At 54.6% G+C, this 57,671-nt stretch carries 51 protein-coding genes and 1 tRNA gene (1 of these 52 cut by a window edge); 25 read left to right on the forward strand and 27 right to left on the reverse strand.

Translation table 11 applies throughout. The annotated features are described in order from the left end of the window. The 7 genes from FVB43_RS16105 to FVB43_RS16135 all read right to left on the reverse strand — a co-directional run. Nucleotides 1-233 carry the 5' portion of an MFS transporter gene (locus FVB43_RS16105; protein ID WP_133842618.1) on the reverse strand. Its footprint begins 1,063 nt before the window's first position, so the window shows 233 of its 1,296 coding nt (coding positions 1-233); the start codon lies at nt 231-233; its stop codon lies off the left edge, out of view. A 12-nt stretch (nt 234-245) separates the two neighbouring features. Beyond that, entirely contained in the window at nt 246-716 is a 471-nt protein-coding gene (locus FVB43_RS16110; protein WP_133842617.1) for a NanQ anomerase/TabA/YiaL family protein, read from the reverse strand. 13 nt (nt 717-729) lie between these two features. Further along, entirely contained in the window at nt 730-1,728 is a 999-nt protein-coding gene (yiaK, locus tag FVB43_RS16115) for a 3-dehydro-L-gulonate 2-dehydrogenase (RefSeq protein ID WP_133842616.1), read from the reverse strand. Between the two features lie 365 nt (nt 1,729-2,093). Then, nucleotides 2,094-2,939: an SMP-30/gluconolactonase/LRE family protein gene (locus FVB43_RS16120; protein ID WP_167864304.1), complete on the reverse strand. Its 846-nt coding sequence runs from the start codon at nt 2,937-2,939 to the stop codon at nt 2,094-2,096. Nucleotides 2,940-2,949: 10 nt separating this feature from the next. Then, on the reverse strand, nt 2,950-4,050 hold the full coding sequence (locus FVB43_RS16125; protein WP_133842614.1) for an ABC transporter substrate-binding protein: 1,101 nt from the start codon (nt 4,048-4,050) through the stop codon (nt 2,950-2,952). Next, nucleotides 4,047-5,147: an ABC transporter permease gene (locus FVB43_RS16130; protein WP_133842613.1), complete on the reverse strand. Its 1,101-nt coding sequence runs from the start codon at nt 5,145-5,147 to the stop codon at nt 4,047-4,049. The genes FVB43_RS16125 and FVB43_RS16130 overlap by 4 nt, the downstream gene beginning before the upstream one ends. A gap of 41 nt (nt 5,148-5,188) precedes the next feature. Continuing rightward, the gene (locus FVB43_RS16135; protein ID WP_133842612.1) at nt 5,189-6,715 is read right to left on the reverse strand and encodes a sugar ABC transporter ATP-binding protein; all 1,527 of its coding nucleotides are present in this window, start codon (nt 6,713-6,715) and stop codon (nt 5,189-5,191) included. Between the two features lie 335 nt (nt 6,716-7,050). On the opposite strand from FVB43_RS16135, the gene FVB43_RS16140 reads away from it, so the two are divergent. Next, nucleotides 7,051-7,863 (forward strand): IclR family transcriptional regulator, encoded by an 813-nt coding sequence (locus FVB43_RS16140; protein ID WP_133842611.1) that lies wholly within the window; start codon nt 7,051-7,053, stop codon nt 7,861-7,863. 190 nt (nt 7,864-8,053) lie between these two features. Here the strand turns inward: FVB43_RS16140 and FVB43_RS16145 are convergent, their stop codons facing one another. Further along, a complete protein-coding gene (locus FVB43_RS16145) occupies nt 8,054-8,962 on the reverse strand; it encodes a LysR family transcriptional regulator (RefSeq protein WP_167864305.1) in 909 nt (302 codons plus the stop codon). 95 nt (nt 8,963-9,057) lie between these two features. On the opposite strand from FVB43_RS16145, the gene FVB43_RS16150 reads away from it, so the two are divergent. Continuing rightward, entirely contained in the window at nt 9,058-10,122 is a 1,065-nt protein-coding gene (locus FVB43_RS16150) for an SDR family oxidoreductase (protein ID WP_133842609.1), read from the forward strand. A gap of 140 nt (nt 10,123-10,262) precedes the next feature. After that, the gene (locus FVB43_RS16155; RefSeq protein WP_133842608.1) at nt 10,263-11,042 is read left to right on the forward strand and encodes an L-threonylcarbamoyladenylate synthase; all 780 of its coding nucleotides are present in this window, start codon (nt 10,263-10,265) and stop codon (nt 11,040-11,042) included. A gap of 422 nt (nt 11,043-11,464) precedes the next feature. On the opposite strand, the gene FVB43_RS16160 is transcribed toward FVB43_RS16155, so the two are convergent. Then, the gene (locus FVB43_RS16160; RefSeq protein ID WP_133842607.1) at nt 11,465-12,358 is read right to left on the reverse strand and encodes a LysR family transcriptional regulator; all 894 of its coding nucleotides are present in this window, start codon (nt 12,356-12,358) and stop codon (nt 11,465-11,467) included. Nucleotides 12,359-12,495: 137 nt separating this feature from the next. Between FVB43_RS16160 and FVB43_RS16165 the strand changes: the two genes are divergently transcribed. Further along, nucleotides 12,496-13,797, forward strand: coding sequence for a 3-isopropylmalate dehydratase large subunit (locus FVB43_RS16165; protein WP_167864306.1), 1,302 nt, complete (start codon nt 12,496-12,498; stop codon nt 13,795-13,797). Nucleotides 13,798-13,799: 2 nt separating this feature from the next. Continuing rightward, the gene (locus FVB43_RS16170; protein WP_167864307.1) at nt 13,800-14,345 is read left to right on the forward strand and encodes a LeuD/DmdB family oxidoreductase small subunit; all 546 of its coding nucleotides are present in this window, start codon (nt 13,800-13,802) and stop codon (nt 14,343-14,345) included. Between the two features lie 56 nt (nt 14,346-14,401). Here the strand turns inward: FVB43_RS16170 and FVB43_RS16175 are convergent, their stop codons facing one another. Next, nucleotides 14,402-15,028, reverse strand: coding sequence for a LysE family translocator (locus FVB43_RS16175; protein WP_133842604.1), 627 nt, complete (start codon nt 15,026-15,028; stop codon nt 14,402-14,404). Nucleotides 15,029-15,775: 747 nt separating this feature from the next. On the opposite strand from FVB43_RS16175, the gene treF reads away from it, so the two are divergent. The 3 genes from treF to FVB43_RS16190 all read left to right on the forward strand — a co-directional run bounded on the left by treF (nt 15,776) and on the right by FVB43_RS16190 (nt 19,459). After that, the gene (treF, locus tag FVB43_RS16180) at nt 15,776-17,410 is read left to right on the forward strand and encodes an alpha,alpha-trehalase TreF (RefSeq protein WP_259152095.1); all 1,635 of its coding nucleotides are present in this window, start codon (nt 15,776-15,778) and stop codon (nt 17,408-17,410) included. 171 nt (nt 17,411-17,581) lie between these two features. Continuing rightward, a complete protein-coding gene (locus FVB43_RS16185) occupies nt 17,582-18,361 on the forward strand; it encodes an ABC transporter substrate-binding protein (protein WP_133842602.1) in 780 nt (259 codons plus the stop codon). A 3-nt stretch (nt 18,362-18,364) separates the two neighbouring features. Then, nucleotides 18,365-19,459: a DUF2817 domain-containing protein gene (locus FVB43_RS16190; RefSeq protein ID WP_133842601.1), complete on the forward strand. Its 1,095-nt coding sequence runs from the start codon at nt 18,365-18,367 to the stop codon at nt 19,457-19,459. 2 nt (nt 19,460-19,461) lie between these two features. Here FVB43_RS16190 and FVB43_RS16195 read toward each other — a convergent pair whose 3' ends face one another. After that, nucleotides 19,462-20,241, reverse strand: a complete 780-nt coding sequence (locus tag FVB43_RS16195) for a HalD/BesD family halogenase (RefSeq protein ID WP_159336770.1) — start codon at nt 20,239-20,241, stop codon at nt 19,462-19,464. Nucleotides 20,242-20,426: 185 nt separating this feature from the next. On the opposite strand from FVB43_RS16195, the gene FVB43_RS16200 reads away from it, so the two are divergent. Continuing rightward, complete coding sequence (locus FVB43_RS16200; protein ID WP_159336771.1) at nt 20,427-21,176, forward strand: 6-phosphogluconolactonase; 750 nt, start codon at nt 20,427-20,429, stop codon at nt 21,174-21,176. Nucleotide 21,177: 1 nt separating this feature from the next. On the opposite strand, the gene FVB43_RS16205 is transcribed toward FVB43_RS16200, so the two are convergent. Beyond that, nucleotides 21,178-21,597 carry a nucleotide triphosphate diphosphatase NUDT15 gene (locus FVB43_RS16205; protein WP_159336772.1) on the reverse strand — a complete coding sequence of 140 codons (420 nt, stop codon included), beginning with the start codon at nt 21,595-21,597 and terminating at the stop codon, nt 21,178-21,180. Nucleotides 21,598-21,769: 172 nt separating this feature from the next. Between FVB43_RS16205 and FVB43_RS16210 the strand changes: the two genes are divergently transcribed. The 3 genes from FVB43_RS16210 to FVB43_RS16220 are packed head-to-tail and all read left to right on the forward strand — an operon-like array spanning nt 21,770 to nt 25,268. Continuing rightward, nucleotides 21,770-22,288, forward strand: a complete 519-nt coding sequence (locus FVB43_RS16210) for a sugar dehydrogenase complex small subunit (RefSeq protein WP_159336773.1) — start codon at nt 21,770-21,772, stop codon at nt 22,286-22,288. 26 nt (nt 22,289-22,314) lie between these two features. Beyond that, nucleotides 22,315-23,904 (forward strand): GMC family oxidoreductase, encoded by a 1,590-nt coding sequence (locus tag FVB43_RS16215; RefSeq protein WP_159336774.1) that lies wholly within the window; start codon nt 22,315-22,317, stop codon nt 23,902-23,904. A 2-nt stretch (nt 23,905-23,906) separates the two neighbouring features. Beyond that, nucleotides 23,907-25,268 (forward strand): c-type cytochrome, encoded by a 1,362-nt coding sequence (locus FVB43_RS16220; RefSeq protein WP_159336775.1) that lies wholly within the window; start codon nt 23,907-23,909, stop codon nt 25,266-25,268. Nucleotides 25,269-25,346: 78 nt separating this feature from the next. Here the strand turns inward: FVB43_RS16220 and FVB43_RS16225 are convergent, their stop codons facing one another. Together FVB43_RS16225 and FVB43_RS16230 are read right to left on the reverse strand one after the other, a co-directional pair. After that, nucleotides 25,347-26,531 (reverse strand): alpha/beta hydrolase-fold protein, encoded by a 1,185-nt coding sequence (locus tag FVB43_RS16225; protein ID WP_167864308.1) that lies wholly within the window; start codon nt 26,529-26,531, stop codon nt 25,347-25,349. 38 nt (nt 26,532-26,569) lie between these two features. Further along, entirely contained in the window at nt 26,570-28,147 is a 1,578-nt protein-coding gene (locus FVB43_RS16230) for a carbohydrate porin (RefSeq protein ID WP_167864309.1), read from the reverse strand. A gap of 483 nt (nt 28,148-28,630) precedes the next feature. Here FVB43_RS16230 and hglS point away from each other — a divergent pair, with 483 nt between their 5' ends. After that, the gene (gene hglS, locus FVB43_RS16235; RefSeq protein ID WP_159336777.1) at nt 28,631-29,965 is read left to right on the forward strand and encodes a 2-oxoadipate dioxygenase/decarboxylase HglS; all 1,335 of its coding nucleotides are present in this window, start codon (nt 28,631-28,633) and stop codon (nt 29,963-29,965) included. A gap of 467 nt (nt 29,966-30,432) precedes the next feature. Here hglS and FVB43_RS16240 read toward each other — a convergent pair whose 3' ends face one another. Beyond that, nucleotides 30,433-31,236, reverse strand: a complete 804-nt coding sequence (locus FVB43_RS16240) for a Cof-type HAD-IIB family hydrolase (protein WP_167864310.1) — start codon at nt 31,234-31,236, stop codon at nt 30,433-30,435. 327 nt (nt 31,237-31,563) lie between these two features. Between FVB43_RS16240 and FVB43_RS16245 the strand changes: the two genes are divergently transcribed. Further along, on the forward strand, nt 31,564-32,301 hold the full coding sequence (locus FVB43_RS16245) for a DeoR/GlpR family DNA-binding transcription regulator (RefSeq protein ID WP_133842593.1): 738 nt from the start codon (nt 31,564-31,566) through the stop codon (nt 32,299-32,301). Nucleotides 32,302-32,559: 258 nt separating this feature from the next. Further along, complete coding sequence (gene fsa / locus FVB43_RS16250) at nt 32,560-33,225, forward strand: fructose-6-phosphate aldolase (protein WP_167864311.1); 666 nt, start codon at nt 32,560-32,562, stop codon at nt 33,223-33,225. Nucleotides 33,226-33,334: 109 nt separating this feature from the next. On the opposite strand, the gene FVB43_RS16255 is transcribed toward fsa, so the two are convergent. Continuing rightward, on the reverse strand, nt 33,335-34,558 hold the full coding sequence (locus FVB43_RS16255) for an MFS transporter (RefSeq protein WP_242462157.1): 1,224 nt from the start codon (nt 34,556-34,558) through the stop codon (nt 33,335-33,337). A 99-nt stretch (nt 34,559-34,657) separates the two neighbouring features. Between FVB43_RS16255 and FVB43_RS16260 the strand changes: the two genes are divergently transcribed. Next, the gene (locus FVB43_RS16260; protein ID WP_197931295.1) at nt 34,658-35,596 is read left to right on the forward strand and encodes a LysR family transcriptional regulator; all 939 of its coding nucleotides are present in this window, start codon (nt 34,658-34,660) and stop codon (nt 35,594-35,596) included. Nucleotides 35,597-35,641: 45 nt separating this feature from the next. Here the strand turns inward: FVB43_RS16260 and FVB43_RS16265 are convergent, their stop codons facing one another. Next, complete coding sequence (locus FVB43_RS16265) at nt 35,642-37,762, reverse strand: TonB-dependent siderophore receptor (protein WP_167864312.1); 2,121 nt, start codon at nt 37,760-37,762, stop codon at nt 35,642-35,644. A 404-nt stretch (nt 37,763-38,166) separates the two neighbouring features. Here FVB43_RS16265 and FVB43_RS16270 point away from each other — a divergent pair, with 404 nt between their 5' ends. From FVB43_RS16270 to FVB43_RS16280, 3 genes are all read left to right on the forward strand, one after another. Beyond that, complete coding sequence (locus FVB43_RS16270) at nt 38,167-39,135, forward strand: hypothetical protein (RefSeq protein WP_167864313.1); 969 nt, start codon at nt 38,167-38,169, stop codon at nt 39,133-39,135. Nucleotides 39,136-39,166: 31 nt separating this feature from the next. Then, on the forward strand, nt 39,167-39,508 hold the full coding sequence (locus FVB43_RS16275; RefSeq protein ID WP_167864314.1) for a hypothetical protein: 342 nt from the start codon (nt 39,167-39,169) through the stop codon (nt 39,506-39,508). Between the two features lie 433 nt (nt 39,509-39,941). Beyond that, nucleotides 39,942-41,333, forward strand: a complete 1,392-nt coding sequence (locus FVB43_RS16280; protein WP_167864315.1) for a VasL domain-containing protein — start codon at nt 39,942-39,944, stop codon at nt 41,331-41,333. Between the two features lie 210 nt (nt 41,334-41,543). On the opposite strand, the gene FVB43_RS16285 is transcribed toward FVB43_RS16280, so the two are convergent. From FVB43_RS16285 to aspA, 5 genes are all read right to left on the reverse strand, one after another. Then, a tRNA-Phe gene (locus tag FVB43_RS16285) sits at nt 41,544-41,619 on the reverse strand. Between the two features lie 109 nt (nt 41,620-41,728). Beyond that, a complete protein-coding gene (gene dicD, locus FVB43_RS16290) occupies nt 41,729-42,307 on the reverse strand; it encodes a division control transcriptional repressor DicD (RefSeq protein ID WP_133842587.1) in 579 nt (192 codons plus the stop codon). A gap of 40 nt (nt 42,308-42,347) precedes the next feature. After that, complete coding sequence (locus FVB43_RS16295) at nt 42,348-44,066, reverse strand: protein-disulfide reductase DsbD (RefSeq protein ID WP_167864316.1); 1,719 nt, start codon at nt 44,064-44,066, stop codon at nt 42,348-42,350. Between the two features lie 144 nt (nt 44,067-44,210). Beyond that, complete coding sequence (locus FVB43_RS16300; RefSeq protein ID WP_167864317.1) at nt 44,211-45,512, reverse strand: anaerobic C4-dicarboxylate transporter; 1,302 nt, start codon at nt 45,510-45,512, stop codon at nt 44,211-44,213. Between the two features lie 116 nt (nt 45,513-45,628). Next, on the reverse strand, nt 45,629-47,065 hold the full coding sequence (aspA, locus tag FVB43_RS16305; protein ID WP_133842584.1) for an aspartate ammonia-lyase: 1,437 nt from the start codon (nt 47,063-47,065) through the stop codon (nt 45,629-45,631). A gap of 368 nt (nt 47,066-47,433) precedes the next feature. Between aspA and FVB43_RS16310 the strand changes: the two genes are divergently transcribed. From FVB43_RS16310 to groL, 3 genes are all read left to right on the forward strand, one after another. Continuing rightward, nucleotides 47,434-47,895, forward strand: coding sequence for an FxsA family protein (locus tag FVB43_RS16310; RefSeq protein WP_133842583.1), 462 nt, complete (start codon nt 47,434-47,436; stop codon nt 47,893-47,895). A 225-nt stretch (nt 47,896-48,120) separates the two neighbouring features. Next, nucleotides 48,121-48,414 (forward strand): co-chaperone GroES, encoded by a 294-nt coding sequence (locus tag FVB43_RS16315; protein ID WP_133842582.1) that lies wholly within the window; start codon nt 48,121-48,123, stop codon nt 48,412-48,414. A 47-nt stretch (nt 48,415-48,461) separates the two neighbouring features. After that, nucleotides 48,462-50,105, forward strand: a complete 1,644-nt coding sequence (gene groL / locus FVB43_RS16320) for a chaperonin GroEL (RefSeq protein ID WP_133842581.1) — start codon at nt 48,462-48,464, stop codon at nt 50,103-50,105. 74 nt (nt 50,106-50,179) lie between these two features. Here groL and FVB43_RS16325 read toward each other — a convergent pair whose 3' ends face one another. From FVB43_RS16325 to FVB43_RS16340, 4 genes are all read right to left on the reverse strand, one after another. Further along, nucleotides 50,180-52,609 carry a fimbria/pilus outer membrane usher protein gene (locus FVB43_RS16325; protein ID WP_167864318.1) on the reverse strand — a complete coding sequence of 810 codons (2,430 nt, stop codon included), beginning with the start codon at nt 52,607-52,609 and terminating at the stop codon, nt 50,180-50,182. 52 nt (nt 52,610-52,661) lie between these two features. Next, nucleotides 52,662-53,357, reverse strand: a complete 696-nt coding sequence (locus tag FVB43_RS16330) for a fimbria/pilus chaperone family protein (protein WP_159336787.1) — start codon at nt 53,355-53,357, stop codon at nt 52,662-52,664. A 71-nt stretch (nt 53,358-53,428) separates the two neighbouring features. Beyond that, on the reverse strand, nt 53,429-54,139 hold the full coding sequence (locus tag FVB43_RS16335) for a DUF1120 domain-containing protein (RefSeq protein ID WP_167864319.1): 711 nt from the start codon (nt 54,137-54,139) through the stop codon (nt 53,429-53,431). A 243-nt stretch (nt 54,140-54,382) separates the two neighbouring features. Beyond that, nucleotides 54,383-55,033, reverse strand: coding sequence for a DUF1120 domain-containing protein (locus FVB43_RS16340; protein ID WP_159336789.1), 651 nt, complete (start codon nt 55,031-55,033; stop codon nt 54,383-54,385). A gap of 353 nt (nt 55,034-55,386) precedes the next feature. On the opposite strand from FVB43_RS16340, the gene FVB43_RS16345 reads away from it, so the two are divergent. Then, entirely contained in the window at nt 55,387-55,731 is a 345-nt protein-coding gene (locus FVB43_RS16345) for a DUF4156 domain-containing protein (protein ID WP_133842576.1), read from the forward strand. 87 nt (nt 55,732-55,818) lie between these two features. Here the strand turns inward: FVB43_RS16345 and epmB are convergent, their stop codons facing one another. Further along, the gene (gene epmB / locus FVB43_RS16350; protein WP_133842575.1) at nt 55,819-56,847 is read right to left on the reverse strand and encodes an EF-P beta-lysylation protein EpmB; all 1,029 of its coding nucleotides are present in this window, start codon (nt 56,845-56,847) and stop codon (nt 55,819-55,821) included. Nucleotides 56,848-56,888: 41 nt separating this feature from the next. Here epmB and efp point away from each other — a divergent pair, with 41 nt between their 5' ends. Both efp and FVB43_RS16360 read left to right on the forward strand, forming a co-directional pair. Next, a complete protein-coding gene (gene efp, locus FVB43_RS16355) occupies nt 56,889-57,455 on the forward strand; it encodes an elongation factor P (protein WP_133842574.1) in 567 nt (188 codons plus the stop codon). 61 nt (nt 57,456-57,516) lie between these two features. Continuing rightward, a complete protein-coding gene (locus FVB43_RS16360; RefSeq protein ID WP_133842573.1) occupies nt 57,517-57,642 on the forward strand; it encodes an entericidin A/B family lipoprotein in 126 nt (41 codons plus the stop codon). Nucleotides 57,643-57,671 lie beyond the last annotated feature (29 nt).

The following is a 57,671-nucleotide window of genomic DNA, read 5'->3' on the forward strand; positions in this document are numbered from 1 at the left end:
TTTCCGCCGGGCACCTGCAAGAACAGGTAACCGATAAAGAAGATCCCCCCAGCCAGCCCGGCCATCGAGGCGCTGATGCCGAGGTCGGCGTCCATCCCGCCGGGCATGGCGAAGGCGATATTGACCCGGTCCATATAGGAAATAATGCAGGTGATCAGGATCGGTGGAATGATCCGCAGCCAGCGCAGCGAAGGGATCCCTTCGCGTGAGATCGATGTGGAAGTCAGGCTCATAGTGATCCTCTTTTAGTCAGCGAGATCGGCCGTGGGGATCTTCACCACCACCTTGCGAATGGCTTCGGGAGCATTCACCGCACAGTTCGGACGGTGAATATCCTGCGGGAAGAACACCGCAAAATGGCCTGGCTGCATCAGCACCAGGGTTTCATGTGGGGCATCCTGGTAAAAGATGATGTCGCGTTCGTCGTCATAGGGCTGGTGGATAGCGGGTTCACACTTCTCCGTTGCCACGCCCATCAGCTCATTACCGGACACCAGGTACTGCACATCGATAAAACGGCGGTGCGCCTCAGGGTAGTTATCGCCGTGCGGAGCGGTGTGCAGATCCAGCACCTGTATCTGCCAGCCGGTGTGATCGTCCTGATAGCGCCCGGCTGCCATGCTGGCCAGATCGTGGCGGGCTAACCAGTCGATGGCGTGTGCAATCGTCGGCGGATAGTGGTGGGCATCGGTGTTGTTGATATGGCCAAAAATCATGCGGTTTCCTCCCTTACAGTGCCTGGATGCGTGCCCAGACGCGTTCATCCACCGGAATGCCGAGGCGCTGGTTCTCAGCACGGATACCGGGGAATTTATGGCCAGGCAGACGGATGGCCTGCTGGCTATCGGCGCGCTCGGCTCCGGTGATGGACTCGCGGATGCGTGCCAGCTTGCTGTCGCGGGTGGCGCCGTCGATCAGACGGTCGACGTCAATGGCGATAAACACCTGGGAGATACCGAATTCGTCGCCGTTGTCTTCGGTGACTTCGGTGACGGAGGCACCGTTGGAGAGCAGGGTGGCGACCATATCCAGTACGATGGACAGGGCGGAGCCTTTCCAGTAACCCATGGGTAAAATGCGGCGATTTTCTTCAATCGTGGCGGGATCGCGGGTGTATTCCCCGTCATTGTCAAAACCGCCGTCGACCGGCAGCGTTTTGCCCGCCAGGCGATTCACTTCCAGCATGCCGTAGGAGAACATCGACATCGACATATCGACCATGGTGATCGGTTCACCCGGCACGGCGACGATCAGCGGGTTGGTACCGATGGCGCAGTTTTTTGCCCCCCACGGCGGCATCACCGCGATGGAGTTGGTCCAGCAGACGCCGATATAGCCTTTTTCCGCTGCCTGCCAGCCGTAGCTGCCGCCGCGCATCCAGTGGTTGGCATTACGCAGCGCCACCAGCCCAATACCGTGGTCGTCGGCCAGCGCAATGGCGCGATCCATCATGCTTTGGGCGGTGAGGTTACCAATGGCGCGGTGGGCATCCCACTGTTCGATAGCGCCCAGCGAGAGGATTTTTTCCGCTTCGGCGTGCGGCACGATGTGCCCGGCATCCAGCTGCTGGATAAAGCGGGGGAAACGATTCACCCCGTGGGAGTAAACGCCGTTCTCGCTGGTGTCGGCGAACAGGGTGGCGCAGCTTTCGGCTTTATCTGCCGCCACGCCGCGTGCCAGTAACACCCGCAGGAACTCTTGTTTCAACTGCTGATAGCTGATTCTCATACTGCTGTCTCTCCCCGGAGGTGGCTTTATTTCAATATGTGGAATATCGTTCCAAATAAATCCTATGCGCCTGGTGGGAACAAGTCAAAGAAACGGAGTGGAATTTAATCGTTATAAAACAGTGAGATAAAAATATTGTTGGGTTATGTGATCGCCAACACATTGGGTGAAATTGAGGCGTGGGGAAACCGGGTCAGGCATGCCTGACCCCTACATATTAAAAAACCGCCGGCACCGTCACCCCAGGGGCGAGGCACGCCTCGCCCATCCCGAACCGATCCCCGTCACCGTAGGGGCGAGGCACGCCTCGCCCGGCCCGAACCGATCCCCGTCACCGTAGGGGCGAGGCATGCCTCGCCCGGCCGTTAACCGATGATCACCCGGTACAGCGAGGTGGTCGCAGTGATATACAGCTCGTTACCGTCCGGGCCGCCGAGGGTGCAGTTCGACACCCGTTCCGGCACGGGGATCTTGCCTCGCGTCTGGCCCAGGCTGTCGAAAATAATCACCCCATCGGCGCAGCTGCAATAAAGGTTGCCGCGGTTATCCACGCAGAAGCCATCCGGGAAACCGGGGGCGACCTCGGCAAACTGCCGCCCAGCGCCCAGCTCCCGTCCCTCGACCGGATAGACCCGCAGCTGACGGCGGCCCAGCGTCGGGAAGTCGACGATGGACATATCCGCCACATACAACAGACGCTCGTCGGGCGAAAAGGCCAGCCCGTTGGGGCGTTGCAGATCGCTGGCGGCGATAGTCAGTTGTCCGCTGGCCGGGTCGAAGCAGTAGAGGTAACAGCCGATCACCTGGCTGTGCGCGTGATAACCCTCGTCGTCACTGACGATGCCGTAAGGGGGATCGGTGAACCAGATCGTCCCGTCGGATCGCACCACCACGTCGTTCGGCGAGTTAAAGCGTTTACCCTCGACCTTCTCCACCAGCAGTGTGACGCTGCCATCATGCTCGGTACGGCTGATAGCACGGCGGCCATGCTCGCAGCTGACCACCCGGCCCTCATTATCGCGGGCGTTGCCGTTGGCATAGTGCGAGGGTGAACGCCAGAGACTCACCTCACCGCTACGCTGCCAGCGGAACATGCGGTTGCCTTTCACATCGCTGAACACCACGGCGTCCTGCTCTGGCAGCCACACCGGTCCCTCTGCCCATATCGCCGGGGAGCAGAGCGTTTCCAGCCTGAGATTATCGGTCTGCATAACGCCTCCGTTACTTCACGCCCCAGATGGTTTTGTAGTGTCCCTGATAGTCGTTCTGCGGGTCGTAATGGTTCTGCGGACCGCCGTCACTGCCAATATTTTCTTTGGTGATCAGGTGCGCCGGGGTGACGTAACCTGACGGCGGCTGCCCGGCAAAGGCGCGGTTAAACTCATCCAGCAGCTGCCAGCCGTGCAGTTTCAGCGGCTCGGCCACGGTGCCGATCTGGCTGTCACCGCTGCGGATACGCTGGAAGGCGGAGATTGAGCCGTCCCCGGCGGAGATATTAAACGGCGCATTTTTACCGCCTTTACCGGCGGTTTTCAGCGCCGGGGCCATAAAGTCAAAGTAGAGATCGTTGATTGCCAGCGCGTACTGGAACTTATCGCCGTACTTCTGCAACAGACTGAAGGTCATGGAGGGCATGCGGTTGGCGGTGTCGGCCAGCGGCGTATCGATAAACTCCACCACTTTACAGCCGCTGCACTTCTCAATTTCCTGCTTCATCGCATTGGCCTTATCCAGTGCGATTTGGTAGAGCGAATCGGTGAAGATCAGCACCTGTGCCTTGCCGCCGGACTGTACCACCGCATACTGCGCGGCGAGGCGGGCCACTTCGTTGGAGTCAGAAGTGATGTTGGCGACCACACCGTATTTAGCAATCGGCCCTGGCTGAGGTTCCGCGTGCCAGGCCATCAGCACGATTTTTTGCTGAAGGGCTTTTTTCAGCGGAATTTTGGCAACATTCGGATTCCAGCCGCCAATCACGATGCCGTCCGGGCGCTGAGCAATGGCCTGGTTCAGCGCGGCCAACTGGTCTTTTACCGAGCCGCCACCGTCGAGGGTTTCCAGCTTCCAGCCTGCGGCAGCGGCGGCTTCACTCAGCCCCTGCTGCACGCCCTGTACGCCGCCATTTTTCATATCCGAGGCGATAAAAATCACCTTCTTATTCTTTTGCAGGACAGGCCCGGTGGTCGGGCCGTCCCACTCGGTGACGCTGGCCGTGGCTTTAGTAATGGCGGCGGTGGCCTGATCGAGGTAGCTGTCGGCCCAGGCGGGCAGCGAACCTGCCAGCAGGGTGCCAAGGGTCAGAGCAAGAAGATGACGTTTCATAGGGTACTCCCTGGAGTGATGGTTTTCTGGTTATTGTCAGGAGTGGTAGCCGGGGTGCTTTGACTGCGCACCACGGCCTTTTGGTTCAGCATCCGGCGGCGCTGGGCGTAACCGGCGAGGGTAATGGAGAGCAGTAAAGTGGCACCGTTAAACAGCGGCTCTACCCAGAAATCGCCGCCGAACTGCTGGATACCGGCGATGCCGATCGCCAGGATAGCAATCCCCACCACGGTGCCCCAGACGTTGACGCGGCCCGGACGGATGGTGGTGCTGCCGAGGAACGCGCCCACCAGGGCGGGCAGCAGGTAATCCATACCCACGCTGGCCTGGCCGACACCCTGTTCAGCAGCGATCAGCACCCCGCTAAACCCGGTCAGTACGCTGGAGGCGATAAAGGCACCGATAGTAAATTTGTTGACGGCAATGCCGTTGAGCCGTGCCGCAGCAGGGTTGCCGCCGACGGCATACATGCAGCGTCCGAGCGGGGTGTGTTCGGTGATCAGCCACAGGATGATGGCTACCGCCAGCACGTAGAAGGCACCCACCGGAATACCGAAGATTTCGGTATGGTGCAGGGCGGTGAAGGCATCCGGCAGATCGCCGACAATCTGGCGGCCGCCGGAGTGCCACAGTGCCACGGCATACAGCACGGTGCCGGAACCGAGGGTGGCAACGAAGCTGTCGATATCGGCCAGCGCTACCAGAATGCCGTTCAGCAGCCCGTAGAGCGCGGAAATCGCCAGCACGGTCAGCACCGCCATCTGCCAGGAGAAGCCATATTCCACCTGTAAGGTGATGGCGAGGATATGCCACAGCACAATACCAAAGCCGACGTTAAGGTCGATTTTTCCGACAATCATCGGGATGGTGGCCGCCAGTGCCAGCAGGGCGATTTTGGCTTTACTGGCGAGGATCGCCTGCAACGTCAGCATGCTGGCGAATGACGGCGAGAGCACGGAAAACAGCAGAGTAAGCAGGATGCACAGCAGTAGCAGACCGTAGCGGGTGACGATTTGCATCGACCATGCAGCGGCACCATGCTCGCCAAGGCTGACCCGCTGTTCCAGCGCGGTCGATTTCACGGATGTTTTGGACATAACAGCTTCTCCTGCCACCTTCGAAGGGTGGCGTTGACAATTCAGACGGTGGCGACAGGGGTTTCGTGACTGGCCGAAGCCAGTTCGAGCAGGTTGGCAAACGTGACCTGGTCATTTTTCAGTTCGCCGACCACCTGACCACGGTTAAACACCAGTGCGCGGTTGCAGATATGGGCGATCTCTTCAAAGTCATTGGAAATCACCAGCACCGCAATGCCGTCGGCCAGCGCTTTGTTCAGCAGGTGATAGATCTCTTCGCGTGCGCCGACATCGACGCCTGCGGTGGGGTCTTCGAGGATCAGCAGCGGGGCATTGAGGTGCATCCAGCGTGCCATGACGACTTTTTGCTGGTTACCGCCGGAGAGGGCGCTGATATCCAGGTTGACGTCTTTCGGACGTACATCAAATAACTGCACTTTCCACCAGCTGGCGCCGATTTCAGCCCGGCGACCGTAACGTGACAGCAGCGGGTGGCCGCTGGCACAGGGGTTAAGAAACAGGTTTTCACGCACGCTCATCGACATCACCAGGCTTTCTCCGGTGCGGTCGCCCGCCACCAGTGAGACACCCGCGGCCATGGCCTGCTGTGGTGACTGGGCGTGATAGTCTTTATCGCGAAACGTCATGGTGCCACCGCTGCGCTGGCGCAGGCCGAACAGCAGGCGGCCAATTTCTTCCTGTCCGGCACCGCGCAGCCCGGCCAGTGCCAGCATTTCACCGGGTTGCAGGCTGAAGGACACCGGGCCGACCTCATCAATGCGCAGCTGGTTGAGCGTCAGCACTGGAGGTTGCCCTTCAGGCAGCGCTTCGCGCTGATCGCCGTCGATGGCTTCCCCGACGATCATTTCGACGAGGTTGCGCAGGGTATATTGCGCCGTCATGCCGCCCGCCACGCGTTTGCCGTCGCGCATCACGCAGACGCGGTCGGCAATCTCAATCACTTCATCCAGGCGGTGGGTGACGTAAATCATCCCGACTTTTTTACTTTTCAGGCGGTTGATCACGCTGAACAGATGGCGCACATCGTTGGCGGGCAATGAGGCGGTGGGTTCATCCAGCACCAGCACTTCGGCATTGACCGCCACGGCGCGGGCAATCGCCAGCAGGGATTTCTCAGTGCGCGACAGCTCAAACACGCGGGCGTCCGGGTCCAGAGCGATGCCGACTTCATCCAGCGCAGCACGTGAACGTTCGCGCACCGCCCGCCAGTCAATCAACCCCAGACGACGGGTAAACCCCATCACCAGTGCCATATTTTCGGCAACCGTCATCCACTCAATCAGCCCGAGATCCTGATGGATAAAGGCGATGGGTTGCTGGCGGGCCGTTTTTAAACTGGCGGCAGAGGCGATACTGGCGTTTTGAAAGCGAATATCACCGCTGTCACGACCATAGACGCCCGCCAGCACTTTGATCAGGGTGGATTTTCCGGCACCGTTTTCCCCCAACAGGGCGACCACTTCGCCGGGGAAAACCTCCAGACTGACATCGTTGACGGCAATATTGCCACCGAACCGTTTGGTGATATGGCTCAGCGTAAGAACCGGTGTACCGGGTGTATGCTGCATTACAGCCTCCTGCAACTCCTGGTGAGCATCAACAGCGGCGACAGCAAGAAAAAACACCGCAATATTTCAATATGCGAAATCAAGTTTCAAAAATACTATTCTCTGTTGGAACGGAAAGCAAAGATGTGACGGTTTTATTTATTCTTTAAAAACAATGCTTTGTTTTTGATGTTGTGGAATTGTGATGAATAGCTCACTTCTGGATGGGCGTTTTTTGGCAGATTTGTCCCTCATAAAATGCACTGAAACGTCGTTCCATATTCACAGTACGGGATGCATGGGTTACCATCTGGCAACTCCCCGGACGGGGCGCGGGAAACTTAGAGGAAGCGTGGATGAGCGTAAAAGCGGATAGCGTGAAGGATGATAAGAAAGACAAGCCGCTGGGGACGCAGAGCCTGTTTCGTGGCCTTCAGTTGATTGAACTCTTAAGCAACTACCCTAACGGTTGCCCGCTGGCCCATCTCTCGGAACTCTCCGGGATGAACAAAAGTACCGTGCACCGACTGTTGCAGGGGCTGCACAGCAGCGGCTATGTGACACAGGCACCGTCGCCGGGCAGCTACCGGTTGACCACCAAATTTATCTCTGTCGGGCAGAAGGCACTTTCATCGCTCAATGTGATCCACGTGGCGGCGCCGCATCTGGAAAAACTCAATCTTGAGGTAGGGGAAACGGTGAATTTCTCCAGTCGGGAAGATGATCATGTGATCCTGATTTATAAGCTGGAGCCGACCACCGGAATGATGCGTACCCGTGCTTATATCGGCCAGCATATGCCGTTGTACTGTTCGGCGATGGGCAAAATCTTTATGGCCTGGGGCAGCGAAGAGTATCCGGCGCACTACTGGCAGAGCCATCAGGACACCATTCAGCCCCTGACAAAAAACACCATCATCACGCTGCCGGAAATGCTGGAAGAGCTGAAAAATATTCGCCAGCAGCAGACGGCGATGGACCGCGAAGAGAACGAGCTGGGTGTCTCCTGTATTGCCGCTCCGGTGTTTGATATTCAGCAGCGGGTGCCGTATGCGGTATCCGTGTCCCTGCCGACGGCGAAACTTCAGCAGATTGGGGTGAAAAAACTGATGGCCCCGGTGGTAGCCACCGCGAAAGCGATCTCCGCCGAGCTGGGTTTTCACGAGTAATTAAACGGGTAATGTGGGCACAAAAATTGTGCCGCTGTTGTTTTAACACTGCCACGACAGGGCGATCTCTCGTCGGGGAGGTATCCCCCATTTCTTCGCTAGAGACGGTGTGACAGGGCTAAGGCCCGTTTGAGCACGCCGGATCGGCAAAAGCCGCATCCATGCGGGCCTCGGCTCGCGCCATCCCTGGTTATCCAATCCTCAACGTCTCCAGCGCACTCAGCAGCGCATCGACCTTCGGCGTGAGCTGTTTTCTGCGTGGCCACACCACATACAGCGGCAGGCCCGGCACCGTCAGTTCCGGCAGGAATCCCACCAGCTCACCGCGTGCCAGTTGTTCTTCCATCAGCCAGGTCGCCATCTGTGCCACGCCCAGCCCGGCCATCACTGCTGAACGCTGCGCTTCGCCATCCCCCAGCGCCATCCGGTGTGGCACGGTGCGTGTGGTAATGCGGCCATCCGGCGAGGTGACATGCCACGGGCTGGTACTGCCGTCGATGCGGTCATACACAATCGCCCGGTGCTGCTCCAGCGCCTCTAACGACTGCGGTGTACCGTGCTGCGCCAGATAGTCAGGCGAGGCGCAAAAGATCAACTGCTCGCAGCCGAGATAACGCACCGCCAGCGAAGGGGGATAACTGCCTGGCCCGCCGATGCGTACCGCGACATCCACGCCCTCTTCAAACAAGTCAACAAAACGGTCCGAGAACGACAGGTTAAGCTGCATGTCCGGGTGCTGCTGGCAGAAGTGATTGAGCAGCGGCATGACATGCAGCCGGCCAAAGGTATGGGGGACGGCAACGCGCAGACGGCCCACAGGAATGGTACGCTGAGCCGCCAGCACCGATTCGGCTTCGCTCAGCTCCCCCAGCACGCGGGTACAGGTGTCGTAATAGGCCTGCCCGGCATCGGTCAGTGCCAGGCTGCGGGTGGTGCGCTCAAACAGCCGTGAACCGAGGCGCGCTTCCAGCCGTGCCACGCTTTTACTTACGGCAGAACTGGTCAGATGCAGCCGTTCGGCGGCGGCGGTAAAACTGCCGCTCTCCACCGTGGCAACAAAGGCGGTGATGCCTTTCAGGCGATCTTCAGATGAGGCCATTCGTTCCTCCTGTTCATGAATACTGTGAATTTATACCTGAGATGAGAATTTAATTCTCTATTAAGCTGGAGGCATTACTGAACAGGAGAGAAATTATGCAACAACGAGCTTTGATTGTCGGCGTCAGCGGCGTCACCGGAAGTGCCCTGGCAGAACGCCTTCTGGCGCAGGGTTGGCAGGTTTATGGGTTATCACGCGGCCGCACGCCGGTCACCGCCGGGGTCACTTCGCTGACCGCCGATTTGACGGACAGCGCATCCGTCCAGGCCGCACTGAAAGAGGTGGTGGTCGATAAGGTGTTCTTCAGCGCCTGGGCACGTCAGGAAAATGAGAAAGAGAATATCCGCGTCAACGGTGGCATGGTGCGTCATGTCCTGGATGCACTGGGCGACACCCTGAAAGGGGGCCATGTGGCGCTGATCACCGGGCTGAAGCACTACCTGGGTCCGTTTGATGCCTACGGTAAAGGCAGTGTGCCGGTGACCCCGTTCCGTGAGGAGCAGGGACGTCAGCCGGTAGAGAACTTCTACTACGCGCAGGAAGATGAAGTCTTTGCCGCCGCAGAAAAATATGGCTGCACCTGGAGCGTTCATCGCCCGCATACGGTGATTGGTTTCGCGGTGGGTAATGCCATGAATATGGGGCAGACGCTGGCGGTGTACGCCACGTTGTGTAAAGCGAGCGGTCAGCCGTTTGTCTTCCCGGGTTCACAGGCGCAGTGGCAGGGCGTTAGCGATATGACGGATGCCCGCCTGCTGGCCGACCAGCTGATTTGGGCCGCCACCACGCCTTCGGCGCAAAACCAGGACTACAATGTGGTCAACGGTGATGTGTTCCGCTGGCAGTGGATGTGGGGCGAAATCGCCGGATACTTTGGTCTTGAAGCCGCGCCATTCAACGGCGAGCAGCCGCTGGAAGGACGTATGAACGACGCCGCTCAGCAGTGGCAGGAGATTGCCCAACAGCACAACCTGAAAGAGAGCGACGTCACCAAGCTGGCCTCCTGGTGGCATACCGATGCCGATCTCGGTCGCCCGATGGAAGTGTTTACCGACGTCAGCAAAAGCCGCAAAGCCGGGTTCAATGGGTATCAGCCAACGCGCGAAGCCTTCTTTGAGCTGTTTGACCGGCTGAAAGCAGAGCAGTTAATCCCACGCTAACAGGCAACGGTTGTTTCCTCCGGGAAACAATCATGGCTTTTTGATGTTTATTGTTGCGCTAAAAACTGGCTGTGGCAGGATGGTTTCAACGGGTGATTACCCACTTAATTTGAACCGAATCTGAACGCAAAGGTGCTGTTATGAACGATAAAGTGGTTAACTGGAATGGTGGCTTACAGCCGGAAGCCGTGAAGATCCTGTCTGCTAACGGCGGCATGATCGTCTGCCCGACCAAAGTGGGCTACATCATCATGACGTCTGATGCCAAAGGTCTGGAGCGCAAGTTTGACGCCAAGCAGCGTAACCGTAACAAGCCAGGCGTGGTGCTGTGTGGTTCTCTGGAACAGCTGAAAGAACTGGCCCAGTTAAACCCTGAAATCGAAGCGCTGTATCAGCAGCACTGGGACCAGGATGTTCTGCTGGGCTGCATCCTGCCGTGGAAAGAAGAAGCGGTGGCACGTATCCCGGATGACGGTTCTAAAGAGCTGATGATGGACCGCCGCCAGACCAGCTGCTTTGTGATTAAGTTTGGCGTACCTGGCGAGAATCTGGCGAAAGAGCTGTGGGAAAACCACGGTAAATTCTCCTTCGCCAGCTCCGCGAACCCATCAGGTAAAGGAAACCGTGGCCTGGTAGAAGGCATTGGCGAGCGCATCGAAGCGCATGCAGACCTGATTATTGCTGCCAACGACTACGTGAAATCCATCCAGCCAAACGAGTCTGAAAAGACTCGCTACGAGCAGGGTGTGATGGTCGCGATGGTTGACGATAACGGCAAACTGGTGCCAGAGCAGAAAGGCGAGCGTAACATCACGCCATGCCCGGTGCTGATCCGTAAAGGTCTGGATGTGGATAAGATTATGTCGATCATGTCTGACATCTTTACTACCTGGGATTACCGTCACGGCAACTATTATTAATTTTACCCGTCATAATTGACGCTACAGCAGCGTTGGCTTCATGTGCTCACCCCGGTCACTTACTCCAGTAAGCTCCCGGGGATTCACGCATTCGCCGCCTTGCTATAACGCCAATTATTTAGGGTAATTTATCCGTCATAATTGACGCTACAGCAGCGTTGGCTTCATGTGCTCACCCCGGTCACTTACTCCAGTAAGCTCCCGGGGATTAACACATTCGCCGCCTTGCTATAACGCCAATTATTTAGGGTAATTTATCCGTCATACTTGACGCTACAGCAGCGTTGGCGGCGCTCACTTACCCCAGTCACATAGTTATCTATGCTCCTGGGGATAAGCAAGCTTGCCGCCTTGCTGTAACGCCAATTATTTAGGGTAAAATAATATCCTCGGTATATTCTATTGCTTTCCGTCTGCTATTGTTATTTCTTTAACGCCTTCTGCAAATCCTCAATAAACAGTCTCACGCGCGGTGAAATAAAATTATCACTTTTCACCAGAACGTATGACTTATAAATATCCATTTCCCAGTCGGGTAATAACTGCACCAGTTCCCCACGGGAAACCGCTTCCTGTGCAATATAATTAGGCAGATAGGCGATGCCGGTTTGTGCCACGGCTGAGTTTAATAAAGCGATGCTGTTATTAGCGCGAAAACGGCTGCGGACTTCAATGTCTTTCTTCTGCTTCTCTTTACGGAACGGTAATGAAATCGTATGGGCCGGGCCACGAAAAAGAATAAAGTCATGGCGCGGCAGATCGTCCGGGCTGGCAATAGGAGCGATATTTTTCAGGTAATCCGGGGCGGCATACAGCCCCCAGGCGATGTCCATCAGCGGACGATAATGGCGGTGGTCGGGTAATTCGCGCGTGATGGCAATGGCGATATCACAGCCATCATCCTCCAGATTGACCGCGCGATCGGTCAGGTCGAGATCGACACTGACGTGGATATTGCTGGCGACAAAACTGTTCAGCGCCGGAACAATACACTGACAGCCAAAGGTGACCGGGGCCACCACACGCAGGCTGCCGGTCGGCTCTTCGTGGAACTGGCGGATAAAAAGATCGGCGCTTTTCACCTCATGCAGGATGCGGTAACAGTAGTGATAGTACGTCATCCCGACTTCGGTGACCTGAATCCGCCGGGTGGTGCGTTGCAACAGTTTTGCCCCGAGGCGCACTTCCAGCGCCGAGATCTCTTTACTCACCGAGGATTTTGCCAGCCCCAGCGCTTTCGCGGCTTCGGTATAGCTTAACGTTTCCACCACTTTGGCAAAAATAATCATCCCGTGCAGGTTTTCAAAATCGCTCATTATTATCCCGGATTGTTCTGAGGCGGAAACAATAGAGGATATTAGCATATTCCCCGTTTACCGCGCAGAGAAAAACGGTAAGGTGATTAAAATTTATTTACTTTCAATGGCCGAAATATCACGCAGAGATAAATAGCATGGGGCAGACAATCAGTCAGAAAATACTCGCTCGTGCCAGCGGGCGGGAAACCGTTACGCCTGGAGAAATAGTCTGGGCAAAAGTGGATATATTAATGTCGCACGATCCCTGTACGCCGGGTGTCGCCTGCGTATTTAAAAAAGAATTTGGTGAACAGGCGAAAATATGGGATGCCGACCGTTTTATTCTGATTCCGGATCACTTTGTTTATTCGGCTGACCCGCAGGCTAATCACAATATTCGTGTGATGCGCGAGTTCGCTCAGGAGCAGAAAATTAAATACTTCTACGATGTTGGTACGCCACAGTATAAGGGCGTTTGCCATATTGGCCTGGCCGAAGGTGGGCATACCCGGCCCGGTGAGGTGTTACTCGGCACCGATTCCCATACGGTTACCGCCGGAGCTTTTGGTTGTTTTGCTGTCGGGCTGGGCATCACCGATGCGGCCTATGCGCTGGGGACCGGCGAAATCCCACTGAAAGTGCCCACCACCATCCGGGTTAACTATCACGGCACGCTGCCGGCGCATGTGCAGGCAAAAGACCTGATCCTGGCGCTGCTGGCTGAGCTGACGGTGGAAGGCGCAACCTATGAAGCGATTGAGTTCGGCGGCAGTGTCATTGATGCCCTGTCGGTGGAAGAGCGTATGACGATGTGCAATATGGTCGTGGAGTGCGGTGGAAAGAACGGCATTATGGTGCCGAACGCAGCCACGCTGGCTTATCTGGCGGAACGCACCGATATCCCCTTTAGTGTGGTGACGGCCGATGCGGATGCGGACTATAGCCGGGTGGTCGAGTTCGATGTGACGTCCATGCAGCCGCTGGTGGCAAAACCGCACTCACCGGATAACGTGGTGTCGATTGATACGCTGAAAAATGTCGCCATCTCTCAGGCCTATATTGGTTCCTGTACGGGCGGCAAGCTGGCGGACTTTGTCGCTGCTGCACAGGTGATGAAGGGGCGTAAAGTAGCGATCCCGACCTTTGCCGTTCCGGCCACTAAAGAGGTGTTTCATCGCCTGATCACCACGCAAATTGCGGGGCAGTCGGTGTATCAGATCCTCACCGATGCCGGCGTGCAGCTGTCGTCAGAAGCGGGCTGCGCGGCCTGTTGCGGCGGCCCTGCCGATACCTTTGGTCGCGTGCATCAGCCGATTTCAGTGATCTCCACCACCAACCGTAACTTTGTTGGCCGCATGGGGCACAAGCGCGCCACTATCTATCTGGCCTCCCCTTATGCTGTGGCGGCGGCGGCGGTGACCGGCATGATCACCAACCCTGTTGAATTCGGAGTGTAAGCATGGAATCGATCATCAGCGGCGCGGTATACGTGCTGGGCGACAATATTGATACCGACCAGATTCTGACTGCCGAGTATCTCAAAGTGAATCCTTCGACGCCGGAGGGCTATGCCCAGCTGGCCTCACTGGCGATGTGCGGTCTGCCGGAAGGCGCACTACCGTTTATCGATGTGCAGAGTGGGCGCTCGGCTTACCCGATTATTGTGGCGGGGAAAAATTTTGGCTGTGGTTCATCGCGTGAGCATGCCGTGATGGCGCTGGGGGCCGCCGGGGTGCAGGCCGTGATTGCCCGGTCTTATGCGCGCATCTTTTTCCGCAACTGTGTCGCGACCGGAGAGTTGCTGCCCGTTGCGACCACCGCAGCGCTGTATCAGCAGCTGCAAACTGGCGACCGGGTGAGTATTGATACCTGCAGTCAGACGGTGACCGTGCTGGCAACGGGCGAACAGCTGGCGATTGATCCGGTGGGGGAGCTGGCGAATATCATTGATGCGGGCGGGTTGTTTGCCTATGCGCGCGCCAGTGGGCGCATTCGTACAGGGTAACGGAGCAGAGCAACGGGCGAAGCCTGCACAGCGGCTTCACCCGGGAGCTGGCAGGATTATTTCGCTGAAATCGCCAGCGCGCCACCGGCAAAGACAAACAGGCTGCCGGTAGAACGGTTGAGGATGCGCAGACGACGTGCATTGGAGAACACCCCTGACAGGCGGCGTCCGGCGCAGGCATAGCTGAACATAATGCTGAGATCCAGCACCGCCCAGGTGATGGCCAGCGTGGCAAACTGCGCAGCATGTGGCTGGCTGGCATCAACAAAGTTCGGGAACAGTGCCGCGAAGAACAGCAGATCTTTCGGGTTACTGATACCGACCATAAAGCCTTTGCGGAACAGGCGTAATGCGCCCGGCGCCTCTTCCAGCTCCACGGCATTCACCGCAGCAGGCTCGCTGTTATCACGCCAGGCCGCAATGCCCAGCCAGATCAGATACGCGGCACCGACCACTTTTAGCACGGTAAAGGCCGTGGTAGACGCCGCCAGGATGGCACCCAGCCCCAGCGCAGAAGCGGTCATCAGCATCATGGCGGCCAGCACGCCGCCCGTCACCGTTGCCAGTGCCTGTTTACGGCCATAGCGCAGTCCGTGGGTCATGCTGATCAGGGCCGAAGGGCCGGGGATGGCAATCAGTGCGGCAATCACACCGGTATACGCCAGCCAGAGTTGAAGCGTCATTACATAATCCTTTCTGGTTATCACCCTCAGCCTGAGGGCGCCGGGTCTGTTCTTTTCGTCAAATTACGAAGGTGCAATAGTTTATTTTCCCGGCAATGAGAAGTAAATCACAGTCGGGAAATATTCCTGTGACGAGGCCTGTCAGCGATTCAGTACAAGCTCCCCGAACCCCGGGTTTCAGGCGAAAGCGGCCGTTGAGTGGGATAAACACCGCAACGGCCTCCAGCCGATCTATCCACTGCGTGCGAGCCTGTGCAGTCACCGTGGATAAAGCATTTTCCATCAGGGCTCTCTCTGGGTATTGTCTGAATTAGACAAAAAATGCCCCCATACTTAACTTTTACAAGCCCGTAACATTGCAGCGCGGGCTCAACAGGCACAGCCACACGTCATGGGTAAGCGGAAAAATACGCTAATCTTCTGTAAGCGTTGAAGAATACTGTTAAAAACGCCAGAGAAATCATTTTTGCCTTTTTTTGCCACCAGCGTCGTTAAGCTGCTGTAATTTCGCGATTAATGAACACTATTTTAAAAAATAAATAGGCAGTCAGAAATGAAGGGGAAAACGGCAATTTTCATTTTTATTGTCAATGAATTTGGCTTATTTTTCTTTCTGTTTATTTTTTGAAATATTTCTTCATTAAGAGTAATGGAAACATCGGGTTGCGTGCTGAGACTACGGTACTATAATAAGTCTCTTAATCCACCAGCGACTTTGCCATAATATTTAGGCATCAGGAGGTTCTTATCACTTTCAACCAAAATGAAGCGATGATTGACAATAACCCTACTGAATATGAAGCCTGGTACGATGATTATGAGGCTGGGCCTGATTCCGCGGTCGAGCCTCAGCCGGAGCCGATCCGTGGGCTACCCGCGTCCGATATTCTCACCCCTTCAGACCGCTATCAGGAGCTGTTCGAAGTGGTGCAGATGTCGCGTATTTTTTCCGACAGTAAAACCTTTGCTGACTGTGCGCCAAGGTTTGAACCGGAACGTATTCTCTTTCGTTATTATATGGCGCGTGAGCGGGATGATTTTAACCTGCTGGAATTCGTGCTGGAAAATTTCGAGCTGCCACGTGTCCATGACAGCCGCTATGTTTCCGACCCGGAAAACAGCATCGAACAACATATTGATGCGCTGTGGCCGGTATTAACCCGCCAGCCGGAAAAGCATTGCGAGTTTTCATCGCTGCTGCCGCTGCCGAAACCCTATGTGGTGCCGGGCGGGCGATTTGGTGAAACCTACTACTGGGATTCCTATTTCAGCATGCTGGGCTTTGCCGCCGCCGGGCGTGGCGATCTGATGCATAACATGGCCGACAACTTTGCGTGGATGATTGATAAATACGGCCATATTCCTAACGGTAACCGTACTTATTACCTCAGCCGTTCGCAGCCGCCGGTGTTTGCCATGATGGTGGAGTTGTTCGAAAAGAATGATATCCATGAAGCACAGCATTACCTGCCGCAGTTGAAAAGCGAGTATGCGTTCTGGATGGATGGCCAGGACGATCTCTCCCCGAATCAGGCGTATCGCCACGTGGTGATGCTGCCCGATGGTTCGGTGCTGAACCGTTACTGGGATGACCGTGATACGCCGCGTGACGAGTCCTGGCTGGAAGACGTGGAAACGGCACGCCAGTCATCGCGTCCGTCCAGCGAAGTGTACCGTGACCTGCGTGCCGGCGCGGCATCCGGTTGGGACTTTACCTCGCGCTGGCTGGCTGAGCCAGGCCGTCTGGAAAGCATCCAGACCACCAGTATTGTGCCGATCGACCTGAATGCGTTCCTCTACAAGCTGGAAACCACCATCGCCCGATTGTCGGCCAGCAAAGGCGAGCAGGAGACCGCAGACCGCTACCAGCAGCTGGCGCTGCGTCGCCGTGAGGTCGTAGATAAGTATCTGTGGGAAGAGGAAACCGGCCTGTACCGGGATTACAACTGGCGTGAAGGGGAGAAAGCCGCGTTCTCCGCCGCGGCGGTCACCCCGGTGTATGTGGGAATGTCCAGCTATGAGCAGGCCACGCGTACGGCGAAAGCGGTGCGTGACTATCTTCTGGCACCGGGCGGTATGCTGTGCAGCATGGAAGTGACCGGTGAGCAGTGGGACAGCCCGAACGGCTGGGCACCCATGCAGTGGCTGGCGGTAAAAGGCTTCAGCAGTTATGGCGAAGAAGAGCTGGCGAAGGAGATTGCCACCCGTTGGCTGACGACCGTCGATACCACCTGGCAGCAGCATCACAAGCTGGTGGAGAAATACAACATCAGCGGTGATGCCGCGCTGCTCGGTGGCGGTGGCGAATACCCGTTGCAGGACGGCTTCGGCTGGACTAACGGTGTGACGCGCCGTCTGCTTGAGTTGTACCCACGCAGCTGAGATCAGAGGGTGGCCGCCCGGCCACCCTCATCGACGTTTACCCGACAACACCTCGTATTATAAAACTGGCTTATTAACCCCCGCCTGCCATAAGACAAAAGCCTTATTTCTCCATGAAAAATCATGCTATTACTTGGGGATAACCCGCATGATGATCCCGGAGATCCTGAAATGAAAAAACTGACCCTGACCGCGCTGGCTTTGCTGGCGGGGTTTAGTGCTTCTGCCCTGGCCGCAGAAGAGCTGCGTTTTGGCGTTGACCCGACGTTCCCCCCCTTTGAATCCAAGGCTGCTGACGGATCGTTGCAGGGATTTGATATTGATATGGGTAACGCCATCTGCCAGCAGATGAAAGTGAAATGTGTCTGGGTACAGACCGGTTATGACGGCATTATTCCGGCATTACAGGCGCGCAAGTTTGATGCCATCCTGTCAGCCATGGCGATGACTGAAAAACGTCGTGAGCAGGTGGCGTTCACCGACATGCTCTATAACACCCCGAGCGCGTTGCTGACACGTAAAGACAGCAAGCTGATGCCGGAACTGGCATCGCTGAAAGGCAAGACCGTTGGCGTGGCGCAGGGCACCACGCAGGAAGGCTTTGCGAAAAGCGTCTGGGGCAGCCAGGGTGTTCAGGTGGTGAGCTATCCAAACCAGTCGGAAATTTATCCGGACCTGGCGTCAGGGCGTCTTGATGCCACTTTCACCAGTGCAGCAGCGGCTGAGTCCGGCTTCCTGAAAACGCCGCAGGGTGCGGAGTATCATATCGCCGGGAAACCGCTGTATGACCCAAAATACTTCGGTGAAGGTGTCGGGATCGGCTTGCGTAAAGATGACGGTGCGCGCATTGCCAAAATTAATGAAGCGATGGCTGAACTGCACAAAAATGGCACCTACGATCGTCTGGCGAAGCAGTATTTCAGCTTTGATGTTTATCACCGCCCGGAGTAAGCGATGACGTTAACGACACTGCCTGACTTTCGCCAGCAGCGCGCACGCTTTCTGGCAGCAGTGGGGGCGCTGGGAGGCGCTGTTACCTGCTACCCACACCCGCTGAGCGGCCCGCAGGGCGAGCCGCTGTCGACCGATGTGGCGGTGATTGGCCGCGCGGATGCCCCGCAGGTGATGCTGGTGGTTTCTGGCACCCACGGCGTGGAAGGGTATTACGGCTCCGACAGCCAGATCGCCTGGCTGGAAGCGCTGGATGGCAGCACCCTGCCGCAGGATGTCGCGCTGGTGCTGGTGCATCTGATCAATCCGTGGGGTACCGCCTGGCTGCGGCGGGTGAATGAAGACAACGCCGACCTGAACCGTAACTTTATCGACTTCTCGGGAGCGGTACCGCCCAATCCGGCGTACCCGGCGCTGCACAGTATTTATACCTGCCGTGACCTGGACGGATCAGAGCGTGCGGCAGCCGATGTGCAGATGGCACTGAAGTGCGCGGAGATCGGCTGGGGTGGCGTAAAACGTATTGTGGAAGCCGGGCAGTATCAGTTTGCTGACGGCATCTTTTACGGCGGCAGCGAGGCCAGCTGGTCTCAGCAGATCCTGCGGCAGATTATCGCCAATCATCTGCAAATGGCACGGCGTATTATCAGCTTCGATCTGCATACCGGGGCCGGGGCTTACGGCCATCCCATGCTGCTGGCGATTGCGCAGCGCCCTTACCCGGCGCTCGATGAAGCGAAACGTCTGTTTGGCGAGTGGCTGACGGTGATCATCACCGGGGACAGTGGGGAGAGTGACACCGGTGTGACCGCCACAGCCACCGGTTATTTGTCACAGTTTATGCTGGATCAGCTGCCGGAGACTGAACTGCTTCAACTGGTGGTGGAGTGCGGAACTTACGACGGTCGTGATATGCACCGTCGCGTGCGCGACGACCACTGGCTGCATCTGTACGGTGACCTGGACAGCGAGCAGGCATTACAGGTGAAACAGCAGCTGTTTGAAGGGTTTTACCCGGCCGATCCGGACTGGCGGGCGCTGGTTGCACTGCGCACCCGACAGATTTTCCAGCGCGGCTGGGAAGCATTACAGCAGTGAGATCACAGGCGCCCGTAGAAGGTCATGCGGGCGCTTTCTGACAACGACACATCCGGCTGGGCATTGTACGCCAGCACCACCAGCATACGTGTCGTATCTCCTTCCGTTGGCGTCACGCGGTGCAGGGCATTCCGCCCCCTGAACAGCACCAGATCCCCCGGCTCAATGGCCAGTTTCTCTACCGGATGCTCACCGTCCAGCACGGCACCCACACCGCTGTAGTTCATCTCTCCGGCTTCCGCATTACGCAGATGGCTGACGTATTCAAATACGCCGCCCGCTTCGGGTTTCTGAATCAGCAGTGTGATAGCGAAGGAGGAGTTGTCAAAGTGCCAGCCCAGCTCCTGCCCGGCATGTGCATAGTGCAGGTTAATCGACGACAGGTTGTCGGCATACGGGAACAACTGTTGCTCTTGCAGCACGCCGCATAGAAACGCCTTGAACGCGTCCGAGTCGTACAACGTACGCAGGGCCGAGGCCGCCGGGATCTCTTCATCGGTAATACAGCCTTTCGAGGAAACCACCTGGCGGTTACGCGGGTGATCGGCGGCAAAGGCATCGTCCGGTTTCTGCAAATAGACGTTATGCTGGCTGCTGGCATAAAACGCCAGATGCTGGTTATCGTCCCCTTCCTGCTTGATTGCGGCCAGCGCGGCAGGGGTTAAAAAACCTCGCAGTACCAGCGCGCCGCTGGCAGCTAGCTGCTGCTGGCATGTTGCTGTGTAACCGGCATCGGTAATCGGGTGAGCACTCAGGTTAAGCAGGGAAGCAAGAGGATTCATCAGGGTCTCGTTGGCAGAAAAGCAGGTTATTCACTGTACGATGCCGTTGCGCGCTCTACTACTGATTTCTCGGACTTTTTAGCGATAAAAACCCAAGAGAATTATCCCTTTAGTTATTATTGTTGCAGTGGTTATCAGAAGCATTCATCTTATTGTCATCCGGTCCGTAACAAGGGAATGAAAAAATGAAAATACGGTTATTCGACGATCATGAAGCCCTGAGCCAGCAGGCCGCGGCAGATATTTTTACTGAGCTGAATCAGGGAGGACGTTGTAATTTCGCCCCGACAGGCGGTTCATCGCCGCTGCGGCTGTATCAGCATCTGGTCGCACGGTTACAGGCAGAAAACGCCGGACAGCAGGTACACTATTATCTGCAGGATGATGTTCCGCTGCGCGGTCGTGAGCAGCAGCCAGGGGTGATTTATCAGCATATTGACCGACATCTGCTGACCCCGGCGGGCATCCCGCCACAACGCATCCATCCGTTAACCCTGGCCAACGTTGCGCAGCAGGATGCCGCGATTGCCGCTGACGGCGGGCTGGATCTGCTGCTGCTGGGGGTGGGGCAGGATGGACATATTGCCGCGAACCTGCCGGGCACGCCGTTCGACACGCTGACGCGTGAAATTGAGGTCGATCGCTGCCACGGTGTACTGATGGCGGCTTTAGTGCAGGAAGTGGGATCGGAGGAAAATGTTCCCGACAGCTACCTGAGCTTTGGCATTCACACCATTATGCAGGCGAGGCATATCAGGGTGCTGATCAACGGTGAGAATAAAGCCGAGATAGTCCGGCGGATGCTGATGGAGCCCCCCGTGGAAGCGTTGCCTGCTTCTGTATTGCAGCGCCATGCCAACTGCACGCTCTATCTCGACGCGGCCGCCGCACGCCTGCTGGATGCAGACTGGCTGGCGGCGCATATCACCCACTAAATCAGCGCGTTTCCTGACTGAGATCGAGAAGATCACTTTGATCCAGCAAAGATTGCAGTGGGGCGAACAGCGGCTGCGGTAGCGCCGTCTTATCGAACCACTGCCAGCCTTCACATTTGTGCGGTTCACAGCGTTCGGGTGTGCCGCTGGCATGCCAGGCGAGCATAAAAAGCGTGACGTAATGTTTCTGCTCTGAACAGAAAATGTTATTAGTGAAGGGCCCCTGAACACATTCCCCCAGAGAAAGTCCGGTTTCTTCAGCCACTTCTCGCTGCGCGCATTGCTGTGGCGTTTCCCCAAACTCCAGATGACCTCCAGGCGTTGCCCATTCGCCTGCGCCGTGGCTGCCCAGACGTTTACCTAATAATACTTTGCCATCACGGAAGAGTAATACTCCGACGCCGATACGCGGCTGTGTCATTTTAATCTCCTGACTACGACGTATTTTCACCGACTGAAACTGTATTAATCCACAGCGGTAAAAAATCCAAATTCGTTACGCCAGCTTAACTATCTGGCGCTTTTACATGCCATATACAAGTCCATTCGAATGGTGTGATGATAATCACAGTTGTCCAAATGGAGAGTGACAAATGTTAACACGAAGGAAGCTTTTAGGTAGCGGTGCCGCCTTGTTGGGGTTTGCGGTGCTCAGGCCCACCCTGTCCTGGGCGGCCGTTCCCGCCGCAGGCAGTGACAGTGCTGCGTTTTATCACACCTCATTACTTGTTACCGCACGTTCGCACCTGAGTCCGCTGGTGGCACAGCGTGCGCTTTACTGCCTGAACGCGGAGGACGGCGATTTTCCTCAGCAACTGCAACGGCTTTGGTCTGGTTGTCAGGCGGCCGCCATCACTCACGCTGACCAGCTCAACGGCCATTCTCTGATGCAGGGGAGTACCGGGGCAACGATCAAGAAAATCATCTCCGCCTGGTACCTCGGGTTTACCGGTACGCCCGTGCCACTGCGTGCGGTGGATAACACCCGCTTTGTAACCTATACCGATGCGCTAATGTATGCCCCCACCCTGGATGCCACCGTTATACCCACTTATTCGCGCGGTAAGACTAATTACTGGACCCAGCCGCCGGCCACGATCGCCAACGACTAACTCTTTTCTTTATGTGAGCATCCCCTATGAATCAACATTATGATGCCGATGTCATTGTCATCGGTTCCGGTGCGCTGGGCAGTAATGCCGCTACGCATCTCGCCCTAAAGGGAAAATCGGTCATTATCCTGGAGGCCGGTGAACGTATTCCACGGTGGAAAATCGTTGAAAATTTCCGTAACTCGTCGAAAAAAGGCAATTATAACTCGCCTTACCCTAATGAACCCTGGGCTCATCACTCTTACGATGAACAATATATTGAGAACACGGGTTCATTCGATTTCCGCCCTGGAATGCTGAAACTGGTGGGGGGAACCACCTGGCACTGGGCTGCTGCCTGTTGGCGCTATCTGCCGAACGATATGAAATTAAAAACCCTGTATGGCGTTGGGCGTGACTGGCCAATGGACTATGACGCACTTGAACCCTGGTACCAAAAAGCGGAGGAGGCGCTGGGGGTATGCGGCAGCGATACAGATGATCAGAGCGGCCAGGGGGGAGCGGCCTTCCCTCCGCGTTCGCAGCCTTATCCTATGGAACCAGAGGGGGAAACCTATCTTTTTCAGCGTCTGAAAAGCCGTCTCTCTCCTGCCGGATACCACTTCATTCATGAGCCCAATGCCCGCGCCACGCGGCCCTATGATGCCCGCCCCGCATGCAGTGGTAACAACAACTGCATGCCTGTTTGTCCCATTGGGGCCATGTACAGCGGTGATACTCATGCCCGCCATGCAGAAGAGGCAGGAGCGAAGCTGATGACGGATGCCACCGCCTGGAAACTGGAAAAAGGCGCTGATGACAAAATTGTCGCCGTACATGTGCGCAGTTCAAAAGGGTTAGATACCCGCTTAACGGCAAAATATTTCGTGGTGGCGGCACATGGTCTGGAAACGGCAAAACTTTTGCTGATCTCGGATGTGGCCAACAGTTCCGATCAGGTAGGGCGTAATCTGATGGATCACACCGGAATGGGGATGCAGTTTCTGGCAGATGAACCGCTATGGCCCGGTCGTGGCGCGGTTCAGCAGGGCGGTATTTTTAACAACCGCGATGGAGACTTTCGCAAAAATCACTCGGCTATCAAGCATGCCATATCAAACAACGTGCCGAATATGGCCGTCGCGCAGCGGCTGATTGCCAAAGGCGTCATTGGCAAAATGCTGGATGAACAGATCCGCCATCAGGCTGCACGCTGGGTAGATATTTCTACGGTGTTTGAAATTTTACCGCATGAGACGAACACGGTTCGTGCCAGCACGACGCGTAAAGATGCGTTGGGGATCCCGATGCTGACGGTGCACTACGAAGTGGATGATTATGTCAAAGCGGCGAAGGCGGTGGTGGATAACGATTACCGCCGTTTCGCTAGCCTGATGGGGGGCGACGTTGTTGAGGACAATACGGGATGGCAAAACCGCGATCACCTGATGGGCACGGTGATTATGGGAGACAGCTCTCGTGACTCCGTGGTCAACCATGAGTGTCGGACGTGGGATCACAGCAACCTGTTTCTCGCCACGACAGGGGTCATTCCGGCTTCAGGCGTGATTAATCCGACGCTCACCGGCGTGGCATTAAGTCTTCGCGCCGCTGACATCATTGAGCGAGAGATCTGATCATGAAAATCTTGATGTACGTTCTGCTGCTGGCGGGTTCCTGGCAGGCAGTGGCCTCTGACGAGGTGATGATTGAGCGCGGTAAAACGATTGCCATCGCCGCTGACTGCGCTGCCTGTCACCGTCAGGCCACCAAAAATGGTGCGCCTTTTGCCGGTGGCTATGCCATTGATTCCCCGATGGGACGTATTATTGCCAGCAATATTACGCCGTCCAGACAGTTCGGTATTGGCGGCTACACTGAGCAACAGTTTGCTGACGCGTTGCGAAAAGGTCAGGCTGCCGACGGAAGTTACCTGTATCCCGCCATGCCTTACACTGCCTTTCAGGGGATGACTGACGACGATATTCACGCCCTGTATCTCTATTTTATGCAGGGTGTTAAACCTGTCGATCGGGCGCCTGAGGAACAAACCGCGCTCAGTTTCCCGTTTAATCTTCGCCAGCTGATGTGGGGCTGGAATCTTCTTTACCTCAATACTCAACAGGGTGAAAAGCAGGCGGAGCTGTCGGATAAACTCAACCGTGGGCGCTATCTGGTGGACGTGCTGGCGCATTGCAGCACCTGTCATACGCCGCGCAATATGGCCATGGCAGAAGACCAGAGCCGCTATCTTGCTGGCAGTCCGCTGGGCGGCTGGTATGCGCCGAATATCACCTCCGATCCTTCGGGGTTGGCGGACTGGAGTCAGAGCGATATTGCCACCTACCTGAAAACGGGCCATGTGACCGGGAAAGGGCAGGCGGCCGGGCCGATGGCGGAAGCCGTTGAGCACAGTTTCCGCTACATGTCGGATGACGATCTGCAGGCGATTGCCGCCTGGATTAAGCAGGTTCCCGCGATCCAAAGCGCGCAGGCGGTGGACAGTACCAGGCCAGCGCCTGAGGACATTAATCAGGTGATTAAAGGTCAGGGCGATCAGGCATCGCTGGCGAACAGCTCAACCACCGATGGTGCAGCGTTGTACAGTGGCGCTTGTGCAAGCTGTCACGGCCGCGAAGGCAAGGGAACAGGTGATAACTTCTACCCTTCGCTCAGGCAAAACAGCGCAGTATCTGCCGTTTCTCCGGGTAATTTAGTGATGACCATTGTGGAGGGCATTCATCGCCATGGCAGCGATGCCGATGTGGCTATGCCAGGCTTTGCCAGCCAAATGAATGATGCGCAGATTGCCGCTGTCAGCCGCTATGTACGCGACCAGTTCGCGGGGATTGTGAGCCCGTTAACGGCAGAGGATGTGCATAATCTGCGCGGCGGTGGGGACCCCCCGTTTATCATCCGTTACGTGAACTGGCTGATGGCTGGCGGCGTGATAGTGTTGCTGCTGGTGGTGTTCGGCCTGTTACGTTTGCGCAGGCGATGAGTCTGTCGGGCAGGCCTTAAACGGCCCGCCCGATTTTTTAGCGTAGATTTTCTCTCCCGGTATCAGCGGTTTTTGCGCTTAACGGAACAGTTTCTGGACAAACTCCGCGTAGGCCGGTCGCCAGACATCCATTTCGTGCCCCAGCTTCGGCCAGGCGTGATAATCGAACTTCACCCCTTTCTCTTCAAGCGTTTGCTTCAGCCCGGCGATATCTTTACCGGTAATGGTGTCATTCTCGCCGACCACAACGGTAAAGTTTTTCAACTGACGGTTAATCTGATCCGGTTTTTCCAGCTGTGCCGCCACCTTGTCATTCGGAACAGTGGTAGTGCTCACACCGCTGAGAGTCGCCAGCGCACTGAAACTGTCCAGATGACTGAGACCCGACACCAGCGCCTGATATCCTCCCTGCGACAGGCCCGCCAGTGCGCGTCCGTTCGCATCATGACGGACATTAAAGCGCTGGTTTATCAGCGGGATAATATCGTGGATCAGTTCACGGTCAGCCGCCGCCGCATTCAGCGGGTAGAACAGCTTACGGCGCTCCTGCGGCACGTACGCTTCCGGCGTGGTGGTGGCGGTATCGGTTTCGGTATCCGGGATCACCACCAGCATCGGTTTGATTTTTCCCTCTGCCAGCAGGTTATCCATCATTTCCGGCACACGGCCCTGATCGATGGCCGAGCGCAGACTGTCACCAAAGCCGTGATAGAAATAGAGCACCGGTAGCGGGGCGCCTTTTCCGTCGTAACCCGGCGGTGTCCAGACCGCGACCTGACGCTCGCGCTTCAGCTGGGGTGAGTGATAAGTCAGCGTACGCAGTTCACCATGAGGCACATTGCGCACGTCGAGAATGCTGCCCGGCACCAGGATCAGGCTGGTGTTCACCTGGCGCTGGGGTTTGGCATACGCCGTACCGGTATCGATACTGCGGAAACCATCAACACTGAAGAAGTACTCATACAGATTCGGTGCCTGCACCGCTGAGCGGAAACTCCAGATCCCGCTGGCGTCCTTCACCATCGGATGCGAGACATAGCTATCCGGCGTGGCCCCGGTAAACACCGAGACTTTTTGCGCCTGCGGTGCGAACAACCGGAAGGTGATGCTGTGGTCAGCATTCACCTGAGTCACGTACTGATTCACCGCCCGATCCTGCGGCGGGAATACAGGGAAATCAGCGGGCAGCGTCGCGGAAAAGGCCGGGAGCGATGCCCCCAGTACCAGGCCTGAGAGCAGCAGTGCAACGGCAGACTTCTTCATCAGTTACTTCCTTATCGGTTAAGAAAATCAGGGGCAGATTACCACCAGACTTCCGCCTGAACGCCCAGCGTGAACTGATCGTTTTTGCTGTCCTGGAAGCTGTAATTTGACAGCTCATTATCCAGTACATGCAAATACGTACCGTAGAAACGGATCTCCGGGCGTGAGTTCAGGATGCTGGTATCGACTTTCAGCGCGTGATACAGCGTCGTTTTATAGCCAGATTCTTTCAGATTCTCACCTGACTGCGTTTTGTTGGTCTGAGTAAACCAGCCCAGTTCCACACCGGTCTGATTGTAGCTGTCCCAGATCCAGGCCGGGCGCACCACGGTACGCAGGCTTTCGAAATCGCTGTGTGAACCACTTTCGTAGCTGTAGACATCGTTACCGCGTGAGTAGACCAGCGCATTCGCCATAATGATCTTATCGCTCAGGTACATTTCACCCTGGGAGATGGCGCGGAACGCGGTGCCGTTAGTGTGGTCGCCATAATAGTAGCCGTTATAGCTGACATTGGAGCTTGCACCGTTGTAATTGGCGAAGCTGCTGGCGAAGGAGTTGTTACCGGCCTGCAGGCTGAAGTCGTTAAAGCCTTTGTTGTAGAGCTGCTGGCGCACGATGGCGGTGGCCAGCCATGCGTCTTTCAGCGTATAGAAGCTGTTGCTGTCTTCATTGTTTTTCTGCTCGTCGGTTTTATTCGCCATCGAATATTTACCCATCATGGTCAGCGTTGCGCTATCCCACAGTGGCAGATCTTTGTAGCGGACCTCGACAGAGTTGGTATTCATTTGCGTCTTATTGGCGAGATCGCGCGAGTAAACGTCGATATCTTCACGGGTCAGTGACAGATCAACCTTGCCCGGTCCGGCCGCCAGGTTTTCAATACCTACGCCGCCGCCGACGTCGGTGCGCACGCTTTTCCAGTCGAGCATCTGGATTTCATAGACCGGTAGGGTATGTTTACCCACCCAGAAGTCAGCTTCGGGCGCAAACGGCAGGAAACCTTTGGTGGTCAGGTAGATATCGGAGAACTGCAGCAGGTTTTCATTGCCGGTGTTGTCGCCAAACCAGCCGGAACCATACTGCTGGCTGACGTTACCATCCAGTTTGACAATGGCTTCGGCGGTTTTTCCATTCTGGTTATACACGCGCTGTTTCAGCAGTAAGTCAAACCAGCCGCTGTGCTCATTACCAAAGCGCCCGACGGAGCCGATAGCATAGGACTGTGGGGAGCCGTTGTTGCCGGTTGCCCAGCCGCTGCGCAGGTAGCCGGAGTAGGTGAAGCCGATATCATCTTTCACATACTGGCTGATGTCTTTCAGGGTGACTGGCTGGCTGCTTTCGCCACCGGCAGAAGTGCTGGCGACGTCAACCGTAGAGCTGGCGCTAACCGCGACAGGGGCGGCATTCGGCGTGCTGGCGGGCGCCGCACGTTTAGCCATAGCGGGCTGTTCATGCTGTGCTTTATATTCGCTGAATTCCGTTTGGGTTCGCTGTAACTCTTTTTCCAGTAATTCCAGACGCTGTTCCAGCGTTAATTTAGCGGCAAGAACATGGTTTGGAAACAGTGCAGAAGTAATAAGAACGGCTATTATTTTTAATGAGTGTGTTTTCATTTTTTAGTTTCCCAGGTGTTGCATGATAAATAAAAGGCATGCGGAATCCCTGCCAGTCGTACCGCTAACGGGCATAAAATTGAGAGTGGGTGCGAATGCAGACAACACTCTTTAAATCAACGATTTGTTTTTATTTTTTTTCTTTTCTGAATACCATTCCTCTTGTATTTTCTTGCTGCCAACTTTTCTGAAGGCAAAAAAAAACCTGAATAGCTTTTCTTTCCGCTTTTTCAGCAAAAAGAAAAACCCTTCAGGTTTTGCCTGCCAGCCCGTTAGCGGGCAAACAGTAACAATCCAGAGTGTTTGTTAACGAAATACGGTATGAAATATTTCGTAATAAGAAGATTCTGTCTCAATTATGGCTGCGGCTGCAATGATATTTTCATTCTCTGTCTACAATCTGTGATGAAACTAACACTTAGCTACCGGAGCCATCGCTATCCTTCCTGTGGGATGGTGAACAGGACACTCAGGAGAGCCGCAATGAGTCACAGAGTTATCAGCGCAGACCGTATTCGTGACCGCTTTTCCAAAGCGATGTCGGCGATGTATCAAAAGGAAGTTCCTCAATATGGCACGCTGTTGCAGCTGGTGCGCGAGGTGAATCAGCAGGCATTGGCGCAGCATCCTGGCGCATTGAATGCAGATCAGTGGCCCCAGGAAGTGAATCGCCTGAGCGTGGAACGCCACGGCGCCATTCGCGTGGGAACGGCGCAGGAGTTGGCTACGCTGCGACAGCTGTTTGCCGTGATGGGGATGTCGGCGGTGGGGTATTACGATCTCACGGCGGCCGGGGTGCCGGTGCACTCCACCGCGTTTCGCCCGGTGACGGAAGAGGCACTGCAAATCAATCCGTTTCGCGTGTTTACCTCACTGCTACGGCTGGAGTTGATTGAGGATCCGGCGTTGCGCCAGCAGGTGAGTGAGATTCTGGCCCGGCGCGATATCTTCACGTCGCGGCTACGCGAATTGCTGACGCGATGGCAGCAGCAGGGCGGTCTGGACGATGCGCAGGCGGACGAATTTGTGCAGGAAGCGCTGGAAACTTTCCGCTGGCATCATCAGGCTTCGGTCGACCTCCGTACCTATAACACGTTGCTGGCACAGCATCGTCTGATCGCCGATGTGGTGTGTTTCCGTGGGCCGCATATCAACCATCTGACGCCGCGCACGCTGGATATCGACCTTGTACAGCAGCTGATGCCGGAATATGGCATCACGCCGAAAGAGACCATCGAAGGCCCGCCTGCACGACATTGTCCGATCCTGCTGCGGCAAACCAGTTTTAAAGCGCTGAATGAAGCGATTGATTTTACCGACCAGACGGCGGGTACGCATACTGCCCGTTTTGGGGAAATTGAGCAGCGCGGCGTGGCGCTGACGCGCAAGGGTCGCGAGCTGTATGATCGCCTGCTGCGTGAAGCCTCAGCGGAAAAACACGGGGATAACGACAGTCATCAGCGTCATTTGAGCGCGGTATTTAACGCCTTCCCGGATGATGCTGACCAGTTGCGTCAGCAGCAGCTGGCTTTTTACCGTTATCGTCGTCATCCGGAAATAGCCGCATTACCGGGTGACGATCTGGAGAGCCAGATTGCCCGGGGTGCGGTCATTGCCGAACCGATTATCTACGAAGATTTTCTACCGGTCAGTGCGGCCGGGATTTTTCAGTCGAATCTGGGGAGCGACACGAGCAGTATCAGCAGCGGTAACCCCAGCCAGGCGGCGTTTGAGCAGGCGCTGGGGGCTCAGGTGCTCGATGAGTTTACGCTGTATCAGCAAGTACAGCAGGATTCCCTCGATCGCCTGTTCCTGTAGGGCCTGACCCTCTGTTTCGGTCAGCCCACCCTGTGGTGGAAATATTCGGCAGGGGGCGACCGGAAAAAGGGGCTTTCCATCAAGGATCCCCACAAATGTTTTCTGGCTGAATGCACAGCACACGGGCTGGGGCCAGTTTGAGCACGCCGGATCGGCAAAAGACGCATCCATGCGGGCCTCGGCACGCGGCGTCCTGCCGCGTGACGTCCGGCTTACCTCAAACTGGCCCCATCCCCTAAACATTCGTTCCCGCTGTGGGTTTTAAAAACAGCCACGCAAATGCCAGCAGGTGAAGGAGGAAGGGCTGATTGCAGCAGGCTGCCGGCCAGGGAAGGCCGGCCGCCAGGCCACAGGGACGTGTTTATGCCGGTGCAGCAAGCAGCCCTTCCTCCGGGAACCGGTTAACCGGCTGCCCGCAATGACGCCCTGGTCATTTTTCTGGGATCTCTCAAGGGCGCCCCCTGCGTTTAACCGATCTGACCGCTTAACACGCGTTCAATCACGTTCAGCGCGCCTTCATGGTTGTTACTCTCGGTGTGATATCGCGCCACCTGCTTCACGGCGGGTTGCGCATTCGCCATCGCAAAGCCATAACCGGCATGCGCCACCATCTCAATATCGTTACCGCTGTCACCGACGGCCACCACTTCATTGTCGGCAATCTGCCACTGACGTTGCAGTAGCGCCAATCCGTGCGCTTTGTGGATGCCAGGAATGATCAGGTCAACAAACCCGAAGCCGCTGGAAACCGGTGTGACGATGCCATCGAGCGCATGGCCGATATGTGCCATCAGTTCCGGGATTTTTTCATCGGCCAGATTCAGTGAGAACTTGAAGATGGTGTCATTGAGCGCGCTGAAATCATCGCGCAGTTCCAGGCGGTGATAGTGCTGCGACATCAGTGTTACCAGTGATTCGGGTGCGCTGTTGAGCATATAGGCGCTGCGCGGCCCGCAGACCACGGTATGGGCGTAAGGCAGCCTGGCCAGCACCGCCAGCACTTTTTCCAGATGCGCTTCACTTAACTCGCCACAGAACAAGGTCTTACCACAGTCGACAATATTGGCACCGTTTTCGGAGACAAAAGCGATCTCATCCCGTATTTCCGGGAAGAAGCTGATGAGCTGGTAATACTGGTTGCCGCTGGCGACCACAAACTTGATGTTCTGCTTTTTCAGTTGCTGGTATTGCGCTAAAAATCGCGCTTTGTTGTAGGTTTTGTTGTCATCGAGGAAGGTGCCGTCCATATCCACAGCAATCATTTTAATCATCGGGTCCCCTGAGTAAAAAAGGTAAAATACTGCCTTATCATCGGTGGAAAGACTGAAGGTAAAAAGAGGCAGCTTTTTTCCGTGCGTTCCCCTTTTATTTGTGTGCTTGCTGAGGCTGAGCCGTTATTGGGTTATTTATCCCCTGTCTGGTGCTTTTTGTACTGTTACTGGATGCTGTTAGCGATGAAAGTACCTGTAAGGGGAAAAACCTACCTCGAAAAGAGGCAGTGATTTTCGACGGGCATCAGATTGTGATCCGCACGCTGCTTACATAATATGAAAGGAAAGGATTACTGATGAAAGTAATCACAGACGGAGAGGGTCCCTATGAAACAGCGTCACCGGCGTATTCTCGATCGGGTGGAAGAGAAGGGAAAGGTCAGCATTAATGAGCTGGCGCAGATTAACGGTGTCTCTGGCGTGACGATCCGCAAAGACCTGGCTGAACTGGAAAGCCTGCATTATCTCAGCCGTGCTCACGGTTATGCGGTGTCACTTAACGATCTCTCTGAGCGTGTCAGCAGTAACTTTTCCACCAAAGAAGCCATGGCAAAGCGGGCGCTGGCGCTATTGTCAGAAGGGGACACGCTGTTTATTGAAGCCGGTAGCAGCAATGCACATTTTGCCCGGGAGATTGGCCGTTCAGGCCTGGATGTCACTGTGGTAACCCCTTGTGTTTATGTCGCTAACGAGCTGAAAAACTGCCATCAGGATGTGGTGTTGATAGGCGGGGTGCTGCAAAAGCGCAGCGAATGCCTGGTCGGGCCGCTGACCCACCTGTGTATCAACAACATCAATTTCAACAAGGTGTTTATCGGTATTGATGGCTACAACCCGGATTATGGCTTTACGGGGCGTGACATTATGCGCGCTGAAAACATCCGGCTGGCGATAGAGAAGCGGGTGCAGAATTACGTGATTGCCGAATCGGGCAAGTTCGGCAAGTTGTTCCCGTATAACGTGGCGAAGCACAGCGATATCGATACGGTGATCACTGACGCCGGGCTGCTGCTAAACTTTGAAAACGCCCTCGTGCAACAGGGGGTGAGGGTGCTGAAGGCCTGATAGCGCTTTCATATTCGCGCTGCTTTGTTACGTTATTTCCCGCCTGGTGAAAGGTCACTTTCACCAATCGCAATACACCACAACCATTAGCACCTAACTAACTGTTTTAAAACTGTTTGTTTTGGTTTTTTATTGTTTTCTTCTGCCTTGATAAGCGTGACGGCGATCAAATTTCATCGGGAATATTTCATTTATCGTACTGCGAAAGCAAAAACAGTTTCATATGAAACTTCTCAGCGTGATCTCCCGGAGGATGTGATGGAATTCTATTTAGATACGGCAGAAGTGGCAGTGGTGAAGCGCCTGGCAGCAGTGCTGCCGATAAAGGGTGTGACCACCAATCCCAGTATTGTCGCTCGCAGTAAGCGCCCGCTCAGCAGCGTGTTGCAGGAGCTGGTGACGATTCTGCCTGCCGACAGCACGCTGTTCGCTCAGGTGATTGCGCATGAGGCATCCGCCATGGTGGATGAGGCGTTACAGTTGCGCGAAATCGTGCCGTCGCTGGTGGTAAAGGTGCCAGTAACCCACCAGGGCCTGACCGCAATTAAATTACTGACGCAGCAGAATATCCCGACGCTGGGCACGGCAGTATACGGAGCCGGGCAGGGCTTTTACGCGGCGCTGGCCGGGGCCAGCTACATTGCTCCCTATGTTAACCGTATTGATGCGCAGGGCGGCGACGGCATTGCGCTGGTCAGGGAGCTGCAAACCTTGCTGGGCCTCCATTGCCCACAGAGCAAAGTGCTGGCCGCCAGCTTCCGTACGCCGCGCCAGGTGCTGGACTGTATGCTCGCCGGGTGTCAGGCGATCACCGTCGATCCGGATGTGGCGGAACTGTTCCTGCTTGATCCGGCGGTGGACAGCGCACTGCAGCGTTTTGACCACGACTGGTCATCGGCCTACGGTAGCCTGACGCTGTCATAAATGACCTGCTGAAGACACCCGTGCGATGCAGCCTGGTGTGTATTACCCGCAGTGGGATGACTTCTACAAAAAACTCGCTGACCGAAACTCAGGGTCAGCCATTACGGATTTATGCTTGTCTTGTTTTATGGGCAGACTTCATCAGGCGGCGGGCATTCATCCGCACGATAAAACTGCCCGCTCCGGCCAGTGTCAGCAGGGCGACCACGCCCGGCCAGCCCGCCTTTTCCAGCAACAGACTGCCCAGCGCCGAACCGACCGCCATACCGATAAATACCCCGGTAAACATCAGCGCATTCAGGCGGCTGCGGGCGGCGGGTTCCAGCCCGAAGATCAGCGTCTGATGGGAAACCAGCGTCGCCTGCACGCCAAAATCAAAGCCGATAGCCGAGATAACAATCAGCGCCAGCTGGGCGGAAACCGGCAGCAGCGGCAGTAAAAACAGGGCAGCAAAAGAGAGCGTGGCGAGGGCAGTGCTGAACTGCGTAACCAGCGCCGGGCCGCGGCGGTCGGCCATCATTCCCGCCAGCGGTGCCGCCATTGCGCCTGCGGCACCCGCCAGGCCAAACGCCCCTGCCGTGGCGCTGCCCAGGCCATAACGGCTGTGCAGCATCACCGCCAGTGTCGACCAGAACGCGCTGAAACCGACAGAGAGCAACCCCTGCGCCAGCGTGGCGCGGCGCAGCTCACCGTGGTGCATCCACAGGTGGCGCATTGATGCCAACAGCGCCGGGTAACCCAGCGAGGTGCTGGGGGCGATATGCGGCAGGCGACGCCACAGCACCAGGGTAATCATCAGCACCAGCAGGGCGGCGAGCACAAACATGACGCGCCAGCCGAAGTACTGCGCCACCAGCCCGCTCACCACTCTGGACAGCAAAATGCCAAGCAGCAGCCCGGTCATCACCGTGCCCACCGTTTTACCGCGCTGCGACTCCGGCGACAGGCTGGCAGAGGCAGGGACGATGTCCTGTGCCATTGTCGCGGTGATGCCAATCGCCAGGCTGGCGGCCAGCAGCACCATCATATTGCCGGCGGCGGCGCTGAGCAGCAGGGCCAGCGTCAGCAACATACCTTTGAGAGTGATAATGGTGCGGCGATCGTGGCGATCCCCCAGTGGCGCCAGCAGCAGGATGCCGAGGGCATAACCCATTTGCGTCAACGTCGGCACCAGGCCGCTGGTGGTGACGCTGGCATGAAGCTGGCGCGATAAAATTTCCAGCATCGGCTGGCTGTAGTAGATGGATGCCACGCTAAAGCCAGCGCCGCTGGCCAGCATCAGCACGGTGGGGCCGGAGAGTGGCTGCGGTAAAGAAGCGGTGTGAGTCGACATGGTGAACAGCCTGTGTGTCAGTGAAGTTGGCGCTATTATTATGCGCCAGTGCGTTAGAGGGTAGTCGCCTGCCTGGTAGAACTGTTATACGATGGGCGTATGAACATATCTCAATTTCCCGGCGTTGACCGTATAGAACTGATGCAGACTTTTGTGCGCATTGTGGAAGCCGGCAATCTGTCGGCGGCCGCGGCACGTCTGGGGACCAGCCAGCCCACCGTCAGTCGCCGCCTGCAAACCCTGGAAAAACTGCTGGGGCTGAAGCTATTGCAGCGCACCACGCACGTGATGAAGCTCACGGAAGATGGCGAACGCTGTTACGCCCATGCCAGAACGTTGCTGGAAAGCTGGCAGGGCATTGAGGACGATCTGCGCGGCGTAACGGAAGAGCCGCAGGGCGTGCTGCGTGTGCTGGCCCCGCATGCCTTTGGCCAGGACCAGATGATTGGGCCTTTGCAGCGCTACTTACAACGCTACCCTCAGATGACCGTCGAGTGGATGCTCAGCGATCGGCACCCGGACTTTATTGCCGAAGGCATTGATTGTGCGGTGCACGTCGGTCCGGTGACGGAACCCTCGGTGGTGGCCCTGCTGGTGGCCGAAGTGCCGCGCATTGTGATTGGTGCACCGTCGCTGCTGCCTTCGGGGGAGCTGCCCCGGCATCCGCAACAGTTGCAGGATCTGCCCTGGCTGGCGCTCAGCACTTTTTACCGTCACAGCGTGTCGCTGACGCAGCTTCCGAGTGGGGAGAACCAGCGTTTTGATATCCGGCCACGTCTGCTGACCGACAGTCTGTATGCGCTGCGCAATGCCGTACTGGCAGGAATGGGGGTGGGTATTGCATCGTCATGGGTGGTACAGGAGGATATTGCCCGTGGGGACTTGCTGCATCTGGCTCCACAGTGGCAGGCCGCTGCGTTGCCGGTGTATCTGGTCTATCCGCATGCCCGTTACTATCCGGCACGATTGCGGATGTTTCTGGCGATGATGCGCGAAGCGATGCCGGTCCTGTCGGGGACGCAGCACCCGGTGCGCTAAATAAAAAAGGCACTCCCGCCAGGAGAGTGCCTGTAGAGCGCGGGATCAGAAGCTGTAGCTGACGCCTGCCTGCCAGGTACGGTCACGACCGATCCAGCAGTTGTTGGTGTCGTAGCAGGTGAAGGTCTCTTTGTTGGTCAGGTTCTGCGCGCTGGCTTTCAGCGTCACCCCGGCCAGCTGCGGAGACACCGCCGCCATATTGTAAGACACGGCCATATCCCACAGCGTGGTGCCGCCCAGTTTCCCCTGATCGTTCGCCAGTGAAATTTCCATTGGGCCGACATAACGCGCCCCGGCACCGACGGTCAGGCCGCGTACTGCACCGCTGTCGACGGTGTAGTCACCCCACAGGTTGAAGGTGTTCTCCGCCACCTGAGTCGGGCGTTTACCCTGATACTTATCATCTTCCGTATTCAGCGCGTGGGTGTAGGCGTAGTTGGCGATGATATTAATATTCTCGGTCGGACGACTGATCACCGACAGCTCTGCGCCTTTTGACTCCACTTCCCCGGTCTGGCGATAGACTGCTGGCACGTTGGAATTCGACGTCAGCACATTTTTCTGGCGAATATTAAATACCGAGGCGGTCACCGTGGTGGCGTAATCGGCCAGCAGGTATTTCACCCCGCCTTCCAGCTGACGGCTGGTGGTCGGTTTGGCGGTGGTCAGGTTGCCCGTGGGTGAAACCGGTTTGAAGCCTTCGGAATAGCTGATAAACGGCGCAATGCCGTTATCAAAGGTGTAGAGCGCGCCGAGGCGTTTGGTCAGGCGGTGCTGATCAACCCAGGTTTTGGTGTTATTGGCAAAATAATCGGTATTGGTTGAGCGGTAGTCGTCGTAACGCAGTCCGGCGATCAGGCTCAGGTTGCCGTATTCGACCTGATCCTGGAAGTAGTAGCCGGTTTGATTAAAACTCAGGCGGTTAAGCTGCGCGGTGTTCAGGCCCAGCGCCGACTCATTGACCTGATTGTAATCCGGGTTGCTGATATCAATACCCGGTGAGGCGGCAGAAGCATATTTATAGTGGAAGTGGGAATCCATGCGCTGATAGTCCACACCCGCCAGCAGGTGGTGTTTCCAGTCGCCCAGATCCCACTGCTTCGTCACCTGGTTGTCGATGTTGAAACTTTTCAGATCTTCATCAGTGGTATAGGCAAAACGACCCAGTTGCGTGTTGCTGACCGCTGGATCGGTGATGCCGGTCGCGTAGATGCTTTGCTGATGCGTGTCGACGTCAAAGTAGCGTGCCTTCTGGGCGACGGCCCAGCCGTTATCGAACTCATGTTCAAAGCTGTAACCCAGCATCCACTGGCGCTGTTTAAAGCCGCTCCAGCGATCGCCCGCGTAGGCGCGGTGTGAGGAATCTAAGGCTTTCAGCGCGGCCAGCGGCATTGTATCCGACGGCGTCAGGCTGGGGATATCCTGGTACTGCGCATCAAATGTCAGGCGGGTTTTGTCCGAGGGTTGCCATGTCAGGGACGGTGCCACCAGATAGTTTTCGGATTTGGTGGTGCGCGGCTGGTCATCGCCGGCGCTGGCTTTACCGATAAAGCGGTAGCTCCAGTCGCTGTCGGCAATCGCCCCGGTGCTGTCGATATAGCCTTCGCGCAGTTTCCGGCTGCCGCTGTTAAAGCCGACCTCGGTTTTCTGTTCTTTCTGCGGTTTCTTGCTCTGAATATTCACCAGACCGCCCGGTGAACCGTTGCCGTACAGCACCGAGGCCGGGCCTTTCAGGATATCAACATGGTCGATAAGAATTGGGTCGATATTGGCTTTGGTATTTCCGGTGACGTTATACGGTAGCTGCAGCCCGTCGTAGAACGAGTTATCTACCGCAAAACCACGAATTTTATATTCGCTCATATACGAGGTGGCACCACGGGTTTCTGTGGAGACGCCCGGCGCATAGCGCAGAATTTCATTCAGTGAGTTGGCGTGGCGTGCGGCAATCTCTTTGCTGCCCACGGTGTTAATCACCTGCGGCGTTTTACTTTCCGGCACCGCCGATTTGGTGGCGCTGTTGGTGTAAGCGGGCAATGACGCTGCACCGGAATCCGACGCGCTAACCACCAGGGTTTTTTCGTCAGGGGGGGTGGCGGCGTGAGCGAAGGTGGCGCAGGTGCTGGCAATCAGCACAGAGAGCAGGCAGGGCTTGGTGTTAAACATAGATTCAGATGCCAATGAGAATGTTAAAGATAACGACAATTATTATCATTGGTAGTGACTATGCAATAACTTCCGAAAAATTAAATTTTTATCGTGAAATAACACCTACAAGCCGTAGTGTTTTTATGTGCAGATCTTCACGGCAATATAAAAATTTGTCTTTAGTTAGAACGTTACCTGCCTGTTACGTGCTTGAGGTGATGATACGCCTGGAATCTGTGGTTTTTAGGGGTGATTATATATTTAACAAGTAGTTAAATATGGCGCGAAAGCGCATTCAGACTCTGTGGTGATATTATGACAAGAAAGTTATGAAGCAGAAAAATAGTAGAATATTTAAAGTAAAGCGGGCATTAAGAGGGAGAGAATGTCCATAGAGGAAAATAAAAAAAGCAGCTATCACGATGATAGCTGCCTCGCTGAGCGCGTTGCGATTCATCAGCAGGCGATCGTGTCAGCGCATCATAAGAGTGGTATCTTTTCCCCCTTCTTTTTTGCTCCTTCAAGGTCAGTGGATGATTAAGCATCGTTATGCGGGTTGTTTTTTGTTCTCTCTTTTAATTTCTGGAATAAGTCATGCCGGGGTGATGATTACCTCTCCTGAAGGGGGCGTATTAACCTTTTCTCAGGCGAAAAAAGGGGAGCATTACGATGCCAACACATGGGGGAAAATCGTCTTCTCTACTAAAAATATGCAGGCAGACCTCAGCCAGGAGGACCGTTATTACACTGAAGACGGTTCTTCCCAGGTGTCCCCCTCCGGGCGTTATCTGATCGTCAACAGCATCTCTGGTGGGGAGTTGTGGCAGGAAGATGGTACGGTGACCTGGAGCGACCGCGCCTATTGCAGTGTGGTTGATATGAAGAATGGCTGCATCACCAGTGACTGGAGCGGTGAGGCGTGTGGTTACACGTGGGTCGGCGGCAAAGATATCCTCGCCAGTTCAGAAAAACCCAACGCAGACACGTTTAACTTTACCGCAATGCGCCCTAAGCTGCGTGAGTCGAAAGGGGATTTCGCCCTGATGGGAAATGCCCGGGTAATGAATATTATGCGTTGTGACGTGCCGGGGAAAGGTAATATTAATGACTACCAGCAACTGGCTACATTAAATAAATTATCGGCAAAGGCCGTTCGCAGCCAGATAGCCCATTACGTAAATAGCCTGACGGTGGCCGCATCGATAGAGTCCAAAGCCTTATTATTCACCCGTGCAGATGAACACAGTCAAACTAAGGCCTATTTGGTGGCGGGGGACGAAATAAAGATCATACAACGTTCACCTGATAATCAATGGGTGAATGTGGGTTACATCAATGCAAAAGGCTCTCCCCTTGTTGCCTGGATCAAGGCAGATACGCTAATAAAGTGAAGGTAAATGGTTCCAAAGGAGGAGAGTAACAATGTTACCCAGTAAGAAAGCCGTTAAAGAGAACGATGCCCGGTGGAGGGAGAAACTGAAACGTCGGGATAACCTGGCCGCCATCTTCTTCTTTGTTATCCCATTATGTTTATTTTTGACTGGCGGGCGCGATCTGGCCCGGCTGACGCCATTCTTGTGGCTGCTTTACTGTATTGCCTATCTCATCGTCTTTCGACGCTCATTACGGTTTTTTTCGACTGACGAGCTGCGTTTGATCGCAAGACACGGCAACAATCATCCTTTTTACGCGCTGTGCTGGATAATGGTGATAGGTGTCGGCCTGATGCTTATTGTGGCTATCGTGCAATTCCTCACTGCCTGATCTTGCAACGTCTCATATCTGTTCCTCCTGCCGTTAATCTCTCTGTTTAACACAGCCAAAAGGGCACTCATGCCCCAGGTTTTGGTGCTGATCCGTCATCTTATGACACAATATCTTGATATTAAAACCCTGTTATGAATAATCGATGGGGTATTTTTTGGGATATTTAATGGAATGATAGGATTTAACTTATAAAAGGAGTTTTCGTGAGCCTGTTTCCCAGAACACTGTCAGAATATGTAGCGATGACTATTTGCTTAGTAAGGGTTTCCGATTGTATATCAATAAGTGGTTCAAAAAATATTATTATTTTTGAGGAAGGAAGTGCATGCAGTTATTGTGGTGCGCTTGTCTGATTGTTCTTATTTAACACGATAATTTTTTTGAACTTTCTTAAATAGATAAATACATTTTCTCAACTCAGAAGCCCACTATGAACCCATTATCTGAACGTTATCTGAAAACCGGCGGTGACCCGACTATGCTGCCGGACTATATTTCCCTGAACGATGAAATGAGTAAGTTCGCTCATTCTGCACGGCCGGACGTGGACTGGACTCGGGTACAAAAATTGTGCCTGGCACTGTTTGAACGCAACGGTGTGGAATTACAGACAGCCGCCTGGTATACCCAGGTTCGCATGCAACTTGCCGGGTTATCCGGGTTGAACGAAGGCCTGGCGATCCTCGAGGCCCTGATTAGCCATAAGTGGGAAACGCTGTGGCCGAAGCAGGGACACGCGCGGGTGGACATCCTCAGTAGCCTGAGCCGACGTATCCAGCAACTGATGCGCACGCTTCCGATTAGCTACAGCGACCTTAACCTCAGTCAGTTGTACCAGGCCGAGCATCTGCTCGCGCGTCTGAATGAAGTATTGGATCGGCGGGAATTAAAACAGCTGAGTCAGTTTGATGTACTGGCCACGTTGATGCACAGCATTGCCATTCGGTTGGAAAACAGTGACGTGGCGGGAAAAAACAGTACGTCAGTCGCCGGAACTCCTCTGGCGAAGGGCACCAGTAGTACGGTGGCTAAGCTGGACGTGGTGTTACCCGAGCCGGTTGCAGAATCTCCAGTGCTGACACCGAAGGAAACTGAGGAACCCGTGAGATGGGTCTATGTGGCGCAGTCTAAGGCAGCGATGCAGATACCGTTTAACAATATGCCCTGGAAGCCCTTTGCGGCGGGGATGTGCGTCATGCTTGTGCTGGGCAGCGCGGTACAGCTGGGCTGGGATAAGGTATTTCCTCCGGCTCCGCTGTTGTTGCAGCTGGAAGCGTCCGTTATGCCTCTTGCTACCCCGTTATCGCCCGCTCAGCGTCAGGCTTTGCTTCAGAGTAAGCCGCAACTGGCGGAAAACTTTGTTGAGCAAACGCAGCAGCAGCTGGAGCGGGTAGAGGGCTACAGCCCTGACTGGTCTTTATCCTATGGCCAGGGGTTAATCAATCAGTTGCAGTCATTCAAGCCGCAAGATGAGGCTGCAAAAAAGCTGGTACAGAAATGGCAACAGCAGCTCAATGCGGCAGCGTTACCCGAAGATGTGATGAGCGGCTGGCATAAGGGCATGTCGCAGTTGCAGCAACTGAGTGCGAAGCTGAATACGCTCGACAGCGAGCGCGGGAAATACATTACGGTCAGCGAACTGAAGTCGGTGATATACACCGCAAGGCAGGCGTTTAACCGATCGATCCCGGTTGAAGAACAGCTGCGTCTTTACTCGGTCAGCTCTTCTGATATACAGAAACGGCAGACGGAAATGGCGTTGGAGCAGTTGCAGAAGCGTTACTTCTTGCTGAGTCAGGAAAAAGGAAAAGAGAGTCTGTAACCCAGAAAGCAAAAAACCCGCCACAGGCGGGTTCTTCTAAATATGGTGCCCGGACTCGGACAAAAACGCCGGGAGCGTTTTTGCATGGCGCTTCAGCGCCAGCCCCGGAGGGGCGAGTCTCATGGATGAGACGAGTAATCGAACGCAGTTCGATGGAGAGTCCGTAGCGCAGAAAGCAAAAAACCCGCCACAGGCGGGTTCTTCTAAATATGGTGCCCGGACTCGGAATCGAACCAAGGACACGGGGATTTTCAATCCCCTGCTCTACCGACTGAGCTATCCGGGCAACGGGGCGCATTAAACCGTAAAGGCCGTTCGGCGTCAACGGCTTTGTCATAAAAAAGTCGTAAAATCCTGCCGACTGCCTGCTTTTTACCCTGATACGGCAAAGTGCTTTAGCTTAACGCCCCATTTTTGCGGCACAAAGCAATGGTCAGTACGTCTTCTGCCAGGCGGCGGGCGTTTTCCACTTCCTGCACCTTGCGCTTCACCAGCAGACGGGACAGACAGCCCTCCAGAATCAACTCCATCTGATGTGCCACCAGCTCAGGATTATCGGTTTCCAGCTCGCTCAACAGGGCATGAGTATATTGCCAGGATGCCTGTTTTTGCAGTTCCGCAATTTCGTGGATCGGATGGTCCGGTTGCGGGTAGAAACTACAGGCGGCAATAAACAGACAGCCGGGATAGCGTTGATTATTGACGGCTTCTGCCAGCACCTGATAACGGGCCATCAGTTTTTTCTGCGGGCTGAGGCTGTCGTCCAGCAGCAGCTTACGTCGCCAGACTTCAATCTGCTGCCCGTGATAGCGTAGCGCGTCATACAGCAACGCATCGCGATCCGGCCAGAAGCGCTGAAGTTCTTGTTCGCTGCATCCCAATTCTTCCGCCATCATGGCAAGAGAAGTGGTGGCGGCGAGTCCGTTCAGCTCAAGGATGCCAAGAGCCTGTTCCAGTACCTGTTCACGCTGCACGTCCTTCTCCTCGTTTAGCTTTATCAAAATCTAGTGTCGTTTACTGTGCCAGTTTCTGCAAATGCGCCCGAAACGCCGCCGGTTTCATAAACCCGGTCACGCGTGAGCCCGGGATTTCATGGCCCTGTGCATCAAAGAAAAGCAGGGTGGGCAAGCCCAGGACATTCAGATGGTTCAGCAGGGCGCTGTCGCTGGCGTTACTGGCAGTGACATCTGCCTGCAATAACTGCATGTGGCCAAAGGCCGCCTGCACTTGCGGATCGCTGAAAGTGTATTTCTCAAATTCTTTGCAGGCCACGCACCAGTCGGCATACAGGTCGAGCATCGTGAGGTTGCCGCCCGCATTGCTTGTTAGCCGTTGATTGAGCTGCTCAACGCTACTGATTCGGGTAAACGTTAACTGTGGGCCCGCTTCCTGCTGGGCAGCACTGCCAAACGCCCAATCTTGCAAGGGACGGGCAACAATCAACATGATGCCTAACAGCAGAATTTGCAGCACGCGCAGCCAGCCACGCTGGCTTTTCAGGCTGCTGATAAACGCCCATCCGAAGAAGGCGACGGCCAGCAGGCTCCAGAGGCGCAATCCCCAGGTGTCGCCGACCACCCGCTCCAGCAGGAAGACCGGGAGAGCCAGGATCACAAAGCCAAAACCCTCTTTTACCGTCTGCATCCACGGGCCACTTTTCGGCAGCAGGCGGTTGCCGAACAGCGTAATGGCGACCAGCGGCAGACCCATACCCAGCGCATACAGATACAGCGTTCCGGCACCGGCCAGCATATTGCCACTCTGAGCGATGTACAGCAGGATAGCGCTCAGCGGGGCAGTGGTGCAGGGCGAGCAAATCAGCCCGGCCAGCGCACCCATCAGGAAGACGCCCGGCAGTGAGCCGCCCTGCTGACGGTTACTCCACAGCGTCAGACGGGTCTGCAATGAAGAGGGGAGTTGCAGGGTGAACAGGCCAAACATCGACAAGGCCAGCAGAATAAACAGCACAGAAAGTCCGATCAGCACGGCGGGTGCCTGAAGCGCGGCCTGGAAGCGTAGCCCGGCGGCCGCCACGACAATGCCCATCAGGGTGTAGGTCAGCGCCATGCCCTGTACATAGACCATCGCCAGCGCAAACAGGCGAGCCAGACTGTAGCGGCGATTGCCGCCGAGGATAATCCCCGAGATTAACGGATACATCGGCAGTACGCAGGGCGTGAACGCTACGCCAATGCCGATCAGCAGTGCCCACAGCGGTGAGAAGGGCAAGCTGTTGCTGCCGGACGTCTCTGAGGCAGTGGCAGGTACCGGTGTGGCTTCCGGCGTGCTATGCGCCGCCACTGCATCCAGCGGCACGGTGCGTGTCTCCGGCGGATAACAAAATCCCGCTGCGGCACACCCCTGATAGACCACCGTCATTTGCGCGCCTGCAGCGGCTTGCCTGAGGGTGAAAGGCAGCGTCAGGCTGTCCGGATAAATTTCCGTTTTGCCATAGAACTCGTCTTCATGCGGTTTGCCTGCGGGCAGACTCCACTCGGCGAGCGTCGCGCCCTGCACGCTGATCTTTATCTGCTGGCGATACAGGTAGTAGCCCGGTTTGATCTGCCAGTTGAGGGTGAGAATGTCGTTTTTTTGTGTGAAATCAAAAGCGAAGGCCTGATTGACCGTCACAAACTGGCTGTTGTTGTTGTGGCCGAACAGCGACGCGCTGGCGTTCACGCTGAACAGGCTGGCAAACAGCAGGAAAATAAAGGGGATAAGTCGCTGAGTCATAACGGGTCTTGCTCTCTCCATGTGGGACCGGCCGGACGGCAAAGGGAGATGATAGCATGGCACCGTGAGTTTCGGGGGGTCGGGCAGGTCGGCCTCTACAGGATCCAGGGGCCGATCATTTTTTCCGATCGGCCCGGGGAGAGATTAGAGAATAATGCCACCCAACAGGAAACCAAACGCCACCGACAGCACAATGGCCAGCGTGCCAGGGATCAGGAACGAGTGGTTAAACACAAAACGGCCGATACGCGTGGAGCCGGTATCGTCCATTTCCACCGCGGCCAGCAGCGTAGGGTAGGTCGGCAGCACAAAGAGAGCGGATACCGCCGCAAATGATGCCACCGCAGTGACCGGGGAAACACCCAGCATCAGGGCTGCCGGCATCAGCGCTTTGGTGGTTGCCGCCTGCGAGTAAAGCAGCGTTGAGGCAAAGAACAGGATCACAGCCAGCATCCATGGATAATCGTGCAGCAACTCACCTGCCACCTGCTGGATATCGCCGATGTGGGCTTTGACAAACGTATCCCCCAGCCAGGCAACGCCGAGTACGCAGACGCAGGCACTCATGCCGGATTTAAAGGTGCTGGCACTGAGAATTTCACCGGTATCAATCTTGCAGGTTAAGCAGATCAGCGCGGCAACGGTCAACATAAACACCACGATGGCTTCATTACGCGGCAGCACCGGGTTTTGAATCAGGCCAACCGCATCGCTGATCGCGGTGGCGTACAGTACCACGGCGACAATGCCGACCAGCAGCAACAGTACTGAGCGCCTGGCTCCCGGTTTTTCTTTAAACTTGCTGGCCCCACGCAGGGCCACTTCGCCTTTTGCCAGCCGGGCCTGATATACCGGATCATCCTTCAGCTCTTTACCAAGGAAGTTGGTGAGCAGCGCAGCGATAAAGATAGCCGCCATCGTGGAGGGGATCGCAACCGCCAGCAGCATCAGGTAGCTGATGCCTTTGGGTTCGAGGATGCCCGCCATAAACACCACGGCCGCTGAAATTGGCGAGGCGGTGATGGCAATCTGCGAAGAGACCACGGCAATCGACAGCGGACGGGAAGGGCGTATGCCCTGTTCTTTGGCCACCTCGGCAATCACCGGCAGCGTGGAGAACGCGGTGTGCCCGGTCCCCGCCAGCAGGGTCATCACATAAGTCACCAGCGGTGCCAGCAGGGTGATATAGCGCGGATGTTTACGCAACAGCCGCTCGGCCAGATTGACCAGATAATCCATCCCGCCAGCAACCTGCATCGCGGCGATAGCGGCAATAACGCCCATAATGATTTCGATAACGTCGAACGGGATGGCACCCGGTTTGATTTGAAATCCCAGGGTGAGAATCAGCACCCCGAGACCTCCGGCAAAGCCGATGCCGATCCCTCCCAGCCGGCTTCCCAGATAGATCGCGGCAAAGACGACGATAAGCTCAGGTAATAACATAAGGTGTTCCTTAATTTTTTTGCTAATAAACCGTTAAAATTTTGTGTGCTGTGAAAAGTAAAAAGGCACGGTGTTCGGGTGAACAACGTGCCTTAAAAAGTTAGATATCCGGTCTGTTATTGTTCGTTTTCATCGGTATAGCGTTTTGCTTTGTACACCGGGAACATCAGGTTCTGCGTAGAGAAAATATCATCCAGCTCGCTTTCGGTCAGTAAACCGCGCTCCAGTACCACTTCCCGCACGCTCTTACCGGTTTCGGCGCAGATCTTGCCGACGATATCGCCATTATGGTGGCCGATATACGGGTTGAGGTAGGTGACAATACCGATGGAATTAAACACGTAGGCTTCGCACACCGCTTTGTTGGCGGTAATGCCATCGACGCATTTTTCCAGCAGGTTGTAGCAGGCGTTGGTCAAAATATGAATGGACTCAAACATCGCCTGTCCGATGACCGGTTCCATCACGTTCAGCTGGAGCTGGCCCGCTTCAGAAGCCATCGTCACCGTAATATCGTTGCCGATGACCTTGAAGCACACCTGATTGACGACCTCAGGGACGACCGGGTTAACCTTGGCAGGCATGATTGAAGAGCCAGCCTGTAATTCCGGCAGGTTAATTTCGTTCAGGCCAGCGCGTGGGCCGGAGGAGAGCAGACGCAGGTCATTACAGATTTTCGACAGCTTAACCGCCAGGCGTTTCAGCGAACTGTGCACCATCACGTAGGCACCGCAGTCGGAGGTGGCTTCGATCAGGTCTTCTGCCGGCACGCAGGCCAGGCCGCTGACTTCTGCCAGCTTCTGTACGGCCAGCTGTTGATAGCCGTCCGGTGTATTCAGACGAGTACCAATGGCGGTCGCGCCCAGGTTGACTTCCAGCAGCAGTTCGGCGGTGCGCAGAATGCTGCGGATCTCTTCATTCAGCAGCACGTTAAAGGCATGGAATTCCTGGCCAAGTGTCATCGGCACGGCATCCTGAAGCTGGGTACGGCCCATTTTCAGGATGGTGTTAAATTCCACCGCTTTCCGCTGGAAGCCTTCACTCAGCTGGCCGATAGCGTCCAGCAGTTTCAAAATGGAGCTGTAAACCGCGATGCGGAACCCGGTTGGGTAGGCATCGTTGGTGGACTGGCATTTGTTTACGTGGTCATTCGGATTGAGGTACTGATACTCTCCTTTCTGATGCCCCATCAACTCGAGGCCAATATTGGCCAGCACTTCGTTGGTGTTCATGTTTACCGAGGTGCCAGCCCCCCCCTGGTAAACGTCGATCGGGAACTGATCCATACACCGGCCGTTGTTCAGCACTTCATCACAGGCACTGATAATGGTGTTTGCCACGTTGCGCGGGATAGTTTGTAGCTCTTTATTCGCCAGCGCCGCCGCTTTTTTAACCATGACCATACCGCGTACAAATTCAGGGATGTCACTGATTTTGTTGTTGCTGATATAGAAGTTTTCAATCGCACGCAGAGTATGAACACCGTAGTAAGCATCCGCGGGGACTTCACGCATACCTAACAGGTCTTCTTCGATACGAATGTTATTAGTCATGAGAACCTTCTTTAAAGGAATACCGGTAAAATCATCACAATTTAAGTGCCTGTTTCTGCGGTCGACATCCAGAGAATATCGGGCCGGAGAACGGCTGCCGCAAGATTTTATCTGTTTGCGTCACACCGAGCACGATCATATTCTGTCGTGATGCAAAAGCCTGAAGCCAGATCACTTAAACTGCCTGCCATATCAAACAGTTTCAATGATATGTGATCGTACTCACAATGAAAGGTGTCGCATCTATTTCAACATTTCCCGTTGAAAAAGGAGCTCCTCGCTCCCACCTTCTATACTATCGGTCACTACGATCGCCATTTTATGCCGCCGTGCACTCTGCAGGGGGGCCATTGATACAGGAGAATACGGTGCGCTGGTTACCGTTCTTAGTAATATTTGCCCTGGTATGGATCGAGATTTCTCTCTTCATTCAGGTTGCCCATGTGATGGGCGTGTTGATGACCATGCTACTGGTGATCTTCACTTCCTGCATTGGCATTTCTCTGGTGAAAAACCAGGGGATGAAAAACTTTATGCTGATGCAACAGAAGCTGAATGCGGGCGAAAGCCCGGCGGCAGAGATGATCAAGAGTGTCTCGCTGGTGCTGGCGGGTTTCCTGCTGTTACTGCCAGGCTTCTTTACTGACTTCATTGGTCTGCTGCTGCTGTTGCCTCCGGTACAAAAGCATCTGACGCTGAAGCTGATGCCGCATCTGAAAGTCTGGGGCGGTGGGGGCGCTGCGCCTGATAGCGGGTTTACCGTTGATGGTGAATACGAGCGTAAAGAATCGAATCTGATTGAGCATGACCGCAACGACGACAGGCGTTAATGTTTTGCCCGTCAATCACGGCGCTTTCCTGACGGGGCGCCGTTTTTTTTGCCTGCCGAACAGGATGTACAAAAAAACACCTAAAGAGGCAGTTAACAAAAAAAATTACTTCTGGCCCTTGAAAGGCCTCCTCGGCGGCCGCATCTCTTCCGTCACGAGGCCGGTAGCCAATGCAGCCCGGCTTTCATCCCAAAACTGATTGGACTTCTCAAAGGAGAGCTAACAATGAAAATTCGTCCATTGCACGATCGTGTTATCGTCAAGCGTAAAGAAGTTGAATCCAAATCTGCAGGTGGCATCGTGCTGACCGGTTCTGCGGCGGGTAAATCTACTCGTGGCGAAATCCTGGCTGTTGGCAACGGTCGCATCCTGGAAAATGGCGAAGTGAAGCCATTGGACGTGAAAGTAGGTGATGTGGTCATCTTCAGCGAAGGCTACGGCGCGAAAACTGAAAAAATCGACAACGAAGAAGTTCTGATCATCTCAGAAAACGACATTCTGGCGATTGTTGAAGCGTAATTAACGCGTAATTCACTGAACGTAACGAATTTAAGGAAAAAGATAAAATGGCAGCTAAAGACGTAAAATTCGGTAATGACGCGCGCGTAAAAATGCTGCGCGGTGTGAACGTACTGGCAGATGCAGTAAAAGTTACCCTGGGCCCGAAAGGCCGTAACGTGGTTCTGGATAAATCTTTTGGTGCACCGACCATCACGAAAGATGGTGTTTCTGTTGCGCGTGAAATCGAGCTGGAAGACAAGTTCGAAAACATGGGCGCTCAGATGGTGAAAGAAGTCGCTTCCAAAGCTAACGACGCTGCGGGTGACGGTACCACCACTGCTACCGTACTGGCACAGTCCATCATCACCGAAGGCCTGAAAGCCGTCGCTGCGGGTATGAACCCGATGGATCTGAAGCGCGGCATCGACCAGGCGGTTATCGCCGCGGTTGAAGAGCTGAAAAAACTGTCTGTGCCTTGCTCTGACTCTAAAGCGATTGCTCAGGTCGGTACCATCTCTGCTAACTCCGATGAAACCGTGGGCCAGTTAATTGCTCAGGCGATGGAAAAAGTGGGCAAAGAAGGCGTGATCACTGTTGAAGAAGGCACCGGTCTGCAAGACGAGCTGGACGTGGTTGAAGGTATGCAGTTTGACCGTGGCTACCTGTCCCCTTACTTCATCAACAAGCCAGAAACTGGCGCAGTTGAGCTGGAATCTCCATTCATCCTGCTGGCTGACAAAAAAATCTCCAACATCCGTGAAATGCTGCCAGTGCTGGAAGCCGTTGCGAAAGCCGGTAAACCACTGCTGATCATCGCTGAAGATGTTGAAGGCGAAGCGCTGGCAACGCTGGTGGTGAACACCATGCGCGGCATCGTGAAAGTGGCTGCGGTTAAAGCTCCTGGTTTCGGCGACCGTCGTAAAGCCATGCTGCAGGACATCGCTGTTCTGACCGGTGGTACCGTAATCTCAGAAGAGATCGGTATGGAACTGGAAAAAGCAGGTCTGGAAGATATGGGCCAGGCGAAACGCGTTGTGATCAACAAAGACACCACTATCATCATCGATGGTACCGGTGAAGAAGTGGCGATCAACGGCCGTGTGACTCAGATCCGTCAGCAGATCGAAGAAGCAACTTCTGATTACGATCGTGAAAAACTGCAGGAACGTGTCGCGAAACTGGCAGGCGGCGTTGCCGTTCTGAAAGTGGGCGCAGCGACTGAAGTTGAAATGAAAGAGAAGAAAGCACGCGTTGAAGATGCTCTGCACGCTACCCGTGCAGCAGTAGAAGAAGGCGTGGTTGCTGGTGGTGGTGTTGCACTGGTACGCGTGGCGTCTAAATTGTCTGAACTGCGTGGCCAGAACGAAGACCAGAACGTGGGTATCAAAGTTGCGCTGCGCGCAATGGAATCCCCACTGCGTCAGATCGTTGCTAACGCCGGTGAAGAGCCATCTGTTGTGACTAACAACGTGAAAGCAGGCGAAGGTAACTACGGTTACAACGCGCAGACCGAAGAGTACGGCGACATGATCGACTTCGGTATCCTGGACCCAACCAAAGTGACCCGTTCTGCTCTGCAGTACGCTGCTTCTGTTGCTGGCCTGATGATCACTACCGAATGTATGGTGACTGATCTGCCTAAAGGCGATGCGCCTGATTTAGGCGCAGGCGGCATGGGTGGTATGGGCGGCATGGGCGGAATGATGTAATCCCCCCGCGCTCCACTGCCCTTAGCGGTACGTGATGCAGAACGCCCCGTCAGTTTGCGCTGACGGGGCGTTTTTTATTGGCAGGTCACATCAAGCCTTTTGTACAGAGTACGATCGTCGTCGTCCTCATCATCGATGTGGTAATTGATGATGCACTCCTCTGTACTGCGCGCAATTTTTACCTGCATACTGGCCTGTTCTGCTGCATTACTGAGAAACGCCACGCCCTCATCTACAGCTTCTGTGACGAGCTCCCCATCCCGCCATAGCGTACTGCCTTTCGGTAACATTTGGCCATTTGCAAGCCTGACGGTGAGCAGCAATCGCGTGCCGGAGAGCACTGCTATCTTCACTTTTTTTACCGTGCCTCGTGCCAGATGCAGCGTGCGGTGACCATTAATCACATCGATATTTTTAGGCAGTTTATCCACATCGATGTTCAGCGAACTATCCTGCCATGGCGGTATCGCCGGGAGGACTGCCTTTCCACGCCAGTCCGTCCACGCGATCCCGCCCGGTGTGATGATCGGGATCCCTGCCACAGGACGACTGAGTGCCAGCAGACCAAAGGTATCTGATACCGGATTGTTGCTGAAACCCACGCCATAAGGGTAAAGAATGACTGCACCCTGACCGCTCACGCTATAGTTGCTGTTGTGCTGGGTGTCCTGCTGGGCATTAAGACTAAGGCGGGTATAGCGCAGATCGTTGTTGAGCGAGCCCTGGATCGAGCGGTTATGATCGCTGTTGGTTTGTTCCAGAGCCAGGTTGTAATCACTGTAGTCTGAAAGTGACGCACTGACTTCACTACCCAACACATCACGATGATTATAAGCGCGGTAGTAGTGCCGAAAATGCGTCTCCCCCAGCGACCAGTTAACATTCAACGAGATATTTTTATTTTTCTGCTTTCCGCCACTGCCCTGTGACGCACTCAATGACAGCCGAAGATTCTTAGTGAAACGACGATTCCAGGACAGCATGGCATAGCGCCATAACTGATCATTCTGATAGCTGCGCGAGCGACTATAGCTCAGGGACAATGTGCCCAGCCATTGAGGAGACCAGTTAGCAGAGACGCTGAGTTCGTTATTTTGCTGGTCGTTGTGGTTGTTACTATTGCGCTGTTTTGCTTCATTCAACGTGATAAAACTCGGGCTATTTTTACTCATTCCCAGAGACAGGGAAAGATTCTGCGACAGGTTATGGCTACCCGAAAGCTGCAATTGAGCGCCGTTACTGCGGCGAGTATCGTTCTGTTCCACGATAGCCTGAAGTGAAATTGAGCTGCTGCCTGCAAGGATTTGCGGCACGCCGTTAAGCGAAATCGCAAGGGAATGGTAGCTTTTGCTGAGCAGCGCTCCACTGCGCAGTGACCACGAGGGGCCGGGTTGCCAGTTCTGATTTAGCGTCAAAATGGCCGGTGTAGCACTGTCCTGTGCCACTCTCTTTACACTGCCTATCGCCAGGCTGAAACCGGGGCTGCTGCCGCGATTAAAATGGGTAAGCTGGGTGACAGGAACCACAAAGTGCTGATTTTCCCCCTTATTTTCTACTACCGTGACATCAAGTGGGGCATTGAGGTTTTGTACTGGAATATTGTCCAGGTTGAACGGGCCTGCCGGCACCAGGGTGCTGTAAATGATTTGATCATACTGTCGCACTTCGACACGTGCTTGAGGGGTATTAGCAATGCCCTCAATATTGACGCCACTTCCTCCCACCCCCTGAGATAACACATCATCCGGTGAGAGCTGAAAGCCATTTAACGTATCCAGGGCGAATAGGGTATTTCTAACGTTAATTTCCCCTGCCTGTAGGGTCTTGTTCAGCTTACTAACATAGCGTTCCAGATAGGTGGAGTTAACCGTAGCCGTCAGGCCCTGTTTATCCTGTTGAACGTTTTGCTGACTGCGCAATATCCAGTTGGCCAGATTGATACCGCTATCCAACGCCAGCCAGCTGTAACGTTCCCGGTGGTCAGGGGAAAGATTCATACTGGAAAAGTAGTTGTAGTTAACGTGGATGGCACTGCCGCCGGATTCGCCCTCATGACGCTGGCTGACAAGCCATGAAGAGGGCACTACGATACTGAGCGACTGTGTTTCCTGCTGCCAGGCGAGACTAATCTGGCTATCACTGGCCGCCCATTCATAACATTTTTGAGATCGTGCGGCATCAGGAACGCTCAGGCCCAGTTCTTCAAACAGCTCTGGAGTGAAACAAATCGCCCCCTGGTGAGTGACCTGTAATTGGAATGAACCGATAAAATCACCGTTAAGGCTGATATCTATCACATTCAATCCGGCAGGGATCTTGCCCAACCGATCCAGCTTTTCCAGTGCACTCTGGTCCAGGCCGTGGCGTTTTAACGTTTCAACGTCCCAGTCTTCAGGCGAGGTTTCACCCGATAAAGAAGCGGAAGGTGTTTCGTTGGCGGTGGCATTAGAATTTAGCGCCACAAAAATCAGACTGGCGGGCAGTAAAAAAATGAGCTTCCACATTATTCCATTTCATTTGGTAATGAGTGCAGTAAATTTCCTTTTACCGCCGGGGTCAATGTGTCACCGACATTTCAACATTGCCGGTGTCGAAGCCATATTTCGACACGGTTTCAATACTGACCTTCTGCGTGCCAGTGAGCTGTGCGGCTTCTTTCACCATCACGGGCACCGTCTGCTGCGGCAGAACATAGGTTTTGGTCAGCAGTGCGTTTTTCCCCTGTGGAAGCAGCTTGATTTGTTGTGACAGCCTGACCACATAGGGACTGGGATTGTGTACCGTCAGCTTATTGCCGTTGAGGTTCCAGACCAGTGCTTTCCATGGATCGGCGCTCATGGCTAATCCTTGTGGATGAATAATCACTGGAATATTTTGGCGAATATTAACGTCAATTCTGTTTTCATCATTGCCTGTTTTCGGCCGGATGCCTTCGAAGGTGACACGCTTCAGATGCTCAACCTGGAGTGGGCGGTCGCTATTAAGAATAAAACGCACCAGCTGGGTTTTCCCGGCTTCCAGGCGCATGACGGGCTGAGTGGCATACAATTTGGGCTGCGGATCGTCAGGTAAATCGTGAATTTTGACATACAGCAGTTCTGTCTGATCGTCAGTATTGGTGACATTGATGCTGCCGCCGCCATCCTTTTCAAGAATAAACAGCATGGGGGTTTCTGGTTTCATGGTGGCGTAAGACGCTGCTGTCCAGGAGCAGCAGAGTAGAGCCAGTGTAGTCAGGGTAAAGGAGCGCATGGTACCTCTGTAACAAGAACGGAGTGCTACAGGTCGTAACACTCCGGTATTTAGGTGAAATTAATCTGGGATTACAGGTAAACCAGATCGTAAGTCGCTTCACCTTTGATATCGATTCTTTCAGAGGTTTTCAGCTTGGATGCCGGGGAAATAAACGGGGAGAATTCCAGCCCGATGGTATGGCTTTTACCCATAACAGGTGCATTGCTTTTATCCCCTGTTGTCCAGGAGTACATCTTTTGGCCGGTACCTGAAATAAGGCGGCTGGCGTTATCAAAAGTACTCCAGACGTTAGACCCCACAGGAGCAACGATGAAATTGCTCACGCCAACCTGGTCTACATTTGTGCTATCGGTGTCGAGCTTCACCATATAACCGCCGATTACCGCGCCGTCAGAGGTTGCTCCCAGGCTGAAAATTTCGGGCACCTGCATGCCCATATAGAAAACCTGGCCTGCTTTTTCTGCCACATCGGTGGGTTGGATGGCAACGGCTGTGGCGGATGGGCAGTCAATCCTAATTTGCAGTTTTGATACGGGTAGGATTGTGTCTTTCGTCAGGTTCAGATTATCGGCTATCAGTTTTCCTAACTTAATGCTCGTTGAACCGACACCTTTACCAATATCGCATGACGCAGGAATAATCATGCCATCAACTTTTACAGTTAACTGTGATTGGCCTGCATTGGCCATGCCCGATGTTGCGATAGCGGCCAACAGAGACAGGCCCAGCGCGGTCTTTTTAAAATTCATGTGTGTATAGTCCTTATACGTTTTATTCATGAAGAAAATACTCTCCTGTGAGAGTAAGGGGAACGCTTAATACTTAATGCGGGTTTCCTTGAATTCCACTTTCACTTGGATATTCCCTTTTTAACCTAACATGCAGAAGGCAGGATTAAATGTCGCATGTGTGTTTTATTTAACGTTATCAAAGGTTGTCTGATGTATTTTGGAGGCTTATTTTTACATCTATTGATGTAGGGTTAACTAATTAAGTTAAAATAAAAATAGCAAATGAGATTTTTACAGATATACAATTTCAAACGTTGTCATTCCATCGATTTTTATTGCATCTGCCTGATTTAAATTGAAGATGAAAGGCTTCAGGATGATGTCAATATTAACCTGACGTGCGCTTCCTGGTGTTATCTGGCTACCCCAGGAGTAAATGTTTTCACCGGATGGAGTCAGCCTGAACTGCCCGGTGCGCCAGCTAACCCCTTCGTTATCTGAAACCAGCACGTTAGGTATAACTCTTCCGTCCATTCGCGAGTGTTCAGGGTCAATCAGGGCGAGGTAGCCACCAATTGCCTGTCCTTTATTTGTCAGGCCAAGGCTGAAAATATCACGCTGCTGTTCACCCGCCAGCTGAACGTTGCCGGCATTCGGGGCAATGTCTCTTGCGCGAAAAGCAAACGAAGTCGCTCCCTGACATTGAATCATCAAGCCTAATTTTTTTTCGGGCAGTAGCGTTCTGCCCGAATGGGAGCTGCCCTGACCAGCGGCCAGATTTAACTTAATGCTTCCTGCGCTATTCATGCCGATATCGCATGAGCCGGGCATAATCTCGCCCTGCAACTTTATGGTTGTTTGGGAGGATGCGAATATCTCATTAGAGCCTAATGCAAGCAGTATCATCACGGTAAGGGTGAGAGGTGATCTGATTTTTTTCATGCATAGTCCATTATTTATGATGTGTGATAGCAGCCTGACTCGTTATCCTTGAGTGGTAATTGCTGCCTCGATTATACACAGTGCCGTGTTTAATAAAAGTTTGTCTTTATAGTAAAATCTTTATTTGCGTGTTTACTCTTGTTGTTTCAATATGTGATTTTTTTGGAGCGATCGTTATTAATATATATTTCTTAACTGGAAATATATCACTTAATGAGTGTTAATTATCACTCTAATGGTGTGTTCAAAAAGCAATCAGTTGCGGGCGCAAGAAAATCAGTAAGTATGTTTTTCTTTTGCCAGTTAAAAGGGTATAAATGGGGTCGTATAATTTTACAATTTTGAGGAAAAGCATGCGTATTCACGTACTGGGATTCTCGGCGCTCGCGCTGCTGCTGGCAGGCTGTAGTTCATCCAACACACTGAGTTCAGCTGGCGAGCGTGTCACCTTTACCGATCAGCAACCAGCAAGTAGCTGCCAGCTGCTGGGCAACGTGACTGGCGCACAAAGTAACTGGTTCTCAGGTTCCGGTGGCGAAGGCAGTTCACTGCGCGGCGCAGCCAACGATCTGCGTAATCGTGCGGCAGAGATGGGCGGTAACGTCATTTATGGTGCCACCAGTCCAACCCAGAACATCTGGTCTAACTTTGCACCACTCGACAGCAAAATGAGTGGTCAGGTGTATAAGTGCTCGTGATCGTTATGGCCTGATGGGCATTCTGACGATGAATAAAAAAGGGTGGCTTTAAGCGCACCCTTTTTTATTGCTGCAATGCCGCCGCATCTATTCCTGACGTAACTGTAAATCGAGCGGCGTTTTGCTCGGCTCACCCCCAATCTCCCGCGCCAGTTTCGGCACCATATAACCCGAAACCTTACCTAACAGTTCACGCACGATGGCGCGTGCGCGCTGGTCATCAACGTAGAAATGCGCTGCGCCTTGCACCTTATCCAGCACATGCAGGTAATAAGGAAGTATCCCCGCATCAAACAGCGCATTGCTCAGTGCGGCCAGCGTGGTGGCATCATCGTTAATGCCCCGTAGCAGCACGCTCTGATTCAGCAGCGTCACACCCGCACGTTTTAGCATACGCATACCATGGCGCAGGTCGTCGTCGATCTCCTGCGCATGGTTGATATGGGTGACCATCAGCGTTTGCAGGCGTGACTGTGCAAGCCGTTGGCACAGCGCTTCGGTGATGCGTTTAGGGATCACCACCGGCAGACGGCTGTGGATGCGCAGGCGCTTAATATGTGGAATTTGTTCCAGTTCTGCGATCAGCCAGTCCAGCTCGTGATCCTTTGCCATCAGCGGATCGCCGCCGGAGAAAATAATCTCATCCAGTTCTGGCTGTTGTCGGATATACTCCAGGGCTTGCTGCCAGTTGCGTTTATTGCCCTGGTTATCAGAGTACGGAAAATGGCGGCGAAAACAGTAACGGCAATTGACGGCACAGCCGCCTTTGACCAGCAATAACGCACGATTACGATATTTATGTAACAGACCCGGCACCACACTGCTCTGCTCATCCAGCGGATCGGTACTGTAACCCGGTGCATCAACGAACTCCTGCTGCGAGGTAATAACCTGTAGCAGCAGAGGATCCTGCGGATCGCCTTTGCGCATGCGTGCAGCAAAGGCCCGGGGGACGCGCAGGGCGAAAAGACGCCGTGCGTCATGGCCTGAAACCAGATCAGGGTGATGGTGCAACGCTAAAAGTTGCAGTAATTCATTCGGATCAGTGATTACATCGGCAAGTTGATGCAACCATTCTTCTCGCACAGGGGTATTTAGGGTTACAATGTGTGCCATTTTTTTGGCTAAGTACCAGTAATAAATTGTAGAGGGCCTTTATGGCGACTTATTCTAGCAACGATTTCCGTCCCGGTCTTAAAATCATGTTCGAAGGCGAGCCTTATGCCATCGAATCAAGCGAGTTTGTTAAGCCGGGTAAAGGCCAGGCATTCGCACGCGTAAAAATGCGTCGTCTGTTGACCGGAACGCGTGTTGAGAAAACTTTTAAATCTACCGACTCCGCTGAAGGCGCTGATGTAGTAGATACTAACCTGAACTACCTGTACAACGACGGCGAGTTCTACCACTTCATGCACCCGGAAAGCTTCGAGCAGCATCCTGTTGAAGAGAAAACCGTGGGCGATGCAGCAAAATGGCTGCTCGACAACGCTGAGTGTATCGTGACCCTGTGGAACGGCAAACCGATCCAGGTGTTACCACCGAACTTCGTTGAGCTGGAAATCACGGATACTGATCCGGGCCTGAAAGGTGATACCGCAGGGACTGGCGGCAAGCCAGCGACACTGTCTACCGGTGCGGTAGTGAAAGTGCCACTGTTCGTGCAGATTGGCGAAGTGATCAAAGTTGATACCCGTTCTGGCGAATACGTTTCACGCGTAAAATAAGCCCGAACCAGTGAGGGCCTGCCCGTCAGGCCCTTATCCTTGACGATGTGAGTTTAAGTATATGTTGAAATTCATAGCTGTTGCATTGTTGATGACCTGCGCGCTCAGCGCCTGTAATACCTTCCACGGCTTTGGCGAAGATGTGCAGCATCTCGGCGGTGCCATTACCGATGCAGCCAATAAATAACGTCTTCTGGTCTGAAAAATTCCCTTTTT

Source organism: Erwinia rhapontici (assembly GCF_012271765.1).
GTDB classification, from domain to species: Bacteria; Pseudomonadota; Gammaproteobacteria; order Enterobacterales; family Enterobacteriaceae; genus Erwinia; species Erwinia rhapontici.

Excerpts from the sequence above, each read along its gene's own strand:
- FVB43_RS16205 (WP_159336772.1), bottom strand. The coding sequence starts at position 21,597 with ATGACACAGCCGCGTATCGGCGTCGGAGTATTACTCTTCCGTGATGGC.
- FVB43_RS16230 (WP_167864309.1), bottom strand. The coding sequence starts at position 28,147 with ATGAAAACACACTCATTAAAAATAATAGCCGTTCTTATTACTTCTGCA.
- FVB43_RS16165 (WP_167864306.1), top strand. The coding sequence starts at position 12,496 with ATGGGGCAGACAATCAGTCAGAAAATACTCGCTCGTGCCAGCGGGCGG.
- FVB43_RS16110 (WP_133842617.1), bottom strand. The coding sequence starts at position 716 with ATGATTTTTGGCCATATCAACAACACCGATGCCCACCACTATCCGCCG.
- FVB43_RS16210 (WP_159336773.1), top strand. The coding sequence starts at position 21,770 with ATGTTAACACGAAGGAAGCTTTTAGGTAGCGGTGCCGCCTTGTTGGGG.
- FVB43_RS16270 (WP_167864313.1), top strand. The coding sequence starts at position 38,167 with ATGATAGCTGCCTCGCTGAGCGCGTTGCGATTCATCAGCAGGCGATCG.
- FVB43_RS16120 (WP_167864304.1), bottom strand. The coding sequence starts at position 2,939 with ATGCAGACCGATAATCTCAGGCTGGAAACGCTCTGCTCCCCGGCGATA.
- FVB43_RS16175 (WP_133842604.1), bottom strand. The coding sequence starts at position 15,028 with ATGACGCTTCAACTCTGGCTGGCGTATACCGGTGTGATTGCCGCACTG.
- FVB43_RS16150 (WP_133842609.1), top strand. The coding sequence starts at position 9,058 with ATGCAACAACGAGCTTTGATTGTCGGCGTCAGCGGCGTCACCGGAAGT.
- FVB43_RS16185 (WP_133842602.1), top strand. The coding sequence starts at position 17,582 with ATGAAAAAACTGACCCTGACCGCGCTGGCTTTGCTGGCGGGGTTTAGT.
- FVB43_RS16215 (WP_159336774.1), top strand. The coding sequence starts at position 22,315 with ATGAATCAACATTATGATGCCGATGTCATTGTCATCGGTTCCGGTGCG.
- FVB43_RS16195 (WP_159336770.1), bottom strand. The coding sequence starts at position 20,241 with ATGAATCCTCTTGCTTCCCTGCTTAACCTGAGTGCTCACCCGATTACC.
- groL (WP_133842581.1), top strand. The coding sequence starts at position 48,462 with ATGGCAGCTAAAGACGTAAAATTCGGTAATGACGCGCGCGTAAAAATG.
- FVB43_RS16335 (WP_167864319.1), bottom strand. The coding sequence starts at position 54,139 with ATGAATAAAACGTATAAGGACTATACACACATGAATTTTAAAAAGACC.
- FVB43_RS16220 (WP_159336775.1), top strand. The coding sequence starts at position 23,907 with ATGAAAATCTTGATGTACGTTCTGCTGCTGGCGGGTTCCTGGCAGGCA.
- FVB43_RS16245 (WP_133842593.1), top strand. The coding sequence starts at position 31,564 with ATGAAACAGCGTCACCGGCGTATTCTCGATCGGGTGGAAGAGAAGGGA.
- FVB43_RS16200 (WP_159336771.1), top strand. The coding sequence starts at position 20,427 with ATGAAAATACGGTTATTCGACGATCATGAAGCCCTGAGCCAGCAGGCC.
- FVB43_RS16300 (WP_167864317.1), bottom strand. The coding sequence starts at position 45,512 with ATGTTATTACCTGAGCTTATCGTCGTCTTTGCCGCGATCTATCTGGGA.
- FVB43_RS16265 (WP_167864312.1), bottom strand. The coding sequence starts at position 37,762 with ATGTTTAACACCAAGCCCTGCCTGCTCTCTGTGCTGATTGCCAGCACC.
- hglS (WP_159336777.1), top strand. The coding sequence starts at position 28,631 with ATGAGTCACAGAGTTATCAGCGCAGACCGTATTCGTGACCGCTTTTCC.
- aspA (WP_133842584.1), bottom strand. The coding sequence starts at position 47,065 with ATGACTAATAACATTCGTATCGAAGAAGACCTGTTAGGTATGCGTGAA.
- FVB43_RS16340 (WP_159336789.1), bottom strand. The coding sequence starts at position 55,033 with ATGAAAAAAATCAGATCACCTCTCACCCTTACCGTGATGATACTGCTT.
- FVB43_RS16325 (WP_167864318.1), bottom strand. The coding sequence starts at position 52,609 with ATGTGGAAGCTCATTTTTTTACTGCCCGCCAGTCTGATTTTTGTGGCG.
- fsa (WP_167864311.1), top strand. The coding sequence starts at position 32,560 with ATGGAATTCTATTTAGATACGGCAGAAGTGGCAGTGGTGAAGCGCCTG.
- epmB (WP_133842575.1), bottom strand. The coding sequence starts at position 56,847 with ATGGCACACATTGTAACCCTAAATACCCCTGTGCGAGAAGAATGGTTG.
- FVB43_RS16280 (WP_167864315.1), top strand. The coding sequence starts at position 39,942 with ATGAACCCATTATCTGAACGTTATCTGAAAACCGGCGGTGACCCGACT.
- efp (WP_133842574.1), top strand. The coding sequence starts at position 56,889 with ATGGCGACTTATTCTAGCAACGATTTCCGTCCCGGTCTTAAAATCATG.
- FVB43_RS16360 (WP_133842573.1), top strand. The coding sequence starts at position 57,517 with ATGTTGAAATTCATAGCTGTTGCATTGTTGATGACCTGCGCGCTCAGC.
- FVB43_RS16140 (WP_133842611.1), top strand. The coding sequence starts at position 7,051 with ATGAGCGTAAAAGCGGATAGCGTGAAGGATGATAAGAAAGACAAGCCG.
- FVB43_RS16295 (WP_167864316.1), bottom strand. The coding sequence starts at position 44,066 with ATGACTCAGCGACTTATCCCCTTTATTTTCCTGCTGTTTGCCAGCCTG.
- FVB43_RS16240 (WP_167864310.1), bottom strand. The coding sequence starts at position 31,236 with ATGATTAAAATGATTGCTGTGGATATGGACGGCACCTTCCTCGATGAC.
- yiaK (WP_133842616.1), bottom strand. The coding sequence starts at position 1,728 with ATGAGAATCAGCTATCAGCAGTTGAAACAAGAGTTCCTGCGGGTGTTA.
- FVB43_RS16225 (WP_167864308.1), bottom strand. The coding sequence starts at position 26,531 with ATGAAGAAGTCTGCCGTTGCACTGCTGCTCTCAGGCCTGGTACTGGGG.
- FVB43_RS16275 (WP_167864314.1), top strand. The coding sequence starts at position 39,167 with ATGTTACCCAGTAAGAAAGCCGTTAAAGAGAACGATGCCCGGTGGAGG.
- FVB43_RS16190 (WP_133842601.1), top strand. The coding sequence starts at position 18,365 with ATGACGTTAACGACACTGCCTGACTTTCGCCAGCAGCGCGCACGCTTT.
- FVB43_RS16260 (WP_197931295.1), top strand. The coding sequence starts at position 34,658 with ATGAACATATCTCAATTTCCCGGCGTTGACCGTATAGAACTGATGCAG.
- FVB43_RS16125 (WP_133842614.1), bottom strand. The coding sequence starts at position 4,050 with ATGAAACGTCATCTTCTTGCTCTGACCCTTGGCACCCTGCTGGCAGGT.
- FVB43_RS16255 (WP_242462157.1), bottom strand. The coding sequence starts at position 34,558 with ATGTCGACTCACACCGCTTCTTTACCGCAGCCACTCTCCGGCCCCACC.
- FVB43_RS16330 (WP_159336787.1), bottom strand. The coding sequence starts at position 53,357 with ATGCGCTCCTTTACCCTGACTACACTGGCTCTACTCTGCTGCTCCTGG.
- FVB43_RS16155 (WP_133842608.1), top strand. The coding sequence starts at position 10,263 with ATGAACGATAAAGTGGTTAACTGGAATGGTGGCTTACAGCCGGAAGCC.
- FVB43_RS16135 (WP_133842612.1), bottom strand. The coding sequence starts at position 6,715 with ATGCAGCATACACCCGGTACACCGGTTCTTACGCTGAGCCATATCACC.
- FVB43_RS16160 (WP_133842607.1), bottom strand. The coding sequence starts at position 12,358 with ATGAGCGATTTTGAAAACCTGCACGGGATGATTATTTTTGCCAAAGTG.
- FVB43_RS16345 (WP_133842576.1), top strand. The coding sequence starts at position 55,387 with ATGCGTATTCACGTACTGGGATTCTCGGCGCTCGCGCTGCTGCTGGCA.
- FVB43_RS16170 (WP_167864307.1), top strand. The coding sequence starts at position 13,800 with ATGGAATCGATCATCAGCGGCGCGGTATACGTGCTGGGCGACAATATT.
- FVB43_RS16145 (WP_167864305.1), bottom strand. The coding sequence starts at position 8,962 with ATGGCCTCATCTGAAGATCGCCTGAAAGGCATCACCGCCTTTGTTGCC.
- FVB43_RS16130 (WP_133842613.1), bottom strand. The coding sequence starts at position 5,147 with ATGTCCAAAACATCCGTGAAATCGACCGCGCTGGAACAGCGGGTCAGC.
- FVB43_RS16315 (WP_133842582.1), top strand. The coding sequence starts at position 48,121 with ATGAAAATTCGTCCATTGCACGATCGTGTTATCGTCAAGCGTAAAGAA.